Raw genomic sequence first — 57,671 nt, 5'->3', positions numbered from 1 at the left:
TTATCCAAATAAACCTTACTTTCTAAAATTTCATCATAAGACTTATAATTATCTCCATACACTTCAATTATTGCCCTGCCTTTATAATTTATATCATTTAAACTATTAAAAATTCTTCTGTAGTCTATATTCCCTTTACCAGGAAGCATACAACTCTCACTTTCGCTTTTATCATTTATATGAAAATTACAAATTTCTTTACCCATTACATTAATGTATTCTTGTGGCTCTATATTTGACTTATAACATTGTTTCAAATCTAAGGTATAGTATAGTGGATATCTAACCTGTTCCTTCAATATACTCAGATACTCTAAATCAGAAGACATACACCAAGACACATTTTCTTGTGCTAATTTTACATTATTTTCTCCAGCACAATACGTAAGCCTATTGTACATATCTATGATTAAATCATAATCTAAATTCAAAGAGTCTATTTTTCTCATACCATGGAACGTGTATATTTTACTTCCACCTAATATATTTATAGCTTTACAAACTTTTTTAAACATTTTCATCATATCTTCTCGACGCCTTTTATATGCATCAAATAAAAAAGGCTCAACCATTGTGCTATATATATGGACTGAATTTATATTAAACTCATTCTTTTCGCACTGTTCTTTAATTTTCAATATAAAATCTTCTTCATATTCAGAGAATGTATTTAAAAACACTTCTCCTGAATCAAACCCGATTTTCTTCATAATATTAATGCTATCTTCTGCAAGAACTTTAGGATAAAAGCATGCAGAAGACAATCCTATCTCCATCATAACTTTAACCACCTATTAGCTGTTGTACATTAATGATCTTTTCTTCGTCATCAGCTTTTATATGAAGTCCATCTGCTGCCAAGTTTGATATAGTTAAATTTTTAGCTTTTATGTTCATTACGGCTCTATGCTCGCCAGAGTTTATATCTACAATCCAAATATAAGCATAAAGATCGGGCACTCCAAACCATGGTAATTGACTCACATATGCTACATGTTTATCATCTATAAATTTTGCATTAACTGACCATAAGTATCCAGGATATTGTTTCATTATAGATTCTCGACTAAAAGTCCTACCATCCTTAGTAACATAAGAAGCTTTAGTAATTTCTTTTTGTTGTCCATCACTGCCAATAACTTTCATTTGTTGTGTATTTACCTCATTTATAAGCATAGCATTTTGAGATGGGCTTATATCAAAAGTCACTCCACCATCAATAGGATCAAGATATTTATACTTTTTAGTCCCTTCAATTTCGTCATAGAACACTTTTGATACCGTTCCACTTGCTAATGTAACCTCTATATACTTATCTTCATCTTGCTTCTTTTCTTCATTATTATTTTTAGCAGTGTCTTTTGAAGTATTTGAATCTGATTGTTTATTGTTATCTTTATTTGAGTCATCCTTTGGTTTAGTAGCAGCTTCTTTATCATTATTAGTTGAAGTCTTATCTTTATTAGTTTTGTTTGTAAATATAGATGATACCTTGTTTTTAATATCATTCTTAAAATTGATTTTTGTAGCTGCAAATGCAAGTACTCCTATAACAATCACTACCAATAGCAAAGTAGATACTAGCCTCTTTCTTCTTTTCATCTTTCTTTCATACTCTTTACTGAATATACTAGGTTTTCCCAAAGTTATTCCCTCCTAGTTAATTTTATTATTTTATTACAAATTAAATTTACATAAGTTACAATAAAGTTTATTAAGTCTTATAAATAATTTATAAATATTTCCACTTAAATTAACATCATATTTTATTAGTCCAATTATTTAATATTTTTTATGTTATTATGCGCTTATATATACAGAATTTATTTAATAAATATAATTTTGTGTATAATATAAAACAAACTATCTTATTTGACCATATATATTATACCTTAATGATGTGAAAATTAATAATAATTTTTGTAAAAATTCATATCTTAATGTATAATAGACTATAACTTACCTAATTATGATTGGAGGTCAATATGACGAAATTGCACATTTTAGGCACTGGAAGCGCTATGGTAACCAAGTGCTACAATACGTGTTTTACAATTTCTAATATGGCAGGTGAACACCTTCTAGTAGATACTGGTGGTGGAAACACCTTACTGACTAATTTAGAAAAGCTAAATATACCTATTACAAAAATACATAATATTTTTATATCTCATACTCATAACGATCACATAGCAGGCATTACTTGGATTGTGAGAGCCATCGCTCAATCAATGATAAACGACAAATACTTTGGAAATCTTAACTTTTTTGGACATTCTGATGTATTAGAGGTTGCGAAACAAATTTGCAGTCTTATGTTAGAGGAAAAATTCACGAGCTTTTTTGATGATCGAATATTTTTCATTCCTGTAAACGACAATGAAAAGAAATCTATAATAGATTGTGATTTCACTTTTTTTGATATAAATAGTAAAAAACGTCTTCAATACGGCTTTAAGCTTGAAGATACAGAAGGCATCACGTTTACATTTATTGGCGATGAGCCTTATAAAGAAGAACTTGAAAAACACTGCCTAAATTCTGATTTTATGATGCATGAAGCTTTTTGTTTATTTGAAGAGAGGGATTTGTTTAAACCCTATGAAAAACATCACACTACAGTTAAGGAAGCCTGTGAAAACGGAAGAAAACTTAACATAAAAAACTTAATCTTAATTCATACAGAAGATAAAAACTACATAAGCAAACCAGAATACTATTGTGCTGAAGGAAGGTACTTCTTTAGTGATAACCTTATTGTCCCATCTGATTTAGATGAAATTGATTTAGAAATTATTAAAGAAGAGTAAACTATTTAGATTTTGCATGCGAATATACATCAACTTACTTTGTATATTCGCATATTTTTTATATTTTCACAAATCATACTGTCAACAATAACTCTACCTTTGGTTCTATATACCTCTAATGAATAGTATAATTTTACTATAAATTTAAGGAGGTTTTTATGGCTAATTATTTTAATAATAATAGATTTATTACTGATTCAAAATCAGGAATAAGATCTACTCCATTAATTCTTGTAGTAGTACTTTCATTTGTTTTTGTCTTCCTTGCTCAAATATTGGGTGGAATTCTTTTAGGTTTAATATTTCTTTACACTAAAACACCATTTAGGCAAGAAAACCTTATTGGAAGCAATTATGTAATGATTCTAACAACTTCCATTTCAATCTTTATATGCTTTCTTTGGATATACTTATATGAAAAGAGAAAACCTATATCACTGGGATTTCATAAAAGTGGCTTTGGTTCAAATTATATATACGGATTTCTGTTAGGCTTATTATTGATGTCCTTAGAGGCTGTGTTTTTATGTGTCACTAATAATGCTCAAATCTTTAAAGGTAATTTTACTTTTTATAACACCCTAAGTTTTTTAGTAGTTATACTTTCTTGGATTATTCAGGGTGCCTCAGAAGAGATCTTAATTAGAGGTTTTGCATTACAAGCAATTATCTCTAAATATAATGTAATAGTTGGTGTATTAGTATCTTCATTGATTTTTGCAGCCCTTCACCTTTTTAATCCTGGAATATCCTTGCTAGCTTTTATAAACTTGATTCTATTTGGAATGATAGCTGCACTTTTAGCATTATATACAGAAAGTCTTTGGGCCTCTTGCGCACTGCATAGTGCTTGGAATTTTGCAGAAGGTAACATATATGGCTTTTTAGTAAGCGGAACCCATGCCTCTGGTAACACTTTAGCTTTCATTAACTATAAGGCAAACAACTTAATTAATGGTGGATTATTTGGCCCAGAAGGTGGACTAGCAGATACATTAATAAGTATCATCACAATCGTTGTATTAATTTTCCTTATAAAAAAGAAAAACATTGGGATATCTTCAAACTTCAGTTTGTAGATTTAATTCATATTGTATAAGTATACTTTGTAAAGCTAAAAACAACTTATATTATAGTTATTTTAATATATGAGATACACCTCTTCGTATAAATCATTTTAGAAAAATATAGACTAAAAAACTTACTATTCACCATAAATAATAATTACAAGCATAGAATATATAAAGGGAAGTCAAACGACTTCCCTTTATATATTAATTATTTATTATTTATTGCAACACCCTTTTGATGAACATCCTCCGCAACTATCACAACTGCCGTTATTTTTGCAACAACCTAAGCTAATACCTAATCCTTTTGCTTCATCAGCTGTAAGCGTTACTATGTTTTCGCTGTAATCTTCATAATCTGGAGTATCTTTAAGAAAAGACTTTTTTGCTATTTGAATCATATCTCTATGCACCTCGACTTATAAATGATAATTCAACTTACATACTAAAGTTTATATAACCTTTTAAAATAAGTCAATTAAATAGTATTTAATCCCCATTTACTTTTACACATACTGCTATTGTTCTTAATCAATAGAAAATCGCTGAAGCGAAATTCTGCAATAAGCCTTTTTTTGCGCATCTACTTTTCCGAATATATATAAGAAAACTTATACACAAATAAGTTTTATTTTTTTACTCTATAACCACAAAAAACTTTTAAAGCCATTAAAATATCTCAGTTTAAATACCATAAAAGTTTTATAACTTTTCCACAATAAAAAGGCCTCTAATATCAACATAAAGTTCATACTAGAAGCCTCCATATATTATTTCCCAAGATATCCAGCAGGATTTACAGCTTGTCCACCGATTCTTATTTCAAAATGCAAGTGAGGTCCAGTACTATAGCCTTCACTACCTACTGAAGCAATAACTTGTCCTTGACTAACTTTTTGTCCAACTGAAACATTCACTGATCTCATATGTCCATACATTGTCTGCACTCCGTTTCCATGATCAATTATAATCATGTGACCATATGCAACATTCTTAGTCTCAACCACTACTACAGTTCCACTTTTTGAAGCTTTTACATTTGCTCCCATAGGCGCACCAATATCTAGACCAGTATGGAAACTTACGATATGTTTAGTAGGATGAACTCTAGGACCAAATGGATCAGTAATAGGACCACTTGCTGGCCATATAAAGCTTTGACCTTTTGAAGCTTCACTATTACTAGTATCGCTATCACCTTTGCTATTTATTCCAGCAATTATTCTATCTATCTCATCTTTTGTATCTTTATTATCTTCCTCTAATTTATCAATCTTCTCAGCAAGCTGCTTTTCAGAATCACTTAAAGAATTGATAACACTATTCTTTTGATTCCTTAACGCTGATAATTCATCATATTTTTGCTTATTTTCATTTCTTTCTTGTAATAAAGCTTGTTGAGTATCTTTTAATTCATTTTGTTCTACTAAAACTTGGTTTTTTTGCGCATCCATATCAGCTTTTTTAGCCGATAAATCTTTTTCCTTTTGAGTCAAATCCTTTTGGATGTCTTTTACTTCTTCTATTAATTCATTATCCTTCTCAATAATTGTTGTTATTGTTGTGATCTTTTCGATGAAATCATTAAGATCATCACTTCCTAAAACCACTCCTAATAGTTGTTCACCTAAGCTTATCTTATAAGCATTACGTAATCTTTTACCTAGCAATTCTTTCTTTTCTATTTCTTCTTGCTTCTTTTCTTCTATACTTTTTTGCACAGTTCCGATTTCGTTTGAAACCTTGTTAATATTAGATTGAATTGAGTTAATCTTACCTTGAAGATTATCTATTTTCCCTTGATAAGTATCTACTTTTGTCTGAGATGCTTTTAGGTCGTTAACCTTCTTATCTAACTGATCTTGAATTGTTTTTAATTGATCACTTTGTTGATTTTTAGCATCTTTTATCTGATCTTTTTGATCTTCTAAATCATCAATTTTGTCTTTATTTGAATTAATCTGGTTTTGTAATGAATCAGTAGTAGCTGCAATAGCTTGTACAGAATTAAAGCCAGACGTAATAAAAAAACAAAGTATTAAAGATAAAATTTTCTTCTTCATCTTATCTCTCCTTACCCCCAAATATTATTCTATTTTTAATTATACTACATTTTTCTTCATAATTTCAGTTTTTTTTTATTATTATCTGTTTGTTTACATATTTTTTACGGATATTAAGGAAATTGCACCTATTTTAATAATAAACTTTCTTTAGTGATGGATTATGGATGTACCACTTCATAATAAAATTTATATTTTAAATCTATTCACTGGAACCTGTTAGATTTTAAAAAATAGATTCTGATTCAAAGTGATACAAAGTTCCAACTTCAGCTATTAAGTTATGCATACCGAGAAAATCTTCAGGGTCCACGATTTTCGAACATGCATAACTTATGCCAAAAGATTCTTAAGCAAAAAATCTATTATTTCTTACATATTCTTCATAACTAATATCAAACTCTCCAATTCCTATAAGTTCAATTCCCAGTTTATGAATATCTCTTAGTGTTTCCTTATCTATATCTTGCTCAGAAGCATTGCTTAAAGTTGCTAATTTATTTACCCTATTAATTCCTTTTACCCCTAAGAGTTTGTATATGTTTTTTTCATTTAAATCTTCAGCTTTTACACAACTAACATATATTTTTTCACCATCAATATTACAAACGATAGTATCATCATCTAGTTTACTAACGTAATTATATTTTTTTCTTTTTAAATAGTCTATGCACCACTCTACATACTCATCTTTCGTTAACTTATTGAGTTCATCTTTCAATGTATTGACTTTAAAATCCGTTCTTATCTTAGCACTAATCTTTAAAATATTCCTTCCTACATTAAACAATTGATAAACGCAAAGTATCACTATTATACCTGTTATAGTAAACATCCTATACTACTCCTTCTGTTAATATTTGTTTCTCTATATTTTCACGTATTAGCTTGGTAAGTTCATTACCGTCTATAATCTTAAGATCCATGCCAGATTTCTTAATACTTTTAATTTCATTATTACACTTTGAATCAAATTGGCCTGTAGTTACTACAACACAATGATTTATCTTTTTAGCTCTTGTCTTTCCTACAATAGAATATATAGACTCTGCTCCAATTACCCCTTCTTTATACTGTAAGTAATACACAACAGTAGCTATATTATTTTTATAACAGATAATTTCCTCCAAGTTTTCTGATATAGTTGGGTTTTTGTATCCCCACTCTTCTAATACACTACACAAGTGTTCTAAAACGACCTCGGAATCTAATACTTTGAGATCATTTTTAGAGAACAGCCTATAGTATTGTCTTATAGATACATCTTTCTTAGAAATAAAAAACATAACTATATTTAATATCTTATTTATAACAATACATAAAATAAAGAAACTGAACATAAATTTAAAATTGGTTAATATTTGCATAATTAATCACCTCATTTAATTTATTGACAAATTAATCGATACCGATTCATTTTGCTTAGATATTTACCTTTAAAAATACCCGCCTCTAGAAATATTTACCCAAAATTAATATGCAAATAACATTCTCATAATATTCATATTTTAATATGATAATGAAGAATATCTAAAATTATAAGACAAATCTTTGTCAGCCAAAAACTTTATCTTTATAAGTTATGCTTATGCCAGGCATAACCACTTTTTATGGGCTTTATAGTTCAATTATTAAGTTATGCATACATAAACCTCATAGCCAAATGATTATCATGCATGCATAACTTAAATTTTCATAATATAGCCCTATACTCCATAAAACTTATAAATTTATAAAAAGAAAAAAACCTTAAAAGAAAAATTCTCTTAAGGTTTTTATAACATCATATTAAATTACACTTAATACAATTTATTTAGCGTACTTATTACTATTACTCCATTATGTCAATGAGCCATTTCTTACAGTTTAAACATTTATATATCCTGATAACATATAAATTAAGAAATTTTTCACCATATTGTTTTTTGTATTCCTCAATTTCTTCTTGAAATATAAAGTTTTCATCTTCATCTGTATATCCAACTATATCACCATAAAGGTTACTTTTAGTTTTATTACAACAATCATTTAAATCTACACAGTCAATTGTGTCAAGCTTTATCCTACCAGCTCTTTCTTGAATTATAGGTATTATGTCATCATATTCGTTAATATCATCCAAGAAGTCTTCTTTAAAAAACTTTTCATTCTCTATTACAAATAACGGGTTCATCAAAATCACACATCCTTATCATAGGTAAATACTTTCAATTCTATTTCGTCCCTTTTTCTTAGCCTCATAAAGTTTATTATCACATATATTAATAAAAAAATCTAGATTAAAGTCATCTGTAGGAACCACAGTTGCTACCCCTGCACTTATTGTAACATACTTGTCTTCTCCAAGGGCTTCATTTAAAATTCTTTCTTCTTCTATTCTTTTTCTTATTTCTTCACATATGGCAACTGCTTCGTCAAAATTTCTGTTTGGAAGTATAACAAAAAATTCTTCTCCACCATATCTTCCAACAATCCCTAAGTTTTTTTCTACTACTTCATTTATAGTAGTTGCTATCTTTACTAAACAACTATCGCCCTTAACATGTCCATAAAAGTCATTGTATTGCTTAAAAAAGTCTATATCTGCAATCATTATAGATAAACTGCTTGAAAACTTCTTTAAGCTATTCCAATACATATATGTCATTCTATCAAGCTTTCTCTTGTTTGCGATATTTGTTAAGAAATCTTTATCGCTCATATCCTTAAGTTTTTTATTTGCAAAATGTAAAGAATTATTCATCTTCATAAGACTTAAATTTTTATTTCTTATACTAATATCTTGTTTATGTCTTTCTATCATATTATCATAATTTTTAATAGCAATTATTATAGAAACAACTAAGGTTAAAGTTATATTAATAAAGAAAATAGTGTTATTTGCATAACCATGTATTCTAATAAAATCCCCAATAAATATTATATGTACAAGACCATATGTAAGTATAATCTGCCTTTTAGATAAGTAAAAAATAGCTGCACATGAAAATAATATTTGATTATACGGTATTGAATTTGTGATACTTTGATCTGATGAGCTTTCCATATAGGCTATTGCCCATATTATAACCACAAAAATCATAACAATCTGAACATAAGAAAAATGTTTTTCTATAAATTTTTTCTTCTTTTTTATCAAGTTTAGCAGTAATAGAAAGACTATTGAAATACAAAATAATGCCAAATAATAAAATCTATAGTTTGAAATATTATACTTATACAATTGAAAATCATATATACTACCATAAATAAATGAAGCTATCATAAGAATTGCAGCAATAAAAGCTGTTATTCTTAATGCAAAATAGCTTCTTTTATAATTTAATTTATTTCTTAATTGAATTAATTCCTCATCGTAGCTTGTATCAATTGCTGAAAATAAAACTTCCTTAATCCTTTTCAACATTAAGCCCTCCAAAAAGTTACTAAATTGAACATTCATTATAAGAACTACTTTTTATAAATTTATGCTTATGAAAAAATCACTAATGATCTTTTCATTAAATTCTTTTGGCATCTGCCTTTAAAGTAAGTAAAACCCTTTCTCAAGGGCTTTTACTAATTATCTTTTATATTGTTTAAGGAACCTTCAATTATTTCTTTAGGATATCCTAAGAATTTTAAAAGCTTTATTGCATTTCTCGTTGGAGAAACTCCTTGCTTTATCTTATAATCAAATGTCAATCCTTCATCATCATTAATCTCTTCACTAAAGTAATAGCATTTGTATTTTTGTCCCACTAGCTTTGCAATTTCATGATCATGAGTGGCCGCTATTACTAAAGTATTATAGTTCATAATATATTTAAGAATTTCCCCAGATGCCGCTATTCTCTCAATAGGGTTTGTCCCTCTAAATATCTCATCTATAAGACATAACATAGGCTTACCATCTTTCGCACTGTTTATAAGCCTTAGCATAGCTTCTGCCTCACCTAGATAAAAACTCTTACCACTAGTTACATCATCCGATGGACTTATAGATGACATAAGCTTCATATAGGTTCCTTCATAGCTTTCACATAAGCATGTATAGAAGGTTTGTGCTAGTAGAACATTTATTCCAACCATTCTTAAGAATGTTGATTTACCTGACATATTGGTTCCTGTAAGAATAATTCCATTCCTGGATAAGGTTATTGAGTTATCAATTGGCTTTTCAACCAGTGGATGTATGCCTTTATTTATATTTAGATAAGCATCTCCTTCCACAAAAGTAGGTTTTGAAAAACTGCTAAGACATTGCCTATAAGCAGCTATTCCTATTAAACTATCAACTTCACCTACTATTTCATATATCTCAATCAATTCCTCTTTATTTTTATTAATTTTATCTGCCATTTTCAGATAAACTCTCTCTTGCATTAAGAAAAATACATATGCAAAATCCAGTAAAGCATCGCTTCCTTCCATCCTTCCAAATGAAATAGAATTCTTTGCAATATATTCTATTTTCTTATAAAGTTTATCTAACCTTGTTGTATAACCGCCAAATTCTTCATACTGGTTTTTACACAAATTCTTAGCAGTTTTAATCACTGACCCTAAGTACATTACACCATCTACATTCATTCTGTTTCTTTCCTTAGAATGAATATATGTATTTATAAAATATACTGGTAATAACCAGCCTAAAAATGGTAATCCTTTAAATATAGAGCCAATGGCAATTGCAATAGGAATAACTAAACCTAACAGGTTATAAAGCCACATTTTCGATTTATCTTCTGTAAGCCCTTCTTTTAGCATCTTTATAGTATAATTATTTTTCTTTCTTCCGAGTTTGAAGAGTTGAAGCTGGATCTTCTCTCTTGCTTCATTATTGTTTCTAAAAAACTCAATCAATTTATCTCTGTCTTTTAAAACATTCAGATCATCTATGGTTTCCCTTAACATATGATAAAACACTTCTTCACCAGGTGAAGAGATAGTTCTATCTATACCGCTATAAACCTTGTCCATATCCAAATCATTCCAAGTCTGATCATCGATATAAAACTTAGAATCCATCTTCATCAAATCATGATACTGTCTTATAATTTTAAAATTACGAGTTCTTTCATCACCTTTAGGCCATATGTATCTCAAGTACTGAATATAGTTTCTTTTTCTAAACATCTAATCAACTCCTAAAATCGTGATTAAGTTTATAGATTATTCTATACCACCTAAAACTTATTATGAATATAAAAAAATAGCTGAAGTGACTTTCTTCAGTAATTTTTTTGCGTATTTGCCTTTTCCAATGCATATTAGCAAACTTATAGGCGACATATTATTCCTTTAAACCTACATTAACTATTCTATTACTATTAATGTAAAATATCAACATTTAGCATAATTTATGCCTATAACTCACCCAACATATTTATGGCATAGCAAAAAACGGAATGTGCACTTCACTACGCCATTCCGTTTTATATTATTTGTTTTAGGCTCTGCTCAATATTATTTAAAAATCAATCTATGTTTAAAAACATTGTTGAAGTTAATTGATTATATAGCAGATGTTAAATACAATCTTATTTTATTACTTTTTCTAAAGTGTTAAATAATTCTTTATTTTCTTTTATCTTATTTTCGTTACCAACAACACAAATCAAGTCCTCATTCATTACACTTTCCACTAATGGAGCAAAACTTCTAATAGTTTTATCATCAGTTTTTAGCACTTCATCTCTTTCTCTTTGTATATCTTCTGATGTTATGTTACTAAAGTAATTTGCAGACGAAACTTCTGCTTTTGAAGCTGTTGTTAACGGATAATCTAATTTTCGTACAGTACCTATGATATACTTTGTCATTTCTCTTTCATTACTTGTAAAGTTATTTAAGTAATCCTTCATCTCATCATATACTTTGATTGTTTCCTTTATATTAGGGTCTCTATAAGAGACGATGTATGCTCCTCCATCTCTTCTAAAGTTTGCAAATACACCATAAGCTCCACCTTTAACTCTTACATTATTCCATAAATAATCAAAACCAGATATAGTTTCTAATACGTTTAAAGAACCATGGTAGCTAAAACCTTTTTTGATGAAGTTTCCACCTTTTGCAACATACTGTACATTTCCTTGGGTTAGAAGTCCTTCATTTGTTACCATTTCTCCAAAATCAAATCTATCTTTAGAAATATTTGCTACTCCTAAGTATGATAAAAGTTTAGGTACAATTTTTTCTAATACATCGTAATCTTCTTCCTCAGAGGAATAGCTTATTACTAGATTATTTTTATTAAATATAGCCTCAGAACTTACCTTCAATTTGGAAATAATATCGCTCTTTTTACTATCAAAATTGTCTTCAAGATCACATAAAAACTGATAATAAGTAAGGCCTAAGGTTATTTCATCATATTTTCCTTTTTCTGTGCAGTAAGCTAATATTTTTCTTAAAGCCAATCTATGACCATTATCTATCAGTCTACCTTCTATTCTAGATCTTATCTCTTTAATTATCTGAAGAAGTCTGTCTTCCTTATCAAAAACTGTATTTTGTATTATTTCACCTAATAAATCTACTCCATCTTCTAACTTACTTAGCAAAGTTTTAAGATTTATTAATAAATATGGAGTGTACTCTCCTTCTTTTCCATTTAGGGAATAACTTACTGGACTGTAAGCAATGCCACCTGTATTTATATTAATTTTATTTGATAGATTCCCATAATTATAATTTTTAGTATCTAATTTTCCTAATATATCAGCTAAGAATCTAACGTAAACCACATCTTCACTAATTAGGCCTTTGCAGTTAAAATATAAGTTAAGATATGATATCTTATTTGTAAACAATTTGTGGTATAGAACTTTAACACCACCTAAATTTCTCTCTTCAAGAGGTAATATCTCTGCCTTTCTATCTATGTCCTCAATTGATAGCATTGGAATTGAAGCTAATGCTTCTTCAGTGTCTGCAGTATTTTGTCTTTCTTTCAAAGCCTTACATTTGTCAATTAAAGTTTTTATCTCAACTTCGCTTAAAGTATTCTTTACTCTGTCTAACTTATCTTTTAATGCTTTTTGCTTTTCTTCATTAAGTCCTTTTTTAGGCTTAAGTATGATAAAAGAACTATGCTTATTGTCTAATATATATTTTTTTATTAAAGCTTCAAAATAGTTAGTTTTCAAAGCAGATTTTATACTCTCAAAATATTTATCATATTCTAAGTGAACAAACGGATCTCCTTCATATAACCAGCTATCCATAATTCGAGTATAGTGTATAAGTCCTTTTGGATATCCATCATACTCTCCTTCTCTTAATTCAAACTCTATTCTGTTAATTGATGCTTCTATGGTTTCTTTGTCTATCCCCTTATCTACAAGCTCCTGCAAGGTTGAATATACAACTTCCTTAAATCTATCTTTGTCTTTTTCATTGCAGTTTTTAGCAACAATAGTCAGTATAGGTTGTTTTGTAGAGCCACTATATTCTCCCGATACAGCTTTACCAATTCCATTATCTAACAAAGCTTTTTTAAGCGGAGCAGCAGGTGTTTTTAGAAGCATATGAGTAAGTATCTCAAAAGCTAATGCTAACTCACCTTCATCAGCTTTTCCTACTACAAAGTTTAGATTCAAATAAGTTTTATCTTCTAAAGTGTCCTCTTCTGAAATTCCGTATTCAAAAGAATGCTCTTTTAAGCTTTCAAAAGGTTTTTGAGTTGGTATACTAGATTTAACATCAATTTTATCAAAATCACTTAAATAGTTTTCATTTAAGAATTTTAATTCCTTCTCTAACTGCCCATCTCCATATAACAATATATAGCTATTTGAAGGATGATAGTATTTTTTATGATAATTGACGAACTTTTCATAAGTTAAATCCGGTATAACCTCTGGATCTCCTCCAGATGCCTCTTTATAAGGAGTATCAGGTAAAACCGTCTTAGTAACCATTCTATACATCAAAGATTCTGGAGACGAATATGCACCTTTCATTTCATTATAAACTACGCCATTATAAGTTAATTCATCCTTTGGTTCTTCGATATTGTAGTGCCAGCCTTCTTGCATAAATATCTCAGGATGTTTATATATATTAGGATATAAAACTGCATCCATATATACATCCATCAAATTAAAATAGTCTTTTTCATTTCTTGAAGCTACTGGATATATAGTCTTGTCAGGATACGTCATAGCATTCAAGAAAGTGTTTAATGAACCTTTTAAAAGTTCTACAAAAGGCTCCTTTGTATTAAACTTTCTTGAACCGCATAAAACTGAATGCTCCAATATATGAGTAAGACCTGTACTGTCTTCTGGTGGTGTTCTAAATCCTATGGAAAACACCTTATTATCATCATCATTATCTATTTTAATTAGTCTAGCACCGCTTTTTTCGTGTTCAAATACATATGCTTTTGAACTTATTTCTTTTATTTCTCTTTCTTCTATAAGTTTAAAACCATGTTTTACTTCATTTAATCTTAAAGTCATTTAAACTACTCCTTTCAAAATTCTACTTTATTCCATAGTAATTAATTCCATAAGTAAATACAAGTTTTTAGTTCATATTTTTATATTATATGATTATTAGTTAATATAAATTTGCCTAGTTCAATATTCTTATACTAAATTGCATACTTTATACTTCAAAATACCTTTCTTGTAATATGTTTTACTACTTTTATTCTTTTCATGTTTAATTTTTTATTTTTCTAACATTTTATTATGACTTATTTATATAACAGTTTAAGAATGACAAAGCCAAGATTTTGTCACTCTCATTTTTAACTATTCTTTATAATTTAAAATTTGCACTAATATAAAGATTTAGCAACTAACTTTTTATTTAATATCATTTAACATATTAACAGTAACTTCAGCTGCTATAGCTTGTTGCTGACTGCTATCTATTGTAGCTTCTCCATCTCCTTTTTGATGACCATAACTTCCAAAGCCACCGTGATTACCACCATCTATCTCCTTGAATACAGTAGTTTCAGGAAGATCACTCTTTGAAGCTTTTATCTTATCTAAGTCAGCCACCTTGTCTTCCGATCCCCAAAGACTTATGACTTTAATATGACTTTCTTTCAAGCTCTTATCACTTAATGGATATGATCCGTAAAATGCCAGTGCTTTTATTCTGTCTTGGTTACTGTAAGCAAAATTTTCTGCCATTACTCCTCCTAAAGAGTGTCCACCAATAGCCCAAGTATTTATATCTTTGTTGTCTTCAATTATCTGGTTTGCTGCATTAACATTAAAAACTGCTAATTTAAATGGCATTTTTGCGATATACACATTAAAGCCTTTGTCTGCAATCTTTTGCATAAATTTTATATAAGCTTTTTCATCGACCTTCCCACCTGGATAAAATATAAATCCAACATCACTTTTTTCTCTTGGTATCAATTCTATATATTTCTCTTTAGCTGTTATCGTAATAGTAGATTCTTTGCTTGCCATAACCTCTATGCTTTCATCAGCCTTATAGTAAGTGTTTAAATAAATTACAGCTGAAGTAAGTATTAGAACTAGAATTGTTGTTAATACTATTGATATCTTTTTCTTTTTTTTCATACTTGCTCCTTAAAATTTAATATTGATATATTTCATTATATTAGTATTATAAAATTATATAAACAACAAAAATTCATGTTCTTATTTCCTAAGTTAAATATAAATCTCAGGAGGATTTTTTTATGTATACAATAATGGCAATTAAGCTATCTCCTCGCACTAAGATAGCTCCAACAGTACAGGAAATCTTAACTAAATACGGGTGCATAATCAAAGTTAGATTAGGTTTACACGAAGCTTCTACAGATGCCTGCTCTACTAATGGATTAATACTTCTTGAATTATTAAGTGATGAAAAAGAACAAATAATAAAACTTTCTGAAGAATTAAATTCATTAGAATATGTTACTGCAAAGCTTTTAGAATTATAATCTAAATAAAAAAGTCGCTGAAGCCCCCTACTCAATGAGCTTCCTTAACTCATCTACCTTTCCAAATATATGAGGAAATTTGAGTAGGAGAATAAGCTTTGTTTTTTACTGCATACTGATAAAAGCCTTTTAAAAGCTTTTAAATATCTAGATTTGATTAGATTGAAAACTTTATAATTTTATATGCAGTAAAAAGAACTCACTGAAGTAGCTTTCTTCAGTGAGTTCTTTTTGCGCATCCAAATCTAAACTTATATGTTAACCTGGTAATAAAACAAATCTTACTATAAATAAAACTGCGAATACATATAGAATTGGATGAACTTCTTTATGTCTTCCGTTTAAAACTTTCATCAATGGATAGAATATTAGTCCTACTGCTATTCCATTCGCTATACTATATGTAAATGGCATCATGGCGATTGTAAAGAATACTGGAACAGCTTCTGTAAAATCACTAAAATCAATATCTTTTACTGCACTAAGCATTAATACTCCAACTATTATAAGTGCTGGTGAAGTTGCACTTGATGGTATTATTCCAACAACTCCACTGAAGAACATTGAAACTATGAAAAGAACTCCTGGAACAATATTTGCAAGTCCAGTTCTAGCCCCTTCAGATATACCAGATGCAGACTCAACAACTGTTGCAATTGTTGTAGTTCCTAGTAAACCTCCTATAGTTGTTGCAATAGCATCACTTTCAAGAGCTTTTCTAAGATTTTTCACATTTCCTTCTTTATCAACCATGCCTGCTCTACCAGCAGTACCAACCAAAGTACCTATAGAATCGAATAAATCAACTAAACTTAATGTTATGACTACCATAGCTATACTTAAGAAGGCTCCAACTACACCTGATCCATTATGAGATAGCAAACCTTTAAAATCCAAGGCAAAGAATGTAGCTCCAATAGTAGGCATTGAGAAAATCTTTGTACTAGTATCAATAGTTGTAACTCCCATAGGTATACCTATTAAAGTTGTAACTACGATTCCTATCAATATGGCCCCTTTAACTTTTCTAGCCATAAGTACAGCGATTATTAAAACTCCTAGAATAGTTAATATAGTAGCTTTATTTGTAAAATCACCAAAGGCCATTAACGTTGCTGGATTAGCTACTATAACTCCACCACTTTTAAGCCCTATTAATGATATAAATAATCCTATTCCTGCTGTTATTGCAAGTTTTATATTCTCAGGAAGTGCCATTACTATCTTTTCTCTTATAGAAGTTAATGTAATAACAATAAACACTAATCCCGATATAAACACAGCTGCAAGACCTTGCTGCCAAGTATATCCTAAGTTTAAGCAAACATTAAAAGAAAAGAATGATACAAGTCCAAGCCCTGGTGCTAATATAAATGGTAAGTTAGCACGAAATGCCATTATAAGTGTCCCTATTGCTGCCGCTAAACATGTAGAGGCAAAAGCTGAGGCTACAATTGGGTCATTTGAAATAAGCAGTTTAGCTGCTGCATCACCTTTTAAACCTGCTAAGTTCATTCCACTCATTTTTAAAATATTTGGAATAACTAAAAGTGCATAAGCAACAGTAATAAAAGACGTTAATCCCCCAAGAAGTTCTGTTTTGACATCTGTGTCGTTCTCTTTTAATTTAAACAGCTTCTCTAATAAATTGTTCATATTAAGTTTTCTCCCTTCAAAATAAAAAGTCGCCTAAGCGAAAAAATGCCGTTATTCGAGTAAATCAAATAACGGCATGTACGTTTTGATTTACCCATAGTGAGAAATTTTACGGTCTTCTCGTAGAAACATCTGAACCTTATTATCAGAAATATATGGATAAAATTATTTTTATATATTTTTTGTACAAGTGTTATAATATCATCACTCCAAAATATTTTCAACAAAAAAATTATATTTTCGACAATATATATTGGTTGAATTAAAGATAAAAAACAGGTATATTTATAGAGGTAATAAATATACTGTTCCAACATTAATTATTAATTTCTACAAATCTGCAAATTATTAAGTACAATATTTCAGAATAAGTATAAATTAAATTTCCGTAGAGGAACCCAATACTAGGAGTGTGCATTATGAACAAAAATTCTAAATTAAGAGCTATAATACAATTTATAACTTATTCATTGGTTGGTGCAAGTAATGTAATAATTGATCTCATAGTTTTAAATATATTATGGACAATCACTGGACTAACAGTTGGAAGAATAAATTTTTTATTTAAGCTAATTTCATTTTGTATATATTCAACTAGTGGTTATTTGTTAAACAATAAGTTTACATTCAAAAGTGAAACTAAATCATCTTCTTATTTTGGTTATGTAAGTCTTCTAGGAATATTATCTTTCTTAGATGCTATAATAATAGTTTATCTTACAAGACATAATATTTTTCATATACATAGATTTTTTTGGGCCAATATATCAGCCTTTTTAGCTGCTATGCTTACAGGAATTTTAGGCTTTTTGATAAATAAATTCATTATTTTCAATAAAGATTAAAGGTGAACATTACTGTTCACCTTCATCTTTTATACAGACTATATTGGTATATAACTTTTAATTTATATCTTTAAATTTAATTACTTCCTAAGTATTAGAATTTCCCCTGCCTTGATATTTATATTTCCATCACTCTTAATCTTTTTATTATCCTTATTATCAATTAAAACTTCGTACTTTCCTTTTTCTAAAGGAATCTTACAGTCAGCAGAAGTACTATTTACGATTACAAATACGCTATCTTTTTCATAGGTTCTCTTCATATTCAATATTCCACTGTCATTTGTTTCAACCTTATCTACCTCTCCTAGTCTAAGTGCTTTATAATTATTTCTTAGTTCTAAAAGCTTTTTGTAGAAATTATATATAGAATCTTTGTCAGCTTTTTGCACATTAAGAGCTACCTTATCAATGTCATTTGTGCTTTCCATCCATTTTGTATTTTTACTAGTATCTTTGTTATCCCAAATAAATGGTTCCCTTATATTTTCATCTGGTTTTGATCCAGTCATTCCAACTTCTTCTCCATAATATATATAAGGCGTTCCCGGCAATGTAAGATATATAGCTGCTGCCATCTTCATCTTTTCAATATCCCCAAGGTTATCCATAACTCTGTTCTGATCATGATTACTTAAAAAAGGTGCTGGAACAAAGTTCTTATTTTTTTCTTTTAGAGTATCATAGTTATCCTTAATCTCAGTAGGCAAATCTTCTATACTTTGACCACTAACACCTTTAGTTATTGAATCTGCAAGAGGAAAATCGAAGACACTATCTAAGCCCTCTTGATACGGTGCCATAGCAAAAAGATTGTCCCAAACTTCTCCTGTTAATACAAAGTTTTTATTTATACTCTTACAATATTCATTGTATTCTTTCCACCATTGTATATTTTTATCTTGGTCATCATATATCCATTTTGCTGCATCTAACCTAAAGCCATCTACTCCTAGCTCTTCATAGTATTTAGCTATATTTTTCATTTCCTGCCTTACTTCTTTGTTATCATAGTTTAAGTCAGGCATACCTTCCCAGAATATAGAATAGTAATAGTCATTAAGTGTAGTATTTTTCGTCCATGGCTTTGTTCCCATCTTTGAGATTTCATTTTCTACATTAGAGTCAGTGTTCCATATATAATAATCTCTATACTTGCTATTCTTATCAGCTTTAGCTTCCTTAAACCACTTATTTTCAGTGGATGTATGGTTAATAACCATATCCATTAATATCTTTATATCTCTTTTATGTGCTTCTGCCAAAAGATTCTTCAAATCTTCCATTGTTCCATATTGAGGATTTATTTTGTAGTAGTCAGTTACATCATAACCATGATAAGAAGGCGAATCATTTATTGGCATCAGCCATATCCCATTGACACCCAACTCTTTAAGGTAGTCCAATTTTTCTGTTACTCCTTTGAGATCACCAATACCATCTCCATTGCTATCATTAAAGGCTCTTACAAAAATCTCATAGAAAGATCTTCCATCATAATTCTGTTGATCTTTTTGCGCAACCGTTTGCTTTGAACATCCAAAAAATAAAGAGACTATTAAAATAAGCACTATAAAACTACTTAACTTTTTTCTCATAACATTTCTCCCTAACTCTATATTATTTTATTCAAAATGTGTCTTAATAATTTTATCAATATTTACATAACTTAAATCTTAATGTAACTCTAATTCACTGTACTTAGGCTTCATCCTTACTAGCAAAGATTGATCAACTCACGATTATCTCTCAGATATATAAACTCTTGACTCATAAGGTCTTAGATTTATTATCTTTTCATTCACTATTTGTAAGTTATCTTCACCGTTTTCATAGTTGCAAACTTCAAGCTTGAAATTACTTAAAAAAGCCTCTTCTGAAAGCATAAGCTGCGCATCTCTACCAAAGAAATTACAAACAATTAGAATTTTTTTATCTTCTAAAATTCTTAAATACGCATAAATTGAAGGGTTTTCTTTATCTATTTCTTCAAAGGTTCCATACACTAAGGTTAGTTCTTCTTTTCTTAAAGCAATAAGTTTCTTATAAAAATTCAGTATCGAATCACAATCTTTTTCTTGTTTCTCAACGTTAACTTCTTGATAATTTGAGTTAACTTTAATCCAAGGATTTGAATCTGTAAATCCTGCATTCTCTTTGGCATTCCATTGCATTGGAGTTCTTGAATTATCTCTTGAAGTAAGATTTAATCCTTTAATATAATTTTCATGACTTACAATACCTGATAAAACAAATTCACTATATCTGGTAAATATAGAGGCATCTCTATAATCTTCTAGTTTAAAATCATCTGCATTAGTCATACCTATTTCATCACCATAATATATAAATGGCGTTCCTTTATGAGTCAGTTGCAAGGTTGCTAACATCTTCGCAGACAATTTATGATATTTCTTATCATCTCCGAGTCTTGATACAGTTCTTGTAGTATCATGATTTGAGTAAAACACAGGGCACCAACCTTCTTTTTCATCTCTAGTGGCCCATCCTGTCATTTTCTCTTTTATATCCTTTATAAGATCTATATCCACTCTCTCCCATGGATTTTCGCCTTTACCTACACTATGTAAATCGAAATGGAAAGTAAAATCTAGCTCCTTATTATCAACTCCAGTATACACATGAGCATTCTCATAGTTGATCCCACCAGTTTCGCCTATAACCACATGGCTGTCTGTAAATACATCTCTTTTTAACTCTTTCAGATAATCATGAACTTCTGGAAGATTTTGAACATAAGGTATGAAGTCACCATAAAGTGCACCATCTTTAACTTCTCCATCTGGGAATCTCATATCCTTTGCCAAATGATTTATAGCATCCATTCTAAAACCATCTACACCTTTTCCAACCCAATATTTAAGCATATTCTTCATATCCTGTCTTAGCTCTTTGTTTGTCCAATTTAAATCAGGTTGTTTTTTGGAAAATATATGTAGATAATACTCACCGGTGTTTTCATCTAACTCCCACGCGCTTCCCCCAAAAAACGAACCCCAATTGTTAGGTGGTTTATTATCTTTCCCCTTACTCCAAATATAGTAATCTCTATATTTATTCTCTTTTGACTTTATTGCTTCTATGAACCAAGGATGTTCATCAGAACTATGATTTATTACCATATCCATTATAAGTCTCATATTTCTTTGATGTATACCACTTAGAAGTTCATCAAAATCCTCTAAATCACCAAATTCTATCATTATATCTTCAAAATCACTGATATCATATCCGTTATCTTCATTTGGAGACTTATTAATTGGATTTAAATATATCATATCAACTCCTAGAGATTTTATATAATCTAACTTTTCAATTATACCTCTTAAGTCACCTATGCCATCTCCATTGGAATCTTTAAAACTTCTTACATAAATCTGATATGCTACTCCTTCTTTCCACCACTTTTTTTGCAAAATAACCCCTCCTGGATTTTATTCTATTAATGTAAATGTTTAAAATTAGTTAACACTATATCCTTACAAAACCATTTAAATGTGTAGGTTTAAAGAGGCACCACTTCTACCCAACATCTATTTTAAAACTCTCACAGATTATGTTGAGAGAATATAAAAACAATAAGTTTTTTACGAAGTGATGCATCTCTATATAGCAAAAGCATATTACTTAATTCTATAATTTATATACTATAGCCTCGTAAGGTCTAAGTTTAATATGATCCTCTTTTGGTACATTATCATAATTTGAAATCAAAATATTTCTTGTTAAACTTCTTAATTCTTCTGGAACTATGAACTCTACTTCCTCTTCAAAAAAGTTAAGTACTACTAAAAGCTTTTCATTTTCTAATTGCCTTGTATAACAGTATAAACTTTCACTTTCCTTATAATATTCCTTGAAAGTTCCATATACTATGATTTCATTTTCTTTTCTTAGCTCAATTAATCTCTTGTAATAATAGAAAATCGAATTATTATCTTTTAAAGCCTCTTCAACGTTTATTTCTGTATAGTTAGGATTTACTTTAAGCCATGGAGTTCCATTAGAAAATCCACCATTTAAGGTGCTATCCCACTGTATAGGAGTTCTAGCATTATCCCTTCCCATTCTATAAACACCAGCCATAAAGTCTTCCACTTTCATAAGACCTCCTTCAACCAGTTCCTTATAGGCATTTAAAATCTCTAAATCCTTGTATTCATTAACAGTTTCATATTTGACATTGGTCATTCCTATTTCTTCGCCTTGATATATATAAGGAGTTCCATGCATTGTATGAAGCATTGTAGCAAGCATCTTAGCAGATTCCACTCTATACTCTTTATCATTTCCAAATCTTGATACCATTCTAGGCTGATCATGGTTATTTAAGTATAGTGAGTTCCATCCATCATCACTCAGTTCTTCTTGCCATTTACTCATTATTTCTTTAAACTCACCAAGCGTCCAAGGTTTCTCTTCCCACTTAGTCCTACCTTTTCCTATATCCATAAGCTCGAACTGGAATATCATATTAAGTTCATTTCTATCTTTACCAACATAATCCTTTGCAAGCTCAGGTGAAACTCCTGGGCATTCACCTACTGTCATTACGTCATATTTACTTAGGACTTCTTTATACATCTCTTGCATAAATTCATGAATTCTAGGTCCATTCATAGAATAGGGCGCAAAGTTACCATATAAATCCCCCTCACCCTTAGGTCCATCTGGAAGCCCTGGTACCTTAGAGATAAAGTTGATTACATCCATTCTAAATCCGTCTACTCCCATCTCAAACCAATACTTCATCATATCATAAACTTCTTTTCTAACCTCTGGATTTTCCCAGTTTAAATCTGGCTGCTTCTTTGAGAATAAATGAAGATAATACTCTTCTGTTGTTTCATCATATTGCCAAGCACTTCCGCTAAAGCATGATCCCCAATTATTAGGAGGCTGTCCATTCTTACCTTTTCCCCATATATAATAATCTCTATATTTAGAGTCTTTTGAACTTCTACTTTCTGCAAACCATTTATGCTCATCTGATGAGTGATTTACAACAAGATCCATTACAAGTTTTATGCCTCTCTCATGAAGCCCTTTAAGTAATTCCTTAAAGTCCTCCATTGTACCAAACTCGTCCATTATATCTCTATAATCACTAATGTCATATCCCATATCATCATTTGGAGACTTATATACAGGATTAAGCCACATTATATTAATACCTAATTCTTTAAGATAATCTAATTTTTCTATAACACCTCTTAAATCACCTATTCCATCTCCATTAGAATCCTTAAAGCTTCTTGGGTAAAGTTGATAAACAACTCCTTCTTTCCACCATTTTCTCTCCATCTATTATCACCTCTATATAAAATTTAAAAGTTGTGCATACGGTTTCACAACTATTCTAACACATAATAAATCTTTTAAAAAGGTCATTTTTTAATTAATGTAAAAGTATTCATAATATATATCTTTAAAGTAAAAAAATGCGCCTCTAATTAGATTTATATACTATAAAATCTTATCATAGACTCATTTTTATAAAATTTTATTTTACATTCTCCAAAGCTTTTCCCACTTAGACATCACCTGATTATCTAAGCCTTTTTTTCTATTTTGAAAAGCGTTATTTTTCCGTCTAACTACTTTTACTGTAAAACAAAAAGAGATAAAGATATAATCAATCTATATCTTTATCTCCTATTTCATCTTTAAAAAGTGTAAGTTTCAATATTTTCTATAGCTTTATCAACAAGTTCATCTATTGCTAGAACACTTTCTGATTTTCTTGTAACATCTACTCTTGGTTTTGTCTTAGGATGTTTTGGAACAAATATTGTACAGCAATCTTCATATGGTAGTATTGAAGTTTCAAAAGTACCTATGTTGTTTGCTATTTCTATTATATCTTCCTTATCCATTGCAACTAGTGGTCTAAATACTGGTCTATCAGCAACATCATTACTAACCATTAAACCTTCCATAGTTTGTGATGCAACTTGCCCTATGCTTTCTCCACTAGAAACTGATTGTACTCCTTTTATTTCTGCAAGCTTACAAGCAACTCTCATCATAAATCTTCTCATTATGATGGTAAGCTCATCTTCTCTGCACTTTTCCATTATAGCCATTTGTATATCAGTAAAAGGAACTACATACAGTCTAACCTTTTCAGTATATTGAGCTAATATCTTTGCAAGGTCTTTAACTTTATCCTTTGCTCTCTCTGATGTGTATGGATGTGAATGATAGTATACACAACTAAGTTCTACACCTCTTCTTGCCATAAGGTATCCAGCAACTGGAGAGTCTATACCTCCTGAAAGCATAAGCATTGTGCTTCCATTCATTCCATATGGTAGTCCACCAGCACCCTTTATCTTATCTTTGTTTGTATAAACATATGCATTCTTTTCTCTTATTTCAATCTTTAGAGTGCATTGAGGTTTATGTATATCAACCGAAACAGTCTCATGCTTGCTAAGTACGTATCCACCTACTCCTCTAGAAGTTTCCATAGAGTTAAATGGAAATTTTTTATCTGCTCTGTTCGTTTCTACTTTAAAAGTTTCTGCTCCGCTTTCCTTAACCTTTTCAAGTGCTAAGGCTTTTATAGCATCAAGCTCTCTTTCAACTTGAGTTACTACACAGATTTCCATAACTCCAAATACACTTTTTGATCTTTTACAAGCTTCTTCAAGATCTTCACACTTTATGAACCATCTACCTTGGTCTTCAACTATCTCGAAATCTAGTCCAACCAATTTCTTCTTTATGTTCTCTTTAAGTCTTCTTTCAAACTTACCTCTGTTTAAACCCTTAAGAAATATCTCAGGGGCATATTTTACAAGAATTAATTTTTTCATATCTTTACTCTCCTTAAAAAAGTTAGTGAATTTCTTAAAACTTCTATTACGTAATCAACCTCTTCAATGGTATTAAAGCTTGAGAAGCTAAACCTGATTGCTCCAGTTATCTCTTTTTCAGTTAACCCTATTGCATTCAATACATGGCTTCCTTTGGTATTTATATGTCTTGAAGAGCAAGCCGAACCAGTTGAAACATATATATCTTTCTCTTCAAGCAGGTGAAGAAGAACTTCGGCTCTTACTCCTATGAATGAAACATTTAAAACATATGGTGAAATTTTTTCATCTAAAGAACTATTTATTTTTATATCCTTTATATTTTGTAATTTATCTATAAAATATCTCTTTAATTCTGTAACCTTATTAAAATTACTATCTAGATTCTTTGAAATTTCTTCAGCAGCCTTTACCATTCCTAAAACTGATGGTAAATTTTCCGTTCCAGATCTAAAGCCTTTTTCTTGTCCACCCCCACTAATAAGAGGTGCAACTGAAAGACCCTTTCTTATATAGCAAAATCCAATTCCTTTAGGTCCATGAATCTTATGTGCACTTACTGAAAGCATATCGATCTTACACTTTTTCACATCTATTTTAAACTTTCCGAAACTCTGCACTGCATCAACATGAAACTTAGCTCTTTGACTTCTTTCTTTAATAAGATTGCCTATCCTTTCAAGATCTTGTATTGCTCCAATTTCATTATTTACATGCATTATAGATACTAAAACAGTATCCTTGCATATACTTTCTTCTAACTGCTCTATGTCAATTTGACCTACACTGTTAACATCTAAGTATGTAACTTTCACTCCATGTTCCTCAAGTTCTTTACAAGTACTCAAAACACTTGGATGTTCAAAACTTGATATTATAACATGATTTCCTGGCTTAGTTATACCTTTTATTATCATATTATTACTTTCGCTTCCGCCAGAAGTAAAATATATTTCTTCCTTTATACAGTTAATTAGGTTTGATAACTTTTCTCTAGAGCTTAAAAGTTCTCTGTCGCATTTTATACCCATTTTATGTAATGATGAAGGATTGCCGTAGAATTCCCTCATTCCATTGCTCACTGCTTCAATAACTTCTTCAGTAGGTCTGGTGGTTGCACTATTGTCAAAATACACCTCCATTTTATCACCCTCTCAGTATAGTAATTTTCATAGCTGTATTTTTAACTACAGAAATTATAAAGTTATAAAAGTCTTCATAATTTTATCTAAATATAAATATTATGTGTAAATCTCGCGTTATACAATTTACCATATATGTAAAATTACAAACATCTTTTATTTATAATCATCAAATATAATATTTTACAGGATTATTCACTTTTTTTCAACAATAAATTGATTTTATATTGATTTTTTACTTAATATCATTATACTTTAGGATTGCTATAGATGTACCACTTCAATCCGAAACCTATTTTTAAAACTCTCACGGGTTCTGGTGAGAGAATTTAAAAATAATAAGTTTTAATATGAAGCGGTACATCTATAACCATTAAATTTCAACAATGTTCTTTAACAGACACTAGTTTTTAACCAATTTATATCAAATATTAAAAAAATCAGTGATATACTTAAAAATATATCACTGAACTATTCTGATTATTTAAATTCATTTATATCTACTTTTCAAACTAGCCTACTTTTTCTAATCTCTTAAATAACCTATCTTTAAATACTAACCCAATTACAATCAACATTATAAATATAGTTGTTCCTATATAAATCACAAGCTTATTTCCAATCGCTATATTTGCTCCGTAATAACTTGAAAGAATTAGCATTGGTAATCTTCCTAAGGTTGAATATATCAAAAAATCTATTAACGTAATCCTCGATAGACCACATAAAAATATAGAGCTGTCTTTCGGTATTCCTGGCATTATATATATTAGAAAAACCACAAGATTTAACCTATCTGAGTTCATAAGCCTTTCAAAAGGCTTTATTGCTACATCTGGCACTACCTTCTCTACAAATCTAGTCCCATATTTTTTTGTAAGATTAAATAATATTATTGATCCTAAGTTTATTCCTACTATTGATAATATTGTAGCTTCTATTGTTCCAAACACGTACCCCCCAGCAGTTTGAAATACTTCTCCTGGGATAAAGAATATTACTACTTGCAGAAATTGAAGAAGCGTATAAACTATTGGAGCTAGTGGTCCAAAGGAAAGCAAATATCTTTTAAACCTTTCATTATTCTTTAGTACTTCAATCATGTTGTGTATATCTTTTTTAAATATGATAAATAATAAAATCAAAACTAAAATAGAAAGTATTAGAAGAATTATTCCTTTGTTCTTCTTCCATGAGCTTATTAGTTTGTTCATAAACTCCTCCTCTTATATAGTCTGCCTTGTCAGTCTTTTTAATAAATTACAAAAACACATATCTTCATATATACATCTTACTATGATTTAATAAAAAGTAAATTAAAATTATCTTAATTTTATCTTAATTATTGATTTTACCTGTGATTTCATAGCAATTACTATCACTAATACTTTTTTGCTTCCATGCTCTATTCCTATATAGCAAAAAGGATGAAGCCTCAGCTCCATCCCTTATATTACAAATATCTTTTACAACAAATTCCACTTCTATTTAACTGTATCCGTAAAATTAATTCCACTTGCTTTCATATTTTGTACTGCTGAATCAACCTGTGAAGGTGAAAGCACCGTATCTTTTGCATGATAAACCCAGTCTACATCCTGTACATAAGTACTTGCTAAAAGTGGATTTTCTCCTTCTCCTGTTATGAACCATAGATTAAAGTTGATACTCATTAACTTTCTTGGCCCAAAGTATGGAGTATCTTGTGCAAATTGCCTTCCATCTATAAAATAAGTTGTAGTACCATCGCTAGCAACATTCATAACTAAGTTATGCCAACCTGCATATGAACCTGCTCCAAATTTAGAACTACCGTCCTTATACCAAGGATCTGCAGTATAGGTATGCCATGAAGTTGTCCATATACCTTGACCTTCTCCCCATCCTCCATTTGCTAAATATTCAAAGTCTAACTCACTATAACTCGGATCTCTATATCCTTCTAAAGGAGAGATTGCGAAGAAGGTTTCATTAATTTCAGCACCATCAGTTCCTGAAATAGGTGTATCTGTAAACCTTACTCTTGCAGCATAAGTACCTCTGTTATACTTTCTGTTAGTAGTATAGATCTCAGCTTGGCTTGTTCCTGCACCTGTACCATTAGTACTTGCTGTAAGTCTCATTAGCTTATTAGAAGAATTTTGAGAATCAGCAAGGAAGGAAATGTTGCTAGGTGAAAACTTACAGCCACTTGGACCTGGTCCAGCTACTTCATTTCTTAAAGTCCAGCCATGAGTTGCTAAGTTTCCGTCACTTGAGCTATTGTAATTAAAGTCATCAAACATAATATTAGATGTAGGAAGCGGTGTTGGTGTACCTTTATATATCTTTACTGAAGACATCTTATCATTGGCATCTGTACCAATCCAAGTAGAACTTGTAGTGAATGTCCACTTAGTCCCTAAGAAGTTATCATCTGCATAAGCTTCAACAGTCCATCCAGCTGGCACCTTTAACGACGACATCCAATTGTCTGGTATTCCCGCAGCATTTAGCTGTGAAAGTGTATAATTTCCTACAGGTAGTCCTATTGAAGTTCCACCATAATTGATATCTTGATATAAAACTGCTTGTTCTGGTTCATCTGATGTCCAAATCTGTACTTCTACATAGTGATTATATATATTAGCACTACTTCCATTTGAATATAACCTTACGTATCTTGCACTTATAGCTGAGAAATTTATTGCCTTTCCTGCAGAAGTTTCTGCATATTCAGCATCATTTCCTGTGCCAAGACCAGCACTATTATTATTATCATTATTGAATACTGTTGTCACCCCACTGCTAAAGCTAGGGTCATTTGATACTCTTGCAATTACATCATGGTATGTTCTACCATCAGCAAAATAATGCCAAAGGTTTATCTTATTTATATTGTACGCTTGTCCTAAGTCGATTTGTATCCATTGGAGGTTCTGTGTTACCCCTACTAAATTGTTACTGTTTACATCACCGTCCGTTATAAGTGAAGCGGATGCCGACAAGGTATCACTAGCTGTAATACTTTTACCTGTAGCTATGTTTCTTGTTGCCGCACTAACACTTTTTCCATAAGATACTACTTGAGTAATAGTCAAAGCTGCTACTAAAGCTATAGATAAAAATCCAAGACGTTTTTTACTATCCGTATTCTTTTTTTTAAACATAAAACTTTCAAACCCTTCTTTCTTTAATTTTTATATAGCATTTACACTGTAAAAAATCAATAGTTCAAGAGCTTAGTGGAACTTAGATATAATGTTTTCTAAATACATATATTATTTTAGATCCTTATTATTTGAACTACCTAAAAATCTTGCTAGTTCATAACTGAAAATTTATTTGGTTTGTTTTAATGAAATTTGTTTTAGAATTTGAGATTTTGCAATTTTAGTTGATTTTCTGAGATATTGTTTAGACTTTTATTTTTGAAATTTAAATTAGAAAAGTTTTGAATCTTAAATATCGTATTATATTTGTTAGCTAAAGTTTTTAGTGTAACTACTATATATTTATATTGTAAATCATGCAGCAACAAAATGCAATACATTACCTACTTTCGCATTTATTGTAAAACAAAAAGGTCTATCCTATGGAACTAGAATAAACCATTTTATTACTATTATGTTATTGTGATTAAACATGCTGGATCTCTTTATCTAATATTTCTTCTTTAATACTACTATAGTCTTCTCCTGTTGTAGAAGCTATGGTGTCTACAAATTTCTCAAGTTTTTCAGCTATTTCGTATATTTCATTTGGTTTCATATCACCTCTAGCTAATCTGTCACATAAGGATAAAAGCGTAATTTCGTGAACTGAGCAGTCTTCTACCATAGTTGATATCTCGGCAAATGGAAGTCTTTTGTTTACATAAAGGTTTTGCATATGCCATCTTACAAGACCAATTACTGAGTCATTGAACTCCTCATCTTCTGAAAAATCTCTTAAGAAACGCCTAACCATTTCAGCTCCCACTGAATCATGGTTATAAGCTGTCCATCTTCCATTTCTTTTTACAGTTGTTTTTATCTTTCCAACATCGTGAAGTAATGCTGCCCACATAAAGCTTCTTTTATCTTCACTGATTTCTCTCCTCAATGCAGCTTGATCTACTACCATCATCGTATGATTCCATACGTTTCCTTCTGGATGAAACTTCTTTTCTTGCTCAATACTTTCTAAACCACCTATTATATCAAATGGTCTTTTGCGCAAAACACCATCCTTTTTTAGCTTGTTTAAATATTCTGATGGTCTATCATCAGACAATAAATGTGATTCTATATCATTAAATGTTTCTAAATTAGACAAGCATACCACCTCCATTTCTATGTAATTATTATTGCCTTATTTTTATATAAAGATTCAGTTATTAACTTTGTATAAATATATATCCCTAATATTTCACTTCATCCTTTTTTAAAAGGTTCCTGTGTCGAAACTTAAGTTATACTTGTTTGAAACCGTGACTTCTGGGGATGTTTTTCATGTATAAATTAATAGTTAAAGTTGGAACCGTATATTTAAAATATGTACAGTTATGATTAAGCTTTAGAATTTTCTAGTATTATACTATCCTGGTTTAAGTATTTGTTTTCTCCAGTAAAATTCAGAATATTATTTATACTCACAGTTAATATAGTAATACCAACAATATTACATTTACAATGTTTTTCTTAAAAATATTTTTTTGTTTAAATATCTTGATAAAAAAATAATACATGCTAAAATACAGTTGTCGGTATTCTCACGAAACCGAACTAATTGGTTTTTTAGTTAAAAGCCGAATTATATCCTACTATATTAAAGGAATAAGAACGGGGAGGCAAAACATGGAAAGAGGTTTAAACAAATCAAAATTCAGTACTAGACAAATGGTGGTAACTGCAATGTTAGCTGCCATATCAATCTTCTTGGGACTAAGCGGTTTAGGATTTATAAAGATACCGCCAGTTAATGCTACAATAATGCACATACCGGTTATAATAGGTGCTATAGTAGAAGGACCAATCGTTGGTGGTCTAATAGGACTATGCTTTGGATTATTTAGTATGTATCAAGCATTTACTGCTCCAACAGTGACAAGCTTTGTATTCTGGAATCCAATAGTAGCTCTACTTCCTAGAATCCTAATTGGTGTTGTAAGTTACTACTCATATGTTGGAATAACAAGGGCAGTTAAAAAGAATCCTACAGTTTCAGGTACCGTTGTAATAGCATTTTTATCTGTTGTAGTAGCTTTAGCTCTTAAGGTATTACTACCTGTAACAATTAGCTATGGTATTGGTGCTACTGTTTTCGTACTACTTACTTTCTTATTTGTAAAGTTTAGACTAAGCGAAAAAAGTGATGTACTTTCAGTAGGAACTGCGGCTGTACTTGGTACTCTTACTAATACTGTTTTAGTCTTAAGTTTAATCTACATTGTCTATGTTGATAAATTTGCGAAAGCTATAAATATAAGTTCTTCAGCAGCTGGAAAAACTATAGTTGCAATCGGAATGACCAATGGTATTCCAGAAGCTTTAGTTTCAACAATAATAACAGTTCCAGTTGTATTAGCAATACTTAAACTTAGAAAATAATATTATGAGTGTGCAGCTATGAAAATAGTAGCACACTTTTTTACTGTATATAAAATCATAGAATTTATGGTATAGCTAACCTTAGATATTTCATTGGTTTTCTAAGTATTTTATGGCTATACTGTAAAAAAGTAAATCTTATTCGCCTGCCATATTTTCCTCATATTCATTCGGAAAGGCAGATGCATAAAAAAGCTCACTGAAGAAATTCGCTTCAGCGACTTTTTTGGCTGTATATAAAATCACATTTAAAAACCATATTATTCGAGAGAGGTAAACGAAATGAACGAGATAAAATTTTGTGATATAGAAGGCATTCGAGTTGGACACAGTGAAAATCTTGAGGCTGGAACTGGTTGCACCGTTGTAATATGTGAAGAAGGTGCTTCTGGTGGAGTTGAAGTAAGGGGCGGAGCTCCTGGTACAAGAGAAACAGATCTATTAAACCCTACAGAGATGGTAGAAAAAATTCATGCAGTTGTACTTTCAGGTGGAAGTGCCTTTGGACTAGACGCCGCTGCAGGAGTAATGGAATACTTAGAAAACAATGATATTGGCTTTGACGTATCTGTAACAAAAGTACCTATTGTTTGTCAAGCTGTCCTATTTGATTTAGTATGTGGAAACGGAAAAATCAGACCTGATAAACAGATGGGCTTTGATGCTTGCGTAAATTCAGAATCACTAAAAGAGGATTTAAACGGTAATATTGGAGCTGGTACAGGTGCTACTGTTGGAAAGATTTTAGGGCCTCAGTTTTCTATGAAAGGTGGACTTGGAACATATACTCTTCAAATAGGTGATTTGCAAATAGGTGCAATAGTTGCAGTCAATTGTCTTGGAGACGTAATTGATCCTTCAACTAATGAAATTATAGCTGGCGCTTTAGACGAAAATTTTGAAGACTTTGTTAATACTGAAGATGTTATGATCTCTCAATATTCTAAAAAAAATAATGTATTCAATGGAAATACAACTATAGGAATCATTGCTACTAACGCTATACTTACAAAAGCGGAAGCTAATAAAGTAGCATCTATGGCTCATAATGGTTTCGGAAGAACAATGAGGCCAGCACATACAATGGTTGACGGCGATACCATCTTTACAATGGCAACAGGCAAAGTAATCTCTGATATCAATGTTGTAGGTCTTCTTTCAGCCAGGGTTATGGAAAAAGCAATTATTAATGCTATAAAATCAGCTGAATCTAGATACGGCTTTAAATCCTATAAAGATAAAATAAATTTGTAAAAACTTCAATAAATAATTTCAATTTATTAAGTTAATATTATTACAGTGAGCGTTTATTAAAGAATAATTTTTATCCCTTAATTTACTTTTTTCTGTGGCTATTTCCTTAATTAGACTTATTTTCATAGTTTATAAAAACTATATATACACACAATAATATTGCAAAGCAAAAGAAGCTTTAGCAAATAAAAATCTTAAAGGAGGATTTTACTATGGCACAAAAATTAGTTCCAGAAGCAAAGAAAGCTCTATCAAAATTCAAAAATGAAGTTGCAAACGAATTAGGAGTTCCTTTCAAGGAATACAACGGTAATCTTTCTTCAAGACAGTGTGGCAGCGTCGGAGGAGAAATGGTTAAGAGAATGGTTGCTGAATACGAACATTCTATAAAATAGATTGCATTATAATGAGGTTCAAGCATAGCGCTTGGACCTCATTTAATGTATAATTTTAATGTTATATAAATTTGCAATTTAAGTACGCTAATATATTATATAAAACATAAAAAAGGGGACATTATGAAAAACAGTTTAAAGCTAAAGTTTATTTGCTTATTCCTAGCTTTGCTATTCATCAATTTCATTATTGTAGGAATATCACTTTTTAATTTATTCCAGGTAAAGCAGGATACTAATAGGTTAGTATCTAATAATTATGACAGCATACAAACCTCAAATAAAATGATTCAAATCATAGATGAAGAATCTCAAGACATAATTAGCTACATAAACACAAAAGATCCTGTATTTATACGAAACTTTTATGATACAAACAATAGTTTTCACGAAAATTATCTCTTGGAGTTAAACAATATAACTGAGGAAGGAGAATTATCTGTTATTAAACAGATAAACACTGATTACTCTGCTTTTTTAGATTCATTGACCAATATAATAGCCATAAGAGATTCAAAAGGCAAAGAAGCTGCTCTATCACAATACACAGAACAAATACAGCCCTTATATGAAGCTCTCACAAAATCGTTACGTAAAATAATCACTATAAATGATACTGCTATTGTAAACCAAAAAGAGTCGATGAAAAATAGTATAAGTTTCTCCATAAATACAACTGTAGGCCTAAGCATCTTTTTGATTTTAGTCGGACTAGCCTTCTCCATAAGATATATAAATAAATTCCTTAGTCCTTTATATTCTCTTCATGATGATATAATCAAAACCAAGGAAGGTGACTTTACACATAGAGCAGAGATCTTGTCAGATGATGAAATTGGTATTTTAGCTCAAGAATTTAATAACATGAGTGAAAAAATAAGTCAATTCCAACATAGTACTTTTGGTAAACTATTAGATGAAAAGAATAGATCTTTAGCTATTTTAAAAAGTATATCTGATCCAATTATAGTTTTAGATACTAATTACAGGATAGTTCTTCTAAATGATGAATCAGAAAATTACTTTAAGATATCTCAGGCTCAAGCTGTTGGCCGTCATGTATTAGAGACCTTAACATATGGAGAGTTATTTGATTTTATATCAAATGTAATGGATAATTCTCTAGAAAAAGACAGTAAAATCATGAGTTTTAAAAATAATAGCACTGTATTTAAGATTAATTTATCACTAATTAAAGACAATACCAATAAAACAAATGGTATAGTTGTATATTTTCAAAATATAACTGAGATTAAAAAGATAGAAAAATTAAAACACGATTTAATATCTTCATTATCGCACGAGATAAAGACTCCACTGACCTCTATTATGATGGGTTCAAGCTTACTTGAGGATTCTGAGCTTATGGAATCTAACGCAAACTTTAATAAAATAGTCTCTGCAATAAGTGAAGATAGCCAAAAACTATTGAATTTAATAAATAACTTCTTACGATATGGTCAGTTAGAGTCTGATCAAAAGCTATTGAATATGTCCTTCTGCTCTATAGAAGATATTATAAATAGAAGCGTAGATGAATACTACTCACTACTAGAAAATAAAAATATAGAATTACGTATAGGTATCCAAAACAACTTACCTGAAGTATATGTTGACGAAGAAAAGATAGGCTGGGTGCTTAACAATCTTTTATCTAATTCAATTAAATATACCAGAAACTTTGGAACTGTGCTGATTGGTGCCTATGAAAATTTTGATCATATAAGTCTATTCGTTAAAGACAATGGAATAGGTATAACTAATGAATATCAAACTAGAATATTTGAAAAGTTTTTTAGAGCTAATAGCGAAAGCGAGGGCACTGGCCTTGGTTTAGCACTTTCAAAACAAATTGTAGAGCTTCACGGTGGAAATATCTATTGTGAAAGCCAATATGGCTTAGGTAGTATATTCACTTTTGAGTTACCAAATAAGGGGGATTAATTATGAAAAAAGTCTTAGTAGTAGATGATACAAAAAACATAAGAGAGATGCTTAAAACATATTTAGATATGGAAGGGTTTCATGTATTTGAAGCCATAAACGCTAATGAAGCTATAGATATTATAAGAAAAGAAGAAATAGCAATAGTGTTTACTGATATAAAAATGCCAGAAGTTAGTGGCACAGAATTATTAAGATATATAAAAAAATATAATAAGAATATAACTGTGATTGTTATGACAGCCTTTGGTACAATCAAAAACGCTGTTGAATGTACCAAACTTGGTGCTGCTGCCTATCTTCAAAAACCTTTTACAAGCAAGAGAGTAAAAGCGGTATTGGATGAAGTACTTAAGAAGGATTCTATAAAGAATAACCTAGTTGCTCATTTGACTCTTGCCAAGAAGCTTCTTGATGAAAATGAAATTGAAAAAGCTGAGGAAGTTCTAAAGAAAACTCTTACTATCAAAGATGATTGTGGTGAAACTTACTTCTTGATAGCAAAACTTGAAGAACTCAAAGGTGACCTAGAAAAAGCTGAGCGTTTCAAAAGAACTGCTGAGATATTTCAGTTCAACTGTGGATTTGATGAATAACAATCTTATCTGTAGAACATCGTATTAGATAAAACCCCACTGTATATAAATCTAACCCTTGCTAAGGGACTTATATACAGTGGGGTTTTTAGTATTTAAGCACTTAATTAGACTTACTGCGAGATAAAAAGTTCCGTCACCAAAATAGCTATTCAATAAAAAGCTTCTTAACGCATTGAATTATCTAGGTTTAACCGGCATAAAATTCTTATATTTTCCTTTACAGCAAAAAAAGAAGACCTTGTATTAAAGGTCTTCTTTTTAATATTGGCTATTAACAATGAAATCAACAACTTCCTTTATCTCCGACAATGATTTGTCTGATATAATAACCTCAAAACCTTCTCTAATCAGTCTACTCTTCCAAGAACTCGGGTTATCAGTAATTAAATCTTTCTTTCCATGAAAGCCTAGCACAAAAAGTAAAGGCTGAAGTACAACTCTTTTGATATTTCTGTTTTTTAATTGATTTACTATCTTATCAAAAGAAGGTTCTCCCTCTATAGTACCTATATGAATATTATCATAACCTTTGTCTCTAAGGCATTTCTGAAATTCATAATAACTTCTCTGTGCTGGGTGACTTGTTCCATGTGCTACTAAAATTATTTCCTCTTCTTTATTTATAATAGGACTTATTTTATCTATAAACTCATAATTTCTTTCTTTATCCTGCAGTATAAGAGCTGCATGAGTTATATTTATATTTGGCTTACTATTTTGCTTTGTAAACTCTTTAATCACATGCTCAGCATCTTCATACTCTTTTCCCTCTATCAAAAACAAAGTGGCTACTGTTATATCTTCCACATCAATTTTTATAAGTTTCTCTATTCCTTCTCTTAAGTTAGGTATAGATATATTATGTCTAGTTTTTAATTTACCGATTATTTTATCTGATGCGAATGCCTTAAATACCTCAGCGTATTTACTTGTATCTATATTTTCAACAACTTGATTATATCTATCTAAAGCCTCTAAATCTGCTGTACCATTACTTAATACGATCAACCCTTTTTTCATTTCTTACCTCATATATTGAATTCTCACTTAGATTATATAATAATTTATAATATGAACTTCTATAAAATTACAGTTTTCTTAAAGCCTTAGCAAAGCTTTCTATTTCTTTTTCGCCATGCTTTACTGATAAAAACATAGCTTCATATTGTGATGGAGGAAGATAAATACCTTCACTTAACATATGAGTGAAATATTTATTAAATAAGTCTATATCACAAGTTTTAACATCATCATAAGTCTTTACACTTTTATTTTCTGTAAAGAATAAAGTCATCATTCCACCACATCTATTAACAACGTTAGCTATTCCTTTTTGCGATAATATATCTTTTATCTCGCCTTCAAGTATTTCTCCATATTTCTCTATGTTTTCATAATACTTTGGATTGCTATAAAGCTTCTTTAAAGTAGCTATCCCCGCAGTCATCACTATAGGATTACCTGACATTGTACCAGCTTGATAGATAGGACCCGATGGAGATAGTTTCTCCATTATATCTCTTCTGCCTCCATAAGCACCACAAGGCATTCCTCCACCCATGATTTTTGCATAAGTAACTAAGTCCGGTTTTACATCAAATAAGGTTTGAGCACCTTTGTACGCTACTCTAAAGCCACTCATTACTTCGTCAAATATTAAAAGGCTTCCGTTGGCATCACATAGAACTCTAAGTTCTTTCATAAAATCATCTTCAGCCTTCATTACTCCCATATTTCCTGCAACTGGTTCAATGATAACTGCCGCTATATCTTCACCAAAAGCATTGAAGATAGCTTTTACAGAAGAAATATTATTATACTCCGCAACTAAAGTGTTAGATATACTTCCCTTTGGAACTCCTGCACTGCCAGGTATGCCACCAGTAAGAACACCTGAACCTGCACTAACTAAGAATCCATCAAAGTGTCCATGATAGCAGCCTGAGAATTTTATTATCTTGTCTCTTCCAGTAAAACCTCTAGCAAGCTTTACGGCACTCATGGTCGCTTCAGTACCTGAGTTAACCATTCTAACCATATCCACATTATCTAAGGTTTCACACATAAATTTAGCTAATTGAAGTTCTAAATAGGTTGGAGCACCAAAAGCTAAGCCGTTATCTAAAGCTGCTTTCATAGATTCTATGACATCTTCATCCTTATGTCCCAAAAGCATAGGTCCCCAAGCGCCCACAAAATCTATGTATTTCTTATCATTTTCATCGTAGATATAAGCCCCTTCACCTCTCTTTATTACAGGAGGATCTATGTCTAATCCCTTAAAGGCTCTAACTGGCGAGTTAACTCCACCAGGCATATACTTTTGTGATAACTGAAATATTTCACTATTATTCATCTCTTATTCCTCCTTAAGCCAAGCTGATGCTTCTAGCGCATAATAAGTTATTATTATATCAGCACCTGCTCTTTTTATAGAAAGAAGACTTTCTAAAGCTATTCTTTTTTCATCTATATATCCAAGCTTTGCTCCAGCTTTAATCATGGCATATTCACCACTTACGCTATAAGCTGCCACTGGGTAATCAAATTTATCTCTTGCCATTTTTATTATATCTAAATATGATAGAGCAGGTTTAACCATTATGATATCTGCTCCTTCTTCTATATCATTTTCCATTTCTCTTACTGCTTCTCTGCTGTTTGCGGGGTCCATCTGATAACTCTTTCTATCTCCAAACTGTGGAGCTGAGTTTGCAGCTTCTCTGAACGGTCCATAAAAAGCAGAACAATACTTAGCACTGTAGGCCATTATTCCTACGTTCTCAAAGTTGTTTTCATCTAGAGCTTCTCTTATGGCTCCAACTCTTCCATCCATCATATCAGAAGGAGCTACCATATCCGCTCCAGCCTTTGCATGAGATACTGCAACCTTAGATAAAACGTCTAAAGTTTCATCATTTTTAACATATTCGTCTTCTATAATTCCACAATGCCCATGATCTGTATATTCACACAAGCACACATCAGTAATTACCCATAGGTTTTTATCTAATTCCTTTATTCTTCTTACTGCTTTTTGAACTATCCCGTCCTCTGCATAAGCTTCTGAACCACAACAATCCTTCTCATCAGGAATTCCAAAAATCATAATCCCTCTTACTTTTGCTTTTTTAATCTCTTCAACTATTTCTTCTAATCTATCAACTGAGAAATGATAGTTTCCAGGCATAGATTCTATCTCTTTCTTTATATTACTTCCTTCAACCACAAAAATTGGGTATATAAAATCCATAGGAGATAAAGAGTTTTCTCTAACCAAATCCCTTATCTCTTTTCTTGTTCTAAGTCTTCTATTTCTCTTATTCATGTCGTTCACTCCATACTTCTGTAAGTTTTTCTATAGCTCCATCCTCGCTATGAACTTCTGATAAAACAGCTTTTATAGCCTTATCCGCTAATGCTTTATACGTTATAGGACCTATAGCTATACATAGCTTTTCCTTAACCTTATCAATCCCCACCATATCTACTAGATTATTTACTGTAGACGGGCTTGTAAATATGATTGTATTTACGCTGTCAAAGGAACTTAAATTTTTCAATTCAGCCTTTTGAGTTTCATAAGTATGTACTCTCAGAGCCATAGCTCCTTGTTCTCTTAAAAATTCTTCTACTAGATTCCTTGAATTCTTAGATATAGGCATTAGAACCTTTTTATCTTTAAGTTCATAGTTTTTTAGTTCTTCTACAAGACCTTCAGCTACGAATTCATCAGCCATTATATTTGCAATTATTCCTCTTTCCTTCAATGCATTAAGAGTTGCTTTTCCTATAACTGCAAACTCAGCTTTAATTTTTCTAATATCTATACTATTATCTATTAAATAATCTAAGAATATATTAACTCCATTAACTGAAGTTAATATTATATAGTCAAAGGAACTTATATTATCTTTATATTGATTTAGATTTTCAGTGGTATTTACGATCTTTATAGCAGGTATCTCAGTAACTTCTGCCCCTAAACTTCTTAATTTTTCTTTCATGGTTTGAGCTTGTTTTTTTGTTCGAGTTACACAGACATTTGCTCCAAAAAGAGGCAATCTTTCAAACCAATTTAATTTATCACTTAAGGTTACAACCTTACCAACTACTATAATTGAAGGAGATTTTAAGTTATTAGCTTTTACTAGCTCTTCTATACTCTCTAAAGTCCCAATAACCTTTTTTTGCTTTGCAGTGGTTCCTCTCATTATAACTCCACAAGGAGTATCCTTAGGTTTTCCATTCTCTACAAGATTCTTAACTATATCGCCTAGGTTTTCTAATCCCATCAAAAATACTATGGTATTTTGTGATTTAGTTAGTACCTCCCATTGAATATTCAACGTAGCTGCACTCATACCTGTAAGCACATGAAAACCTTGAGAAAGCCCTCTATGTGTTATTGGTATTCCAGCATAACTCATAACAGCTACTGCAGAAGTCACTCCAGGTATAACTTCAAAAGGAATATGTTCAGCCTCTAATGCTAAAACTTCCTCACCGCCTCTTCCAAATACATAAGGATCTCCGCCCTTTATTCTTCCTACTATGTGACCTTTTTTAGCTAATTCTACTAGCATATCATTTATTTCATCTTGAGTTTTATAGTGACACCCTGGTTCTTTACCACAAAAGTAAACTTCACAGTCTTCATTTAAATAAGATAATACATTGTTTCCGATTAATCTATCGTAAAGTACTGCCGTACATTCTTTCATTACCTTTACTGCTTTAAGTGTGAGTAGCCCTTCATCACCTGGACCTGCACCAATAATATAAGCTTTTGACATTTTTCCACCTCATCAATCGTAGTTCTCTTGCTTAATTTAATCACAAAACTTAAATTCAACCTAATAATTATAGTTCTTTTATAATCTTTTTAGCTAAAGCCTTACCAAGCTCAATGTGATCTTCAAGCTTACCTTTAATATCCTTTTTTACTAATCTATTATTTATTTCATATATACCTAATATGTATATATCCTTATTCTCAATCTTTGCATAAGCACCTATTGGAGAATGACAGCCTCCATTAAGTTCTTTCATAAAGCTTCTTTCTGCCTCTACAGAGATTCTTGTTTTACAATCATCCAGCTTTGAGAATATATGCTTTTTATCGCTTGTCTTTAAGGTTTCAATACCTAGAGCCCCCTGTCCCACTGCTGGAAGAAATATTTCTTCATTGAAGTAGTCAGTTATTATATCTTCCATATCTAGTCTTTTTAGCCCTGCAGCTGCTAGAATTATTCCATCTAGATTTTCTTTTTCTATTTTTTCTATTCTTGTCTGAACATTTCCTCTGATTGGAATAATCTCAATGTCTGGTCTTAAGGCTCTTAATTGAGAACTTCTTCTTATACTAGATGTGCCTATCCTAGCTCCTTTTTTAAGTTCATAAAAACTGATATTATTCATAGATACAAACGCATCTCTAGGATCTTCACGCTCTGGCATTGCTACAATCTCGAAAGGCTCTTCTAATGCAAAAGGAACATCCTTCATGCTGTGCACTGCTGCATCAGCTTTTCCGTCCAGTAAGGCATATTCTATTTCTTTTACAAATAATCCTTTACCACCTATCTTATTAAGAGCTACATCAAGCCTTCTGTCTCCTTCTGTACTCATTAGAAGCTTTTCACTTTCTATATTGCATTTATCTCTTAGAAGCTCCATAACTATCTCTGTTTGGGTCTGTGCAAGCTTACTTTTCCTAGTTGCTATAATCAAACTCATGGTCATATCCTCCATATAAAACAAAATCATCTTCAAATAATTTCTCTAAATATTCTTTATCAAAATACAAGTATAGTATTTTTTCTCCATAACCTTTTTCAAAGAAAAATCTATACTCATCAGAAATAATAAAGTCCATAATAATCTTATCAATAAAACCAATTTCCTTCATCCTACTCCTTAAAGAAGTTGAAAAATCTGTTATGTTCAGTAAAGGTTCCACAGCTTTGCCCATTTCACTTAATAGTTTTCTAGACATCTTAGGATTGCCACCATTGGTATGAACTGCATATGAAAAACTTCCATTGTTATTTTGTATTGGTAGAACCGCCAAGCCATCTTTAGAATCACTGCAGTTTACGTATAACTTGCTTTGATCTTCACAATCTTCAACAACTTTTACTATAGTGCTTTTGTCATTAATACATATGAAGATTAAATGTTTATCACTCAAATAAGTCTTACTATAGCTTTCTTTTACTAGCTCAACTACTCCTGTAGAAGTTAAAGCTTCAAGCTCTTCATCAAAATGCTCAGCTAAAATAGTTAAACTGCACCCATTTTTTATTAAGGTTGTTGCCTTTATTAAAGCTGCTTTTCCTCCACCAATGATTAAAACCCGTAACTTACTGCTTATTAAGGACAAAAACATATACTCTAGCTTAGAAATATCTTGCTTATTATCTCCATGCACTGTTCTTCACATCCCTTTAACTTTGCTTCTTTAAGTACATTGATTGCTTTATTTACATAATGATCTGAGGTGCTTTTTATAAGAATCTCTGCTAACTTCTCAGAATTCTTATCATTTGCTCTATTTATATAACTTGAATATCTATCAATTACTATCTCTTTTCCTGCTTCTTTCATAGCTGAAATTATAGGAGATAATTCTCTCATCTTCAGCCAATTACTATACTCAATGAAGTATTCCTTGATTATATACTTGCAATCTATCATTCGTGATCTTCTTAAAGCTTTATTTTTATCATCAATCCTTGATATGTCGTCAATGTCAAAAAGCTCTACATTATCTAAAGCCTTAATTTCTTTATCTACATCTCTTGGTACTGCTAGATCAAGAATAAATAATTCTGCTTCTTTAGGGATTTCTTCATATCTCACAACAGTATGAGGAGCTGAAGTACAAGATATTATACATTCAACTTCCTTCAGTACTTCATTTTTTCTATTAAAATCAATTATCTCAACTCTAGAATCAAATATATCTTTTACATTTTCAGGAGTTCTAACCACCAAAAAAATCTTATGTACATCTTGCCCTAAAAGATATTTTACAGCCAGACTTCCTATCTCTCCATAGCCTATAACCATATATATTTTATGTCCTCTATCTATAGCCTCATGAACTGCTATAGAAGATGATGACACAGGAATTTCATATAACTTTGCTTCTGTTCTAAATTGTTTTCCACAAGTTATGGCAGTTTGAAACAACCTTCCAAGCTCTCCAGAAGCTCCCTCTCTATCTTTAGAATATAAAAAGCTATCTTTTACTTGTCCAAGTATTTGATCTTCTCCGAGTATCTTAGAATGAAAGCCACAGGCAACCTCCATAAGATGCTCTGTGACTTTGTCATCTTTATCGTGAAAGATGTACTCTTTTAAATCTTTATCCCAATAAAATGTATCAAATATGTAATCTATATTTTCTTCACTGCAACTATCTGCATTAAAGTAAATCTCTGTTCTATTACAAGTATTTATAATAATAACCTCAGAAAACTTTTTAGTCAGTTCGCAAAGGTATTGATCTATCTTACTTTGCCTTATGGCAAACTTCTCTCTTATATCAAGAGACAGATTTCGTTTAAATCCAATAAGCTGATTCATAAATTATCACTCCAAATATTCTTAAGCCGCAGTATTACTATAAATTCTTATATTCTTATATTTTTTTGAATTTATAATTTTATATTTATATATTGTTATGTTGTTATAATTATATAATTTTACATCTGTACATTCTTTTAATTACACTATATTTCACCAGGTCCAACTATTATCTTACTTTTTATAATTTGCATGAATGTACTAGTTCTTAATATGGATGTACCACTTCGTAATGAAATTTATTATTTTTAAATTTTCTCACCAGAAGCCGTGAGAGTTTTAAAAATAGATTGCGGTTCGAAGTGGTACATCTATAGATAAACTACTTCATATTAGAACTTATCCAAATAAAGGTTCGTAGAACCATCGAAATCTTTATTTGGAGTTTAAGGATTGAAGTAGTTTATCTTATTAAGCGGAATAGATATCCCAGTTCTATAAGTCAAAATATTCTAGAAGCCATTTTAACTATTAATGGTACTTTGATTAAGTTATAGATTGCATTTGGAACTGGTTTATCTATATAAAAAGCAATACTTAAGTAAATATAAATGACACTAGATATAGAATCCTATAAAAAATTTATCTTGTTCATAAGTTTTATATACAACTAATTTATTATAACAGATTTTTATATAAATTCTTAACAACAAAAGTATACCCTAATAACAGCTATACTTCAACAAAGTGGACATATTTACTCCTATTTAATTATGGATTTACTACTTAAATATAGCATTAAGTATATTGGTTAAAACATTAAGGGAAGCAATTAGCTTGCTTCCCTTAAAATTATACTATGTTTAAGAAAATTGTTGAAATTAATTGGTTATACATGAGACGCTCTATGAGCGAGCTATTAGAATTAAATGATTTTTTCAGATGGAATGGCGTTAATAAACTGTACTGTTCGAACGTAGTGAGTTTACAGTTTTAGCCATGGAATATGACAAAATCATATTAATTCTTTGCGTAAGCTCATTAAAGCGTTGGATGATTAACCGATTAATTTCAACACGGTGCTTTAACAGCACCTAAAATTAATATCTTATTCCACTCCAATATACATTATCCTTAAGAATAGCCTTAGGACCTAGTTCAACATCCTTTAATGCCCACTTCTTAAACTCTTGGAAACCAGTTCTATCAACTATATATCCAATATGTTCTTTTCCGCCTGGAGCATCTTTATCTATATATTCTCTTACGTACTCGTAAGTATTCATTATTATTTTCTTAATGCTTTCCTCATCAACCCAGATTATAAAATCTTCTGCAAGTCTTGGGTTCTTCTTTCCTGATCTACCCATTATAGCAAGTCTATAATATTTCTCTTCACTTCTAGTCCAAGCTCCAGTTGGGCATTTACCAACACATTCGCCACAACCTATACACTTATCGTGATCTCTAACAACCTTGAAGTTTTCAAACTTTAAAGCTCCAGTTGCTCTCTTCTTACAGTTTGTAACACAAGCTTGACAGCCTATACATCTATAAGCATCATATTGGGGTTCAGTCATTCCTATGATACCAAAGTCATGTTGTCTAACCTTTAAACAGTCATTTGGACAACCTGTTAAAGCTACCTTTACATGAAGATCATCTGGAAATATCATCTTTTCAATTCTTTGAGCAAAAGCAGTTGTATCGTAGTTAGCAAATGGGCACACCCTATTACCTATACAAGAAGTCACATTTCTAGTACCTGCTGCTGGGTATCCTTTACCCTCTTCTTCTTGATTTATCTCTAATCCTTCAATTAAATCTTGAAGCATTAAGTTTACTTCATTCATGTCCTTCATATCTATTCCAGTGATTTCAAATCCCTGTCTTGTAGTTATGTGAACTGAACCATCTCCAAACTTTTCAGCAATTTCACCAATCTTAGCTAAATATCTTGAATCAAGATGTCCACCTGGTACTCTTATTCTTGATGAAGTTATTCCTCTTTTTTTAGTAACTCTGAAGGCATTTTTTTTAAGTGCTTTAGTGTTTATATCCATTTTATTTACCTCCCTCTAATCTCTTAGAAGCTTTCCAACTGAATAATTAAATACAGGACCATCTAAACATACATAAGTGTCATCAATCTTACAATGCCCACATTTTCCAAGACCACAGCACATCTTTCTCTCGTGAGATATCCATATCTTTTCTTCTTTAATCTCTCTCTTTAAAAATTCTCCTACTGTAAACTTCATCATCATTGGAGGTCCAACCACTATAACTTCTACATTTTCCATATCATCTATCTGTAACTCTGGAATATATTTAGTAACTAGTCCTACATTACCTTCATAACCTTCTGGTGCAGTATCTACAGTTAATATATGATTTATATTATTCTTCCAAACTTCCATATCATCTTTAAATAACATATCAGTAGGAGATTTAAATCCAGATATTAATGTAAATTTCTTAGCCTCGCTAGGATTTTGTGAGAAATAATCTACGATTCCCTTTACTGGCGAAAGACCTGTTCCACCTGCTACAACTATAACTTCTTTTCCTCTATAGTTTTCTATATCAAAGCCATTACCATATGGTCCTCTTAAAAACAATTGCTGACCAACATAGTAATTAAATATTTCCTCTGTAACTACTCCAACTCTTCTTATTGTAAGTTCTATATAATCTTCGCCTATTCCACTTACTGATATAGGAGCTTCCCCGTATTTTGGAAGAGAAACTTCAAAGAATTGTCCTGGTTTAACATCACCTTTAAATGAAAGTCTAAAAGTATATTCTATTTCTGTATGCTTTTTTATATCTAAAATCGTTGACTTTGATGGCATATATGGATTATTCATTTGCTTTCACCTCTTCCATTCCTTTTTCTAGTTTATTTACACAGTTTGAGAAGGATATATATTCTGGACAGATATCATCACATCTACCACAGCCAACACACATGTTATATCCCCACTTCTTCTTATAATCATATACCTTATGAAGAACCTTAAATCTCATTCTTTGTCCCTTGTCTAGTCTAAAACCATGGCCTCCAGCCATATTTGTATACCCATCTACTTGACAAGAAGCCCAAACTCTTCTTCTCTCTCCAGCCTTCTTGTTATCTTTATAGAATATATCCTGCATTGTAAAACATGTACATGTAGGACATACAAAGTTACATCTTCCACAAGCTATACATCTTGCTGAGTATTCCTTCCACATAGAAGAATCCATAACTTTTAAATCTAAGTTTTCTGGTATGTTAACCTTTACTCCATTTTCAGTAACAAAATCAACCTTAACTTCTGCTTCTTCTCTTGAAAGATCCTCTAATATAGCTTCAAGTTCAGCATCTTTAACATCAAAATAAACCATATCAGCTTCAACTTTTATATAAGCTTGCTGTTCGTCAGTTTTATTTGTTCCCATGCTTACGCAGAAGCAGTTTTCAAAACTTTCACTACATCCTATAAGAACAAATTTTGTTCTTTCTCTAAGAGCTTTGTAGTACGGATCTTCAAAGCCATTTCTTAAATATATATCATCAATTCTTCTTATGGAATGCATATCGCAGCTTCTTAAGAAGATTATCGCGCCTTTTTCCTCTTGCTTTGGTTCTATCCACTCATCTTCTGTAAAATAGAACATTGTTTGAGTGATTGGAAGTAATACTTCCTTATATGAAAAATCTGATTTTTTATCAAATACAACTTCATTTATATCGCTTATTTCGCCATATCTAACAACATCAGTGTCAGAATAACTTCCTTTACCTTCAAATACCTTTGGTGCAAATATCTTATATTTCTCTGAAAGCTTTTCTAAGTACTCATTATAACTTTCTACGGTCATCTTAAATCCCATAATAACACTCCTTATTTTTCTCTAGATATTAAGTAATAAGGTATTGCTAATATTACAGCTCCACCAACAATATTGCCTAAAGTTACAAATGTTAAGTTATGAACAAATCCACTTAAGCTTATAGTAGCTGGATGTGGAATAAATAAACCTATTGATAAAAGTGTCATGTTTGCTATGCTATGTTCAAAACCTGCTGTTATAAATACAAATAAACACCAGAAGATCATAACTAACTTTCCGATTTCTTCTTTCATCTTGAAAGTACACCAAACTGCAAGACACACTAATAAATTACACAATACTCCTCTAACAAAAAGCTCTTGATTTGATAGATGCATTTTTGTATTAGTTGCACTTAATATAAACTTTCCAACTGGTCCTGAAGCTAGTCCACTAGAATAAAATAAGAAGGCACCAAACACTGAACCTGCAAGATTACCTATAAAACTTACAATCCAAACCAATATAACGTCTAACCATGAAACGGTTTTCTTTAAAGCTCCGATTGTCATTACAAAGTTATTTCCTGTAAATAATTCTGATCCAGCAAAAACAACTAATGAAAGTGCTACCCCAAAGGATGCTCCCATTGCTATTTTTGTAGCTGGTGAGCTTGCTGCTGATAGTAATCCACCTACAGTAAATATAAGCATTATACCTAATCCTACGTACAATCCTGCAAAAGCTGATGACAATAAATAACCAACTTTATTCTTTCTTAATAATTCACTTTTTCCTTTTGCTGCCTGGGCAACTTTGTTAATTTCTTCACTAAACATAATAAATCCCTCCCGTATACCATTAGTTTACTAAAAAAAATAAAAGTAGACTGTGATAAATATCACAGTCTACTTTTATTTTTTTACTGTATAGATATAAAAAAGAACCCTTTAAAATCAAGGGTTCCTCCTAAATATCTATGTATACTAACTTTCAGTATAGCTTGATATTGTGTCTTGTGTTACGTTTATTGCATTGTTAACAGCATCTAAAGATCTTTGGATCTTTTGTCTGTTTTGATCCTTTTCAACTGTGTTTAGAGCATCTTGAAGATGTTGTTTACAGTGATTTAACTCATCAAAAGTTGTTTGTACATTTTGTCTTGCATTTGCCATTGCAATTCCCTCCTTTATATTTTATTGAGGCTTACCGTGAAAGATAATATATATTTTTTAAAGCCTACTTTTGAACGGTATTATTATGTGCAGTTAAAACAAAAAAAATTCTCTCTTAATTTTTAAATTAATTTTATAATTGCATCGCTGCAAAACTCTTTAAAGTGTCAGAAGCACTCTAACTTAATTTCAATTATTATACTTAAGTATTAAGATACTTAAAATTTATGTTATTGTGTATCTTTTATCTAAACTCTGATAAAATGAATTTATATTTTCTTTAAGAAGGGATAACATGACTGAATTTAATTTTGATTACATTAAAAATTTAGAGATATTTGCAGGCCTTGACGAAGAGTTTTTATTAAAACTTTATACTCTTGGAAAAGTAAAAAAATTTAATAGGAATACTCATGTTTTTTTAGATAAAGATATGGTTAACAATATATTTATTGTTTTGAAGGGCAAGTTTTCTTTATATAAATTAAGCGAAAATGCTCAGAAGAAAGTTGTTTTTATCTTAGGCGAAGGAAAAATTCTGAATGAAGTTATTTTAGATGACTTACCTGCATCCATCTGTTGTGAGACCTTTGAAGATGGATATCTGCTTGTATATGATAAGAAAACTTTTATAGATCTTATGGAAGAAAACTTCGCTTTCACTAAAAACGTTATAAATTCTTTAGCTAAAAAGGTTAGAAGGCTTTATAGACAGATGAAAAATACTACACCTATAAAGATAGAGAAAAAATTAGCAGCAAAACTTTGGAAACTTTCTAAGGATTATGGTGTTTCTCATCCTTTAGGAACTTTGATTAATCTTAACGTATCAGTTACATATCTTGCTGATATGTTTGGTAGTCAAAGAGAAACTATATCTAGGGCTTTAAAAAGATTACAAGAGCTAGATTTAATAATAGTTGAAAGCAAAAAATTTTATATTCCAGATAGAAACAAACTTTCAGACTATTTTAAAGATATTTAATGAATATTTATTATCTGATATAATAAATATCACATAAAATTAGATATTCTTAAATTTCAACAAGGCGATTCACTATAAATATGATAAAAGGAGATTAATTTATGAACGAGGGACAAGAAAGATTTTTAGGTTATATTTTGGAGAGAGTGCAAGAAGCTAAGGCACTACTTGCTGATAACTTCAAAAAGCAAGCAGAAGGAACCTTCACTGCTGAGGACGCACAACAATTTGCTATAAAGATTATCACTTTCCTTAAGCCTGAAAAAGTAGAAGAAGTGCAAGCTGTTATGAAGCAATTTGCTCAAAATCCAGCTCATTAATTCATAAAACTTTAAATATAAAACGTCTAATATTAGTAATTTTTTAGTTAAAAATTAAATTATTAATAAATATAAAAAACTTGCAGGAAGCTAAAAGCACCCTGCAAGTTTTTTATATTATAGTTTCTTGCAGATTGCTTCTGCAAATTCAGTGGTTGTAGCACTTCCACCTAAATCTCCTGTAAGAACCTTGCCTTCTAAGAATACCTTAGAAAGTGCAGCTTCTATCTTATCAGCATGCTCATATTCACCTATATGTCTAAGCATCATTATGGCAGATTGTATAAGTGCTGTTGGATTAGCTTTGTTTTGACCAGCTATATCAGGAGCACTTCCATGAACAGCTTCAAAAACTGCATAGTCTTTTCCTATGTTAGCCCCTGGTATTATACCAAGTCCGCCAACAAGACCAGCACACAAGTCTGATAGTATATCTCCATAAAGATTAGGCATAACCATAACATCATACTTTTGAGGATTTATCACTAAATTCATCGCTGCAGCATCTACAATTAAATCATTAAAATTAATCTCAGTGTTATGTTCAGCAACTTCTCTTGCAGTATTTAAGAACAATCCATCGGAAAGCTTCATTATATTTGCCTTATGAACTGCTGTTACGGTTGATCTCTTATTATTTTTAGCATATTTAAAAGCAAATTCTACTATTCTTTGTGATGCAGGCTTTGTTATAAGTTTTATGCTCTCAGCACCGTAATTGCCAATCTTGTGTTCAATACCAGCATAAAGATCTTCTGTATTCTCTCTTACTATAACCAAGTCTATATCTGAATATCTTGATTCTATTCCTTTAAAACTTTTAACCGGTCTAAGATTAACATAAAGATCAAGATTTTGCCTTAAGGTAACATTAACACTTTTAAAACCTTTTCCTACAGGAGTTGTTATAGGTCCTTTTATTGCAATTTTATTTCTCTTAATAGCTTCTATAACATGGTCTGGAAGTGGCGTTCCATATTTCTCTATCTGAGCTTCTCCTGCTTGAACTTCTTCCCACTCTATTTCTACTCCTGATGCTTCTAATACCATCTTCATGGCATTACTAACCTCAGGTCCTATTCCGTCTCCAGGTATCAAGGTTATCTTATGCATTCTCCATACCTTCTTTCATTAATTCCTTTGTATAGTTAAGTTTTCCACCACATAAAAGTATTTCTATTTCTCTTTGTGATAAATCAGCGATTACCGCAAAACTAGTTCCATTAGTTTTATTTTCTACAACCAACTTACCACTGTGTATGTCTTTTTCTATATTATTTATCACTAAATCATCTAAAAGCTCTAACGTATCATAATCAGCTTCATTTTCAAAAGTTAACGGTAATATACCACTGTTTATTAAGTTTGCTTTATGAATTCTTGCAAAACTTTTTACTATTACAGCCTTTACGCCTAGATATAATGGTGCTAATGCAGCATGCTCTCTACTTGAACCTTGACCATAGTTATTACCACCAACTATAAATCCACCATTGTATTCCTTAGCTCTTGCAGGGAAGTCAGTGTCTACTGTATTAAAACAGAAATCTGCAAGATAAGGTACATTAGATCTATATGGAAGTAACTTTGAGTTTGAAGGCATTATATGATCTGTTGTTATATTATCAGAAACTTTTAAAAGATTTTTCCCCTCTAAGCTATTCTTTAGTGCAACTCCATTTGGAAATGGCTTTATATTAGGTCCTCTTACTACTTCAACCTCTGCTGATGTCTCAGCTGGTTTTAATATCATAGAATCATCTAATATAAATCTTTCAGGAAGTTCTATATTTATATCAGCTTTTAATTCTCTCGGATCTGTAAGCACTCCTGTTATTGCACTTACAGCTGCAGTTTCTGGACTTACTAAATAAACCTTTGCTGTTAAAGTTCCACTTCTTCCATAGAAGTTTCTATTGAAGGTTCTTAGTGAAACTCCTTCTGTTCCAGGAGCCTGCCCCATGCCTATACATGGTCCACAGGAGTTTTCAAGGATTCTTGCACCTGCACTTATGATGTCTCCTAACGCTCCATTACGAGATATCATCTCCATAACTTGTCTTGAACCAGGAGCTATAACTAATGACACATCTGGATGAACCTTATTACCTTTTAGTATCTTAGCTACCTTCATCAAATCTTCATAGGAAGAATTTGTACAGCTTCCAATAGCAACCTGGTCAACTTTAATCTTACCTATAGTTCTTATTTCTTCAACATTATCAGGACTATGTGGCTTTGCAGCAAGTGGCTCTAATTTTTCTAAATCTATAGTGACTTCTTCATCATAGATAGCATCTTCGTCAGGTAAAAGTTCCTTCCACTCATTTTCTCTACCTTGGGCTTTAAAGTATTCAAAAGTCTTTTCATCACTTGGGAATATAGAAGTTGTTGCTCCAAGTTCAGCTCCCATGTTTGTAATAGTTGCTCTTTGAGGAACCGAAAGTGACTTAACACCTTCACCACCATACTCAAATACTCTTCCTACTCCGCCTTTTACTGTAAGTCTTCTTAAGACTTCAAGTATTACGTCCTTTGCCGAAACCATAGGTGATAACTTACCAATAAGGTTTATCTTACATACCTTTGGAGTGTTTATAAAATAAGCGCCTCCTCCCATAGCAACTGCTACATCAAGGCCACCGGCACCTATAGCTATCATCCCCACACCACCAGCTGTTGGTGTATGGCTGTCAGAACCAATTAAAGTATCTCCAGGAGTTGAAAATCTTTCTAGGAAAACTTGATGACATATCCCGTTACCTGGCTTTGAAAACAGCACTCCATATTTCGCTGCAACAGTTTGTATATACTTATGATCATCAGCATTTTCGAACCCCTGTTGAAGCATATTATGATCAACAAAAGCTACTGATCTTTTAGTTTTTACTCTATCAATACCCATTGCTTCCAATTGAAGATAAGTCATGGTACCAGTAGAATCTTGAGTAAGTGTCTGATCTATCTTTATTCCAATTGGCTCTCCTTGGATAAGCTCTCCTTCAACTAAATGCTTTTCTAAAATTTTATATACTAAATTTAATCCCATGTTTATTCCTCCTTGTTTTCACTATTATAGATATAATACTTTTCATAGCATCAGATTTTAAAAAACTCTTAAGATAGCAATAATCTATTAGAATTTTGAAATTACTTACATGCCTAAGCAGTATATCTTATCTTTTTGTATAATCCTTATATAACTGCACAAGTTCTTTATCAAAAAGACTTCTTTTTAGTTTTACTGATAATTCTCTTACCATAACAAGAAGTTCATCAGCATCGTGTTGAGATAGCTCTATATCATATTCTTTAAATTTATTTACAATAGCAGCCTTACCAGAATGTTTTCCAATAACGATTTGTCTTTCTAAACCTACTTCTGAAGGTTCAAAGACTTCATAGTTTAGTGGATTCTTAAGTGCTCCATCTGCATGTATTCCTGATTCATGCGCAAACATATTAGAACCAACGATAGCTTTCCATGCAGGAAGTTCTCTTCCAGAAGCCTTAGATACATATTCTGAAGCTTCTTTAAACATCTTTGTATCAACATGCACATCATAGCCATAAACATGTTTCAAGGCCATTAATACTTCTTCTAAGGCCGCATTACCTGCTCTTTCACCTAGTCCATTTACAGTAACCCCCAAATGAGTAGCCCCACCAGCAAGTCCAGCTAGTGCATTTGCTGTAGCCATACCAAAGTCATTGTGAGTGTGCATTTCTATATCAAAATTTGTATTATCTCTTAAAAAACTTATCTCTTGTTGTATCTTAGCAGGGTGCATTATGCCTACAGTATCACAATATCTAAATCTGTCTGCTCCTGCCTTTTTTGCTTCATTTATGAACTGCACTAAGAATTTATTATCAGCTCTTGAAGCATCTTCTCCATTAACTGATACATAAAGTCCATTTTTTTTAGCAAACTCAACTGCCTTAAGCATATTTTCAATAACCCATTCTCTAGACGTCTGTAGTTTGTGTTGTATATGGATATCAGAAACTGATATAGAAATAGCTACTGCATCTACCCCGCAGTCTATTGATTGCTCTATGTCGCTGATTACAGCTCTATTCCAAGCCATTATGCTTGATTTAAGTCCCTTTTTAACAATAGCTTTAATAGCCTGTTTTTCATCTCCACCCATAGTTGGAATACCTACTTCAAGCTGATCTACCCCTAGATCACTTAACATCTCAGCTATAGATATCTTTTCATGATTTGCAAATACAACACCAGCAGTTTGTTCTCCATCTCTTAGAGTTGTATCCACAATATAAATTTTCTTGCCTGTCTCCTTTTCAAAAACAGCCATTTAGAACCCCCCTTTCATAATCGCAAACAAAAATAAAAATAACTACATCCATACATAAATTATTATTTATCATTTTTAATTATAATTTTTTACGTATAGTTGTATACAAAAAATATTATAAATCATTCTACCATATTTATTTCAATAATACTATACTATTTATACTAAATTCACAATTAATTTATTATTCTTCTATATTATAGGCAGTATCATTAAATATTTACTATTAAATTTAAAAATACATTAACAATATGTTAAATAAACTTTTCATTAAGTAATAAAAAAGAAGCTTTAACATAATGTTAAAGCTTCTTTTCCATGCTCATTGCAAGTGTAAAATATTTTATTGCTTCTCTTATTTCACCTATTTCATGATACATATTTGCCATCTCGATATATCTGTTGTATCTTTGTGCATAATTGCCAAACTTCATCAAAGAATCTATCGAAAGATTCATATACATCTCTGATTGTTCGTATAATCCTTTTTTCTGAAAAACGAATGCTTTTAAATAATAAGATCTTTCAATCAACCTCACATTATCGCATCCTATTGCTATATTTAAAGCTTCAGATGCCATTTCATCTGCAATTTCAAGTTCACCATTTTCAATATAAATGGTAATAGCTTTATTTAATAATTCACAGTAAAAATCCTTATTTTCTTTAGGCAGCATGTCCATAGCTTCACGAACTTCCTTTATGCCATTTTCCCTATCATCGATCTTAAAATAGGATTCGCCATAAAAAAGCTTAGCTTTAGCTAAATCCTTAGCACTTTCCTTAAGAAACTCTGAGGCTTTCTCTATGTATTGGCTGCTTTCTATGTTATTGAACATTATAAGCAGGCCCCCGTACAAGCTTAAAATCTTGCCTTTAATTATCATGTCTTCTATTTCTTCATGTTTTTTCATATAATCTCTTAGAAGATTATACGCTAAATCATCTTTTTTTAATTTTAGATAGCATTCTGCCTCAGAGTAAATTATATCTGCCACAAAGTCCTGTTTTATAATTTGACGGCTTATTCTTAATTTACTGTAATATGCTAATGCTTCATTGTATTCTTTATTATTAAAAAAGTATTTTGCCATATCTCTGTAAAATATATATGTTTTGTCTGTTAACTTTTGAGCTACTTCATAATATCCATTCATCATATCTTGTATCTTTTTATACTTTAGCTCTTCTAAATAATACGTAAAAAGAAGATGCATAAACTCAAAAGCTAATTCTGAATAATTGTAGTATGTAGAATAGCTAACACATAACTTCAGCTCATCTTCATAATTATCATTTTTCAAGCCTTGTTTTATCAATTTAAGATTACTTTCTAATTGATCTTTAACATCTTCATTTAAATAATTTATATCTAAATCCAGCTTCTTTGCCACAATCTCTAAAATCCAAGGCTCAGCCTTAACTTTTCCATTCTCTATGCAACTCATCTTAGAAATAGATATATTTTCATCGCATAACTCTTTTAAAGTTATTCCCTTATATATTCTAGCCCTTTTTATCTTTTCACCAGTTGATAAAATCTCCATTCCCCTCACCTATCAAAAAAAACTAATTTCTAATTATACCTAATTTTTTAAAGATTCCTACGCCTTCATCTAAAAATCTAGCTGCTTCAGTATCTTTCTTTTGATCTAAGTAGAACTTACCAAGCATTACAGCAATCTCTCCTGCTTTTTTAAAATTCTCACTATCTTGGGACACCTTAAAGGTATCTAATAAAACTGATTCAGCTTCTAAATAGCTTTCCTTTATCATTAATACTCTGAATTTGATTAACATGAATTCAATAATATCTGAGTAGTTACTTGGATCTAGATGATCTTCAATATCTTTCATAACAGAGGTACAGCTTGCAATATCTTTTAGCTTTATATAATTTTCACAAATATTGATTAAAGTCTCTGGTAATCTGCTATCCTTATTTTTCTCCCTTAGCTCTTTTGCTATATCATAATGCTTAAAGGATTCTTCAATGTTTTCAAACTGATAGAAGAGTCTACCTAGATTATTTTCTATGTAAGAAATATTTTCTAAATCCTGCAAGTTTTTATAAACCTCTAAAGTTTTCTTAGAATATTTTATAGCATTGACTAAATCTCCACTTTTATTATATTCTTCTGATATTAATAATAGTGTCTTTGCATATTTCTTTTGGTCGTATATTTGCTCAAACTTTTGTTTTGCAAGGAATGCATAGTTCATTGAATTTTTAACATCTTCTAGCTTAAAATAAGTTTTCGAAATAGTAAAATATATCTCTCCAAGCAAGAAATCATCACCAATATTTTTATCTATATATAGTTTTTCTGCTTGTTTAAGGTATGAAGTAGCAGAATGGTAAGCCTTTAGTTCAAGGGTTATCTTACCTAAATACAAGAAAGTTTGAACCATTTCCTCGAAATTATTATTTTTTATAAATATAACATTTGCCGAAAGAAAAAACTGCTGTGCTGAAACATTTTCTCCTTTTGCCATATAAATTTTAGCTCTCAAATATAGATTTTTAGCCTTTCTATATTCAAGGTTATACTTCTCCGCATAATAAAGTGAATTTTCTATATATCTTTCTGCGGTAATTGTATCATTGTCTAATATATATGATTCTGCCACTTGCTCAAAATAAGTACATATATTTTCTGCTTGAGTTTCTTCTGACTCCATTAAATATTCTACTGAAGTTTTTAGTGTTGCAGCAAGATATTCAAGTAAATCCATAGACGGATTTGATCTTCCTGACTCAACAAGACTTATCTGACCTGGTGTTATTCTATCACCAGCTAAATCCTTTAAAGTCATATCTAATTCTTTTCTTCTTCTTTTTATCTTTTCTCCTAGTGAAAGAATCTCCATACACACTCTTCCTTTTTCCTTAATTATGTAATTTTTTTTGAATCAAAATTATAATTTATTATATCACATAATTCAACTAATAAAATCAAAACATTACAAACTTCTTCTAATTTTTATTTTATTCTCTACTTTTTCTAGTTTTTTTTGTAATATTATATACCTTTACCATTAATTTTTAATTACTGTAATAAATTTCTTAAAAACCTATAGTTACATTATTCATTCTTATGATCCTTAAATTTAAAGATTTTTTATAGATAAACTACTTCCAAATTAAATCTATATTTGATAATCCTATTACCATTAATAGCTAACAGAAATATCACTTAGTTTTATTATATACAACTAGATTATCTATTCCTCTGAATTGATAATCTACTTCAATCCCTAGACTCGAAATAAAAATACTCGAGGAGTAATCCCAATGTCATTAAGTTAAGAGTGATTAAAGAAGCTATTACACAACGTGATAGCTTCTTTTTTAGCAATTAGCTTTGGAAGTGCAATCGGAATAAGGAAAGTAATCGGAAAATATGCATGCAAATA

At 30.8% G+C, this 57,671-nt stretch carries 49 protein-coding genes, 1 pseudogene and 1 riboswitch (1 of these 51 running past the window's edge); of the genes and pseudogenes, 13 read left to right on the top strand and 37 right to left on the bottom strand.

The genetic code is table 11. The features are described 5' to 3' along the window. Together JHL18_RS23510 and JHL18_RS23505 are read right to left on the bottom strand one after the other, a co-directional pair. Nucleotides 1-776 carry the 5' portion of a sugar phosphate isomerase/epimerase family protein gene (locus JHL18_RS23510; protein WP_200273873.1) on the bottom strand. 22 nt of this gene lie to the left of the window's left edge, so the window shows 776 of its 798 coding nt (coding positions 1-776); the start codon lies at nt 774-776; its stop codon lies off the left edge, out of view. 7 nt (nt 777-783) lie between these two features. Then, on the bottom strand, nt 784-1,644 hold the full coding sequence (locus JHL18_RS23505; RefSeq protein ID WP_200273847.1) for a hypothetical protein: 861 nt from the start codon (nt 1,642-1,644) through the stop codon (nt 784-786). Nucleotides 1,645-1,985: 341 nt separating this feature from the next. Here JHL18_RS23505 and JHL18_RS23500 point away from each other — a divergent pair, with 341 nt between their 5' ends. After that, nucleotides 1,986-2,810 (top strand): MBL fold metallo-hydrolase, encoded by an 825-nt coding sequence (locus JHL18_RS23500; protein ID WP_200273845.1) that lies wholly within the window; start codon nt 1,986-1,988, stop codon nt 2,808-2,810. A gap of 158 nt (nt 2,811-2,968) precedes the next feature. After that, nucleotides 2,969-3,889, top strand: a complete 921-nt coding sequence (locus JHL18_RS23495) for a CPBP family intramembrane glutamic endopeptidase (protein ID WP_200273843.1) — start codon at nt 2,969-2,971, stop codon at nt 3,887-3,889. A 206-nt stretch (nt 3,890-4,095) separates the two neighbouring features. Here the strand turns inward: JHL18_RS23495 and JHL18_RS23490 are convergent, their stop codons facing one another. From JHL18_RS23490 to JHL18_RS23450, 9 genes are all read right to left on the bottom strand, one after another. Further along, nucleotides 4,096-4,281 (bottom strand): hypothetical protein, encoded by a 186-nt coding sequence (locus tag JHL18_RS23490; RefSeq protein WP_200273841.1) that lies wholly within the window; start codon nt 4,279-4,281, stop codon nt 4,096-4,098. 369 nt (nt 4,282-4,650) lie between these two features. Then, nucleotides 4,651-5,943, bottom strand: coding sequence for a murein hydrolase activator EnvC family protein (locus JHL18_RS23485; RefSeq protein ID WP_200273839.1), 1,293 nt, complete (start codon nt 5,941-5,943; stop codon nt 4,651-4,653). Between the two features lie 349 nt (nt 5,944-6,292). Continuing rightward, the gene (locus tag JHL18_RS23480; RefSeq protein ID WP_200273837.1) at nt 6,293-6,778 is read right to left on the bottom strand and encodes a hypothetical protein; all 486 of its coding nucleotides are present in this window, start codon (nt 6,776-6,778) and stop codon (nt 6,293-6,295) included. Nucleotide 6,779: 1 nt separating this feature from the next. Then, complete coding sequence (locus tag JHL18_RS23475) at nt 6,780-7,310, bottom strand: restriction endonuclease (protein WP_200273835.1); 531 nt, start codon at nt 7,308-7,310, stop codon at nt 6,780-6,782. A gap of 464 nt (nt 7,311-7,774) precedes the next feature. Further along, nucleotides 7,775-8,116 (bottom strand): hypothetical protein, encoded by a 342-nt coding sequence (locus tag JHL18_RS23470; RefSeq protein ID WP_200273833.1) that lies wholly within the window; start codon nt 8,114-8,116, stop codon nt 7,775-7,777. An 18-nt stretch (nt 8,117-8,134) separates the two neighbouring features. Further along, a complete protein-coding gene (locus tag JHL18_RS23465) occupies nt 8,135-9,349 on the bottom strand; it encodes a GGDEF domain-containing protein (RefSeq protein WP_200273831.1) in 1,215 nt (404 codons plus the stop codon). A 152-nt stretch (nt 9,350-9,501) separates the two neighbouring features. Beyond that, complete coding sequence (locus tag JHL18_RS23460; protein ID WP_200273829.1) at nt 9,502-11,061, bottom strand: MutS-related protein; 1,560 nt, start codon at nt 11,059-11,061, stop codon at nt 9,502-9,504. Nucleotides 11,062-11,465: 404 nt separating this feature from the next. After that, nucleotides 11,466-14,393, bottom strand: coding sequence for an insulinase family protein (locus JHL18_RS23455; protein WP_200273827.1), 2,928 nt, complete (start codon nt 14,391-14,393; stop codon nt 11,466-11,468). A gap of 351 nt (nt 14,394-14,744) precedes the next feature. Beyond that, nucleotides 14,745-15,482, bottom strand: coding sequence for an alpha/beta family hydrolase (locus JHL18_RS23450; RefSeq protein ID WP_200273825.1), 738 nt, complete (start codon nt 15,480-15,482; stop codon nt 14,745-14,747). A 122-nt stretch (nt 15,483-15,604) separates the two neighbouring features. Between JHL18_RS23450 and JHL18_RS23445 the strand changes: the two genes are divergently transcribed. After that, nucleotides 15,605-15,853 (top strand): CPF_0552 family protein, encoded by a 249-nt coding sequence (locus tag JHL18_RS23445; protein WP_200273823.1) that lies wholly within the window; start codon nt 15,605-15,607, stop codon nt 15,851-15,853. A gap of 258 nt (nt 15,854-16,111) precedes the next feature. Here JHL18_RS23445 and JHL18_RS23440 read toward each other — a convergent pair whose 3' ends face one another. Then, complete coding sequence (locus tag JHL18_RS23440) at nt 16,112-17,509, bottom strand: NCS2 family permease (protein WP_200273821.1); 1,398 nt, start codon at nt 17,507-17,509, stop codon at nt 16,112-16,114. A gap of 77 nt (nt 17,510-17,586) precedes the next feature. Further along, nucleotides 17,587-17,688: riboswitch (purine riboswitch) on the bottom strand. A 240-nt stretch (nt 17,689-17,928) separates the two neighbouring features. On the opposite strand from JHL18_RS23440, the gene JHL18_RS23435 reads away from it, so the two are divergent. Beyond that, nucleotides 17,929-18,354 (top strand): GtrA family protein, encoded by a 426-nt coding sequence (locus JHL18_RS23435; RefSeq protein WP_200273819.1) that lies wholly within the window; start codon nt 17,929-17,931, stop codon nt 18,352-18,354. Nucleotides 18,355-18,434: 80 nt separating this feature from the next. On the opposite strand, the gene JHL18_RS23430 is transcribed toward JHL18_RS23435, so the two are convergent. The 8 genes from JHL18_RS23430 to JHL18_RS23395 all read right to left on the bottom strand — a co-directional run bounded on the left by JHL18_RS23430 (nt 18,435) and on the right by JHL18_RS23395 (nt 30,634). Continuing rightward, the gene (locus JHL18_RS23430) at nt 18,435-19,952 is read right to left on the bottom strand and encodes an alpha-amylase family glycosyl hydrolase (RefSeq protein WP_200273817.1); all 1,518 of its coding nucleotides are present in this window, start codon (nt 19,950-19,952) and stop codon (nt 18,435-18,437) included. 144 nt (nt 19,953-20,096) lie between these two features. Next, entirely contained in the window at nt 20,097-21,791 is a 1,695-nt protein-coding gene (locus tag JHL18_RS23425; protein ID WP_200273816.1) for a glycoside hydrolase family 13 protein, read from the bottom strand. 217 nt (nt 21,792-22,008) lie between these two features. After that, nucleotides 22,009-23,679, bottom strand: coding sequence for a glycoside hydrolase family 13 protein (locus tag JHL18_RS23420; RefSeq protein ID WP_200273814.1), 1,671 nt, complete (start codon nt 23,677-23,679; stop codon nt 22,009-22,011). Between the two features lie 362 nt (nt 23,680-24,041). Next, complete coding sequence (gene thiI, locus JHL18_RS23415) at nt 24,042-25,196, bottom strand: tRNA uracil 4-sulfurtransferase ThiI (protein WP_200273812.1); 1,155 nt, start codon at nt 25,194-25,196, stop codon at nt 24,042-24,044. Next, entirely contained in the window at nt 25,193-26,338 is a 1,146-nt protein-coding gene (locus tag JHL18_RS23410) for a cysteine desulfurase family protein (protein ID WP_200273810.1), read from the bottom strand. Before JHL18_RS23410 ends, thiI begins: the two co-directional genes overlap by 4 nt. Nucleotides 26,339-26,850: 512 nt before the next feature. Next, entirely contained in the window at nt 26,851-27,552 is a 702-nt protein-coding gene (locus JHL18_RS23405) for a TVP38/TMEM64 family protein (protein WP_200273808.1), read from the bottom strand. Between the two features lie 270 nt (nt 27,553-27,822). Further along, nucleotides 27,823-29,487 carry a galactose-binding domain-containing protein gene (locus JHL18_RS23400; RefSeq protein WP_200273806.1) on the bottom strand — a complete coding sequence of 555 codons (1,665 nt, stop codon included), beginning with the start codon at nt 29,485-29,487 and terminating at the stop codon, nt 27,823-27,825. A gap of 469 nt (nt 29,488-29,956) precedes the next feature. Then, complete coding sequence (locus JHL18_RS23395; RefSeq protein ID WP_200273804.1) at nt 29,957-30,634, bottom strand: HDIG domain-containing metalloprotein; 678 nt, start codon at nt 30,632-30,634, stop codon at nt 29,957-29,959. A 521-nt stretch (nt 30,635-31,155) separates the two neighbouring features. On the opposite strand from JHL18_RS23395, the pseudogene JHL18_RS26640 reads away from it, so the two are divergent. From JHL18_RS26640 to JHL18_RS23370, 6 genes and pseudogenes are all read left to right on the top strand, one after another. Then, nucleotides 31,156-31,566 (top strand): annotated as a pseudogene (locus JHL18_RS26640) (ECF transporter S component); the annotation flags it as partial. A gap of 27 nt (nt 31,567-31,593) precedes the next feature. Continuing rightward, nucleotides 31,594-31,908, top strand: coding sequence for an ECF transporter S component (locus JHL18_RS26635; RefSeq protein ID WP_420839238.1), 315 nt, complete (start codon nt 31,594-31,596; stop codon nt 31,906-31,908). Nucleotides 31,909-32,190: 282 nt separating this feature from the next. Next, the gene (locus tag JHL18_RS23385; protein WP_200273800.1) at nt 32,191-33,162 is read left to right on the top strand and encodes a P1 family peptidase; all 972 of its coding nucleotides are present in this window, start codon (nt 32,191-32,193) and stop codon (nt 33,160-33,162) included. A gap of 212 nt (nt 33,163-33,374) precedes the next feature. Next, nucleotides 33,375-33,557, top strand: a complete 183-nt coding sequence (locus tag JHL18_RS23380) for an alpha/beta-type small acid-soluble spore protein (RefSeq protein ID WP_200273798.1) — start codon at nt 33,375-33,377, stop codon at nt 33,555-33,557. Nucleotides 33,558-33,680: 123 nt separating this feature from the next. Further along, nucleotides 33,681-35,501 carry an ATP-binding protein gene (locus JHL18_RS23375; RefSeq protein WP_200273796.1) on the top strand — a complete coding sequence of 607 codons (1,821 nt, stop codon included), beginning with the start codon at nt 33,681-33,683 and terminating at the stop codon, nt 35,499-35,501. Nucleotides 35,502-35,503: 2 nt separating this feature from the next. Then, nucleotides 35,504-36,097 carry a response regulator gene (locus JHL18_RS23370; RefSeq protein WP_200273793.1) on the top strand — a complete coding sequence of 198 codons (594 nt, stop codon included), beginning with the start codon at nt 35,504-35,506 and terminating at the stop codon, nt 36,095-36,097. Nucleotides 36,098-36,358: 261 nt separating this feature from the next. On the opposite strand, the gene JHL18_RS23365 is transcribed toward JHL18_RS23370, so the two are convergent. The 7 genes from JHL18_RS23365 to hemA form a co-directional block, all read right to left on the bottom strand. Next, nucleotides 36,359-37,120: a sirohydrochlorin cobaltochelatase gene (locus JHL18_RS23365; RefSeq protein ID WP_200273791.1), complete on the bottom strand. Its 762-nt coding sequence runs from the start codon at nt 37,118-37,120 to the stop codon at nt 36,359-36,361. 67 nt (nt 37,121-37,187) lie between these two features. Continuing rightward, nucleotides 37,188-38,456, bottom strand: a complete 1,269-nt coding sequence (gene hemL, locus JHL18_RS23360; RefSeq protein ID WP_200273789.1) for a glutamate-1-semialdehyde 2,1-aminomutase — start codon at nt 38,454-38,456, stop codon at nt 37,188-37,190. A 3-nt stretch (nt 38,457-38,459) separates the two neighbouring features. Further along, nucleotides 38,460-39,428, bottom strand: coding sequence for a porphobilinogen synthase (gene hemB / locus JHL18_RS23355; protein WP_200273787.1), 969 nt, complete (start codon nt 39,426-39,428; stop codon nt 38,460-38,462). Further along, on the bottom strand, nt 39,421-40,896 hold the full coding sequence (cobA, locus tag JHL18_RS23350; RefSeq protein ID WP_200273785.1) for a uroporphyrinogen-III C-methyltransferase: 1,476 nt from the start codon (nt 40,894-40,896) through the stop codon (nt 39,421-39,423). Before cobA ends, hemB begins: the two co-directional genes overlap by 8 nt. Before the next feature lie 67 nt (nt 40,897-40,963). After that, entirely contained in the window at nt 40,964-41,839 is an 876-nt protein-coding gene (hemC, locus tag JHL18_RS23345) for a hydroxymethylbilane synthase (RefSeq protein WP_200273783.1), read from the bottom strand. After that, a complete protein-coding gene (locus tag JHL18_RS23340; RefSeq protein ID WP_200273781.1) occupies nt 41,817-42,533 on the bottom strand; it encodes an NAD(P)-dependent oxidoreductase in 717 nt (238 codons plus the stop codon). Before JHL18_RS23340 ends, hemC begins: the two co-directional genes overlap by 23 nt. After that, nucleotides 42,497-43,693, bottom strand: a complete 1,197-nt coding sequence (hemA, locus tag JHL18_RS23335) for a glutamyl-tRNA reductase (protein WP_200273779.1) — start codon at nt 43,691-43,693, stop codon at nt 42,497-42,499. Before hemA ends, JHL18_RS23340 begins: the two co-directional genes overlap by 37 nt. A 799-nt stretch (nt 43,694-44,492) precedes the next feature. Between hemA and JHL18_RS25745 the strand changes: the two genes are divergently transcribed. Beyond that, on the top strand, nt 44,493-44,630 hold the full coding sequence (locus JHL18_RS25745; protein WP_207753098.1) for a hypothetical protein: 138 nt from the start codon (nt 44,493-44,495) through the stop codon (nt 44,628-44,630). A 103-nt stretch (nt 44,631-44,733) separates the two neighbouring features. Here the strand turns inward: JHL18_RS25745 and asrC are convergent, their stop codons facing one another. From asrC to JHL18_RS23310, 5 genes are all read right to left on the bottom strand, one after another. After that, on the bottom strand, nt 44,734-45,696 hold the full coding sequence (gene asrC / locus JHL18_RS23330) for a sulfite reductase subunit C (protein ID WP_200273778.1): 963 nt from the start codon (nt 45,694-45,696) through the stop codon (nt 44,734-44,736). Nucleotides 45,697-45,711: 15 nt separating this feature from the next. After that, nucleotides 45,712-46,503, bottom strand: coding sequence for an anaerobic sulfite reductase subunit AsrB (asrB, locus tag JHL18_RS23325; protein ID WP_183276472.1), 792 nt, complete (start codon nt 46,501-46,503; stop codon nt 45,712-45,714). Continuing rightward, nucleotides 46,496-47,512 (bottom strand): anaerobic sulfite reductase subunit AsrA, encoded by a 1,017-nt coding sequence (gene asrA, locus JHL18_RS23320; RefSeq protein ID WP_200273776.1) that lies wholly within the window; start codon nt 47,510-47,512, stop codon nt 46,496-46,498. The genes asrB and asrA overlap by 8 nt, the downstream gene beginning before the upstream one ends. Before the next feature lie 11 nt (nt 47,513-47,523). Beyond that, nucleotides 47,524-48,291 (bottom strand): formate/nitrite transporter family protein, encoded by a 768-nt coding sequence (locus JHL18_RS23315; protein ID WP_200273774.1) that lies wholly within the window; start codon nt 48,289-48,291, stop codon nt 47,524-47,526. A 147-nt stretch (nt 48,292-48,438) separates the two neighbouring features. Continuing rightward, entirely contained in the window at nt 48,439-48,627 is a 189-nt protein-coding gene (locus tag JHL18_RS23310) for an EscE/YscE/SsaE family type III secretion system needle protein co-chaperone (protein WP_200273772.1), read from the bottom strand. Between the two features lie 295 nt (nt 48,628-48,922). Between JHL18_RS23310 and JHL18_RS23305 the strand changes: the two genes are divergently transcribed. Next, a complete protein-coding gene (locus JHL18_RS23305) occupies nt 48,923-49,612 on the top strand; it encodes a Crp/Fnr family transcriptional regulator (protein ID WP_200273769.1) in 690 nt (229 codons plus the stop codon). Nucleotides 49,613-49,713: 101 nt separating this feature from the next. Next, on the top strand, nt 49,714-49,932 hold the full coding sequence (locus JHL18_RS23300; protein WP_200273768.1) for a hypothetical protein: 219 nt from the start codon (nt 49,714-49,716) through the stop codon (nt 49,930-49,932). 117 nt (nt 49,933-50,049) lie between these two features. Here JHL18_RS23300 and JHL18_RS23295 read toward each other — a convergent pair whose 3' ends face one another. The 5 genes from JHL18_RS23295 to JHL18_RS23275 all read right to left on the bottom strand — a co-directional run bounded on the left by JHL18_RS23295 (nt 50,050) and on the right by JHL18_RS23275 (nt 57,125). Then, complete coding sequence (locus tag JHL18_RS23295; protein WP_200273766.1) at nt 50,050-51,045, bottom strand: isocitrate dehydrogenase (NAD(+)); 996 nt, start codon at nt 51,043-51,045, stop codon at nt 50,050-50,052. Continuing rightward, nucleotides 51,038-52,981: an aconitate hydratase gene (locus JHL18_RS23290; protein ID WP_200273764.1), complete on the bottom strand. Its 1,944-nt coding sequence runs from the start codon at nt 52,979-52,981 to the stop codon at nt 51,038-51,040. Before JHL18_RS23290 ends, JHL18_RS23295 begins: the two co-directional genes overlap by 8 nt. A 127-nt stretch (nt 52,982-53,108) precedes the next feature. After that, on the bottom strand, nt 53,109-54,254 hold the full coding sequence (nifV, locus tag JHL18_RS23285) for a homocitrate synthase (RefSeq protein ID WP_200273762.1): 1,146 nt from the start codon (nt 54,252-54,254) through the stop codon (nt 53,109-53,111). Between the two features lie 302 nt (nt 54,255-54,556). Beyond that, nucleotides 54,557-55,801 (bottom strand): helix-turn-helix domain-containing protein, encoded by a 1,245-nt coding sequence (locus tag JHL18_RS23280; protein ID WP_200273760.1) that lies wholly within the window; start codon nt 55,799-55,801, stop codon nt 54,557-54,559. A 22-nt stretch (nt 55,802-55,823) separates the two neighbouring features. Continuing rightward, nucleotides 55,824-57,125, bottom strand: a complete 1,302-nt coding sequence (locus tag JHL18_RS23275) for a helix-turn-helix domain-containing protein (protein ID WP_200273758.1) — start codon at nt 57,123-57,125, stop codon at nt 55,824-55,826. Nucleotides 57,126-57,671 lie beyond the last annotated feature (546 nt).

The organism is Clostridium yunnanense (assembly GCF_016595795.1).
GTDB lineage: Bacteria > Bacillota > Clostridia > Clostridiales > Clostridiaceae > Clostridium_AR > Clostridium_AR yunnanense.
Note: the sequence above shows the minus strand (reverse complement) of the source record. Positions and strands in the feature narration are given on the sequence as shown.

Coding starts and splice junctions, on each gene's coding strand:
- JHL18_RS25745 (WP_207753098.1), top strand. CDS start 44,493: ATGTTTAAGAAAATTGTTGAAATTAATTGGTTATACATGAGACGCTCT.
- JHL18_RS23440 (WP_200273821.1), bottom strand. CDS start 17,509: ATGAACAATTTATTAGAGAAGCTGTTTAAATTAAAAGAGAACGACACA.
- JHL18_RS23500 (WP_200273845.1), top strand. CDS start 1,986: ATGACGAAATTGCACATTTTAGGCACTGGAAGCGCTATGGTAACCAAG.
- JHL18_RS23370 (WP_200273793.1), top strand. CDS start 35,504: ATGAAAAAAGTCTTAGTAGTAGATGATACAAAAAACATAAGAGAGATG.
- hemB (WP_200273787.1), bottom strand. CDS start 39,428: ATGAATAAGAGAAATAGAAGACTTAGAACAAGAAAAGAGATAAGGGAT.
- JHL18_RS23455 (WP_200273827.1), bottom strand. CDS start 14,393: ATGACTTTAAGATTAAATGAAGTAAAACATGGTTTTAAACTTATAGAA.
- JHL18_RS23470 (WP_200273833.1), bottom strand. CDS start 8,116: ATGAACCCGTTATTTGTAATAGAGAATGAAAAGTTTTTTAAAGAAGAC.
- JHL18_RS23450 (WP_200273825.1), bottom strand. CDS start 15,482: ATGAAAAAAAAGAAAAAGATATCAATAGTATTAACAACAATTCTAGTT.
- JHL18_RS23410 (WP_200273810.1), bottom strand. CDS start 26,338: ATGGAGGTGTATTTTGACAATAGTGCAACCACCAGACCTACTGAAGAA.
- JHL18_RS23475 (WP_200273835.1), bottom strand. CDS start 7,310: ATGCAAATATTAACCAATTTTAAATTTATGTTCAGTTTCTTTATTTTA.
- JHL18_RS23445 (WP_200273823.1), top strand. CDS start 15,605: ATGTATACAATAATGGCAATTAAGCTATCTCCTCGCACTAAGATAGCT.
- JHL18_RS23465 (WP_200273831.1), bottom strand. CDS start 9,349: ATGTTGAAAAGGATTAAGGAAGTTTTATTTTCAGCAATTGATACAAGC.
- JHL18_RS23490 (WP_200273841.1), bottom strand. CDS start 4,281: ATGATTCAAATAGCAAAAAAGTCTTTTCTTAAAGATACTCCAGATTAT.
- cobA (WP_200273785.1), bottom strand. CDS start 40,896: ATGTCAAAAGCTTATATTATTGGTGCAGGTCCAGGTGATGAAGGGCTA.
- hemC (WP_200273783.1), bottom strand. CDS start 41,839: ATGAGTTTGATTATAGCAACTAGGAAAAGTAAGCTTGCACAGACCCAA.
- JHL18_RS23300 (WP_200273768.1), top strand. CDS start 49,714: ATGAACGAGGGACAAGAAAGATTTTTAGGTTATATTTTGGAGAGAGTG.
- JHL18_RS23405 (WP_200273808.1), bottom strand. CDS start 27,552: ATGAACAAACTAATAAGCTCATGGAAGAAGAACAAAGGAATAATTCTT.
- JHL18_RS23290 (WP_200273764.1), bottom strand. CDS start 52,981: ATGGGATTAAATTTAGTATATAAAATTTTAGAAAAGCATTTAGTTGAA.
- JHL18_RS23420 (WP_200273814.1), bottom strand. CDS start 23,679: ATGGAGAGAAAATGGTGGAAAGAAGGAGTTGTTTATCAACTTTACCCA.
- JHL18_RS23380 (WP_200273798.1), top strand. CDS start 33,375: ATGGCACAAAAATTAGTTCCAGAAGCAAAGAAAGCTCTATCAAAATTC.
- JHL18_RS23460 (WP_200273829.1), bottom strand. CDS start 11,061: ATGTTTAGAAAAAGAAACTATATTCAGTACTTGAGATACATATGGCCT.
- JHL18_RS23295 (WP_200273766.1), bottom strand. CDS start 51,045: ATGCATAAGATAACCTTGATACCTGGAGACGGAATAGGACCTGAGGTT.
- JHL18_RS23275 (WP_200273758.1), bottom strand. CDS start 57,125: ATGGAGATTCTTTCACTAGGAGAAAAGATAAAAAGAAGAAGAAAAGAA.
- JHL18_RS23310 (WP_200273772.1), bottom strand. CDS start 48,627: ATGGCAAATGCAAGACAAAATGTACAAACAACTTTTGATGAGTTAAAT.
- JHL18_RS23480 (WP_200273837.1), bottom strand. CDS start 6,778: ATGTTTACTATAACAGGTATAATAGTGATACTTTGCGTTTATCAATTG.
- hemL (WP_200273789.1), bottom strand. CDS start 38,456: ATGAATAATAGTGAAATATTTCAGTTATCACAAAAGTATATGCCTGGT.
- JHL18_RS23365 (WP_200273791.1), bottom strand. CDS start 37,120: ATGAAAAAAGGGTTGATCGTATTAAGTAATGGTACAGCAGATTTAGAG.
- JHL18_RS23485 (WP_200273839.1), bottom strand. CDS start 5,943: ATGAAGAAGAAAATTTTATCTTTAATACTTTGTTTTTTTATTACGTCT.
- JHL18_RS23435 (WP_200273819.1), top strand. CDS start 17,929: ATGAACAAAAATTCTAAATTAAGAGCTATAATACAATTTATAACTTAT.
- thiI (WP_200273812.1), bottom strand. CDS start 25,196: ATGAAAAAATTAATTCTTGTAAAATATGCCCCTGAGATATTTCTTAAG.
- JHL18_RS23495 (WP_200273843.1), top strand. CDS start 2,969: ATGGCTAATTATTTTAATAATAATAGATTTATTACTGATTCAAAATCA.
- asrC (WP_200273778.1), bottom strand. CDS start 45,696: ATGGATATAAACACTAAAGCACTTAAAAAAAATGCCTTCAGAGTTACT.
- hemA (WP_200273779.1), bottom strand. CDS start 43,693: ATGAATCAGCTTATTGGATTTAAACGAAATCTGTCTCTTGATATAAGA.
- JHL18_RS23315 (WP_200273774.1), bottom strand. CDS start 48,291: ATGTTTAGTGAAGAAATTAACAAAGTTGCCCAGGCAGCAAAAGGAAAA.
- JHL18_RS23375 (WP_200273796.1), top strand. CDS start 33,681: ATGAAAAACAGTTTAAAGCTAAAGTTTATTTGCTTATTCCTAGCTTTG.
- JHL18_RS23385 (WP_200273800.1), top strand. CDS start 32,191: ATGAACGAGATAAAATTTTGTGATATAGAAGGCATTCGAGTTGGACAC.
- JHL18_RS23430 (WP_200273817.1), bottom strand. CDS start 19,952: ATGAGAAAAAAGTTAAGTAGTTTTATAGTGCTTATTTTAATAGTCTCT.
- nifV (WP_200273762.1), bottom strand. CDS start 54,254: ATGGCTGTTTTTGAAAAGGAGACAGGCAAGAAAATTTATATTGTGGAT.
- JHL18_RS23400 (WP_200273806.1), bottom strand. CDS start 29,487: ATGTTTAAAAAAAAGAATACGGATAGTAAAAAACGTCTTGGATTTTTA.
- JHL18_RS23280 (WP_200273760.1), bottom strand. CDS start 55,801: ATGGAGATTTTATCAACTGGTGAAAAGATAAAAAGGGCTAGAATATAT.
- asrB (WP_183276472.1), bottom strand. CDS start 46,503: ATGAATAATCCATATATGCCATCAAAGTCAACGATTTTAGATATAAAA.
- JHL18_RS23305 (WP_200273769.1), top strand. CDS start 48,923: ATGACTGAATTTAATTTTGATTACATTAAAAATTTAGAGATATTTGCA.
- asrA (WP_200273776.1), bottom strand. CDS start 47,512: ATGGGATTTAAGATGACCGTAGAAAGTTATAATGAGTACTTAGAAAAG.